We start from the raw sequence: 40,730 nt of genomic DNA, 5'->3' as shown, positions 1-40,730 counted from the left end.
CGATCGCTCGCAGGTTGGGGAGTATATGAAAAAGCACCTGGCTTATGCAGGTGCCGATCGGGATATCTTTTCGGATGGGGCTATTGATGAAATTTACCGTTTCTCAAGCGGAGCCGCCCGTCTTGTCAACAAGGCATGTACACATTGCCTACTCTATGGTTCGCAAAACGGACGCAGGATTATTGACGACCATATGGTTAAACTGGTGATTCAGGGAGAACTAGTTTAATTGGCAGTTTCATTTGCTGCCGGGACTGTTGGTCAGCATTTCCGGCAGCATTTGGACAACTAACACAGTCTATTTCTGGACACTATGCGCCAGCAACAACAGTTCACTATCTTCTTTTTCAGCCTGTTTCAATTGTGCAAATTTAGAATAGGCGTCGTTTTGCTCCTTTAAGACACGAATTTGTCTTTGTAAGTCTGCATGCCTGGACAAGATCGTCTTTGATAATTTAGGGTTTTGAATTAAATTTTCTAGCTTTAGTTCATATTCTGAAATCACTAGTGTAATATCTGCAATCTCTTTTTGTAACCGTCTTTTTTCAGTTTGCAGTTCAGTTGAAAAAACAGATGAAATTTCACTATGAAACTTTTCAACTTCTGATAAAGCTGCTAAATTAGCATTAGGGAAAAACTTTTTTAATTGATTAAAATCATCCGTTGCAATCGAAAACCGATACGAAAGATTTTCTTCAACCACCTTCAATTTTGCATTTATACTACTCCTTTGCCTTCTGGCTCTAGATAGCAGCTGCTTAATTCTGATTGCTTCATCAGATAGCTCAGCATCCAAATCAGCAAACCCTTTTTCTAATCCTACAGCTATCTGTTCAATTTCCATTGTAAGTAATTCTATTTCTTTGGTATTGTAATCAACCTGCCGTTTTGTAACACTAGCTACAAAATGATGCTTTTGAGCCTTTCTAAATGTGTCAACAGCTTCTTTTGAAATGTTATGCTGTTTTTCTAGATTATGAATAGGCATATATAGCTCAAAGAGCTTTAATAGAGCATAACTAGCCTTTTGGGATTTCTCATTAATTACCGTATGTAATGGCTGCTTTTCATTTAAATTTTCTTTACCATAAACCCGGATATAACGCCCAACTGCATCACGAAAAGATAAATAAGGTAATTCTAGTTTATATTTCTCATTGAGCCAGGTACAATATTTATCAACTGCTAATTCTTCTTCTTTTTCATAAGTGTTGTTACATTTCCAAACATTTTGGTGATCTAATGTATTTCTTACAAACCAAAACTGCTCTTGCTCAAAAATAAAAGAAAAACAAATATCATGATGGCCTACATGACGTATAATATCTGTTGCATGTGCGTATGTATTTCCACCGAATACGAAATCTACTATCATTAAAAATGATGATTTCCCAATAGAATTATTACCAGTTTTTGTGCCAAGAACCGTATTTAGTCCACTATGAAATTCGATTCTTTGTTGGCGAAATTCGTTACAGATTATTTCAAATAACATAAGTTATCCTCCCGGTCTTAGCGTTAAACGATGCACGTTTGAGAGCATACAAACACACTAACGTTTCGATATAATCTCCTATGTCCTCAAAATTTTCCTTTGTTTCTTCATATAACTCAAGTGGGGAAACGTCACGTTTTATAGTGATTTCTAAGAGTACATCTAGCTTTCCAATCGTACTCTCTTTATATGATATAATTTTATTCGGAAATCTCATGGAATACCTCACAGTTCTGCACAAAAAAAGATGTTATTGCTTCGCATGCTGAGCGACATGTATTTAATGTTTTTCTACCAATCCAGGAACTCATTGCTTCAAAAATTTCATTTTTATTTGCATCTGTATTATCCATTTTCTGAAATGCAGCACGTATCTGCATACTAAGTACTTCAAAATCAAAGTTGCTAGTTCTTTCTAAATTGCGAAATAACTCGTGTATATATGTAAAATATATTGTTACGTATCCATTAACTTTTATTTTTAATAAGACTTCATTAGGGTAAAACTTATTTGCCAATGGAACTGCTAAATAATTTAAGTCTGCAAGTTCATTTTCATTTAGGGCGACGATTTTTTTAATAATTTCTTCAATCTCAGTTTCTAATCCTAAAGTCAAAGTTGAATCATGTAATGTTGATTTTAGGAGCAATGCTTTTTTTATATTTGCTAGATGAGTGTATTCTTCAGATGTTGTATGGTAGTCTTGCGTACCGTGACAATCCTTGCAGAGAGCAATACGATTTTCAAATGACTCCGAATTGTCACCTAATCGTTCCAATCTATTGAGTACCTCTAACTGTTCTTTAGTAGGTTTATTAGGATAAATGTGTGCAATTTGAAACTTCTTTTCTCGCAACTTTTTTTGTGTACGCGATTGTAACTCTTTCCCACACAGCGGACAATGATTGTCAACTTCCAAAAGAAAAAGTCTAAGTTCAGCATCAGTAGGGTCTTTCCTTTCCTGCAAATAACTGTCTACAGATAGTTCTTGCTTTTGCTCCATCATTTATGCTCCCTTCCGCTGTTTTAAGAAGTGGTTGAATAGGGGGAGTAGTCATATTTTTGCGTGAATAGTTGTTACACCGTAACTTGATTATGAGTAATAAATATACAATTTTTATAGTATTACGACTATTTACACTATACGACTTTTTCCCGAATTTAACAATCCCGCATCAAGGGACATTTAAAATTAGGTTAACTCAAGTAGTGTATACTATAGAAGTTGATGTAGAATTACTAGTTGATTATTAGATTTAGTAATGTGTTTGATTCACCGTGGTATGTTATATATCCACATATCGGAACAATAGATAAAACTTTAAGACATTGGATAAGTTTTTGTAAAGTGTTGACAGTCTATATGGAATAAGGTGTCGCATATGACAAGAGTAGCAGTAGTAAAAGCTGATTCTCATGATCAACATATAGTCGAGCAAGCCATGGCAGAATTGCTTGACCATTTAGGTGGCATATATACAGCCTGGCGATAGAGTATTAGTGAAGCCAAACATGCTGGAATCGGTGGAAAAAATAGGGGTTTATAAAGCTTTGGTTGGAGAGAATAGGAATGATTAAATATACTTTTGAATTCAGAAATAGTTCCTTTGAAATCGAATTAAATAATAACAATAAAATTTTTATTGGGGATGAGATTAAAATTGTTCTTGATTCAAATCAAAAATTAGTAGGTATTGATCTAAGAACAGACGGGTGTGAAAAAAGCGAAAAATGCGTTGTTTCATATTCAGCAGAACAGTTAAAAGGAAAATATATTGAGTTACAGCAGCGTGAAGTATATGAACCACATGTAATCTTGGTGTATGAACACCTTAAGGAATATGTTTCACTAGAATTCGTTGAAACAGCATTGAGGAAAGTTGCATCCAGATTAAACAGGCGGCAATTATATATTGAAAATGAATATCATAACAGTTTACTTGGAAGAATTATTGCAGTTGCAGCAAGGTTAGAACTAGGTAGTCGTTTAAATAATGAAGAGGTAGCTAAAAGATTAAATCATCAGCAAGAAGCTCTTTATACTTATCTTTTACTCACATGTTTTGATTTACTTGGACAGCCAACAGAATGGAAAACATATGAGGCGTGGCTAAGTTCGTCTAACACAGAAGCAGAGCGTCAAAGAGCTCTAAATGCTTTTGTGGGCGATAATATATTAGAAAACTCGAAGCAACTATATTTAGAATATCAAAAGATTTATGGTGTAAAAAATGCCTTTTTTAGATTTTTGAGGACAGTGTTACCTCGCAATATTAGATATAAATTACTTGATAGCTTACGAATCATTTACTATAAAGAAGGTCAGAAAGTGTCTTTAGGTAAAGTAGTAGATAAAGAAAACTATTTATTTGCAATGAGAAATAATTACACTCATAAAGCTTATTTTTTAGAAGGCAATGTTCATCAATATATTCCGATGCTTGTACGACCTAATTCGTTTAAACTAAGGGAGCAAGAAAATATCAATTCGACAGTGACAAGAACAGTCTATACGCAGTCTTGGCCACACAAAATTAAATTTGCAGTTCAAAAGGGATTGCTAAAATATTTGCAAGATATTGATCAAGATGTAAAAAATGATGAATGGCTTCCACCTATAGTAAAGCCATATAAATCTGTGAAAAATCATGAGGGACCTGCCTCAATGTATTATTCTGAAGATTTTATGGATTTAATGTGTCCTCCAGTAAGAGAATGAGTGAATTGCTTTTAGTGAAATGAGAGGGGATTATATATTATAAGGTGTTCTGTATGCTAAAAGTTGATTCTCAAAGCTGGTTCTTATGATATTTGATTTAATAATTAATATATTATCGAAGTGTTAGGATATAAGTATTTCAAATGACTGTGAATTAGTGATTTTTTAGTGGAGGGTTTCTATGACAAAAGTAGCAGTCGTCAAATCTGATTCCTACGACACACAAATCGTCGAGCAAGCCATAACAGAATTACTTGCCCATTTAGGGGGTATGTCCAAATACATACAGCCTGGAGCGCGAGTATTAGTGAAGCCTAACATGCTCGAAGGGGTGGACGAAGGTAAATGTGTAACCACCCATCCGTAGATAGTTACTACTTTTGAGGTTTCGCTAACACTGTTCACACGACGCCGCTATATTGGACTTTAGTCAGCATTACGGAAATTCCGGCTTTATTATTTTTTCACCTTGACTTACCACAACATACCAATTACAATAAAAACAATACTAGCAAATAACGATTATCTGTTATATAACGTATGTAAAATCATCCTCAAGCAAATCCTAAATGGTAGCAATTAAATGAGGTGATGCGAGTGTCTACCAAGCACGTTAACCACCTAGCCAACGAAAAAAGTCCATACCTATTACAACACGCACATAATCCGATAGACTGGTACCCCTGGGGCGAAGAAGCGTTTTCCAAGGCGCGGGAAGAAGACAAGCCCATATTTTTTAGTTGTGGCTATAGTACGTGCCATTGGTGCCATGTCATGGAGCGGGAATCCTTCGAAGACGAGGAAGTGGCGGCGCTGCTCAATCATTACTTTGTCTCTATCAAGGTTGACCGCGAGGAGCGGCCTGATGTTGATCATATTTACATGGCAGTGTGTCAGGCTGTGACCGGGCAAGGTGGCTGGCCGCTGACAATTGTGATGACTCCGGAGAAGAAGCCGTTTTTTGCCGGGACCTATCTGCCTAAGCATGCAATGTATGGAAGGCCTGGGTTACTGGAAGTCTTGTCAATGTTGAAAGAGCAGTGGGACCAGAACCGAGACAAGATTGAAGAAATTGGCGAGAAGCTGGCTCAGTCACTGAAGCCGCGCCCTGTTAAGCCGGAAAAGGGACAGCTGTCGCAGACAACACTGGAGCGGGCTTTTTCCCAGCTTTTAAACGACTTTGATCCGACCTATGGTGGTTTCGGGCCTGCACCTAAGTTTCCGACACCGCATAATCTATTGTTTTTGATGCGTTACTGGAAGCGCACAGGGGATAAGAAGGCTATTGCCATGGTGGTTAAGACGCTTGATGCTATGGGCCGGGGCGGGATTTATGACCATCTAGGCTACGGGTTTGCCCGTTATTCAACAGACAACAAGTGGCTGGCACCGCATTTTGAAAAAATGCTGTATGACAATTCACTGCTTTGTTACGCCTATGTTGAGGCCTATCAGTGTACGGGTGATCCGGATTTTGCCCGTATTGCCGAGGAAATAATTGCCTATGTGATGAGGGATATGACTAGCCCAGGCAGCGCTTTCTATTCAGCAGAAGATGCTGACTCAGAAGGGGTTGAGGGCAAGTTCTATGTTTGGTCACGTCAGGAAATTATTGCGCTGCTGGGCGAAAAAGAGGGCGAGCTGTTTGCCGATGTGTACAATATCACGCAGACCGGCAATTTCGAAGGCGGCGAAAGCATTGTGAACCTGATAGATCAGGATTTATATGACTACGCTGCAAGGCATAACCTTGATATTAATGAGCTTGAGGCCAAAATGGCTGAGGCCAGAGAGAAATTATACCAGGTACGTGAACAGCGAATACATCCATTTAAAGATGATAAAATTCTGACAGCCTGGAACGGCTTGATGATTGCTGCGCTGGCCAAGGCAGGAAGAGTGCTGCAAAGAGCAGACTATACCCAGGCTGCTGAACGGGCGATTGAGTTTATCTTTGCCAAACTTACTGCTGAAGATGGTAAGCGCCTGTTGGCCCGTTACCGGGATGGTGATGCGGCCTATCTGGGCTATGTGGATGACTATGCTTTCATGGTGTGGGGGCTCTTAGAGGTTTATGAAACAACCTTCAACCCGAAATATTTGCGACAGGCGCTGCATTTGAGCCAAGACCTTAAAGAACTATTCTGGGATAAGGAAAATGGCGGGTTTTATTTCACTGGCAATGATGGTGAAGAATTGTTAATGCGCCAAAAGGAGATTTATGATGGTGCTATCCCTTCTGGCAACTCTGTAGCTGCCCTGGCTTTACTGAAATTGGGGCGGCTGACTGAAAACAATGAGTATACCTCCATGGCTGAAGCGATGTTTAGTTGTTTCAGCAGCGAGATTGCGCATTATCCCCGGGCGTACACCTACTTTTTACTAGCCCTCGACTATTACCTGTCAGCACCTAGCCATATTGTGATTGCCGGAGAGCGGGAAGACCCTCATGTTCAGGCGATGCTGGCCTTGGCTGGAAGGAGTTTCATGCCTGAAACGACGCTGGTTTACAATGATCCTGCGCATCAGACCGATAACTGGGAACTCATCCCTGTGGCCGCCGGACAAGAGGCTGTTCGCGGTCAGGCAACTGCCTATATTTGCGAGAACTTTGCCTGTCAGCAGCCTGTCCACACAATTGAAGATTTTACACGGGTAATACACAAGCAGGGTGTTGGAAAATAAATAATATGTAATATTATTTAAAAATAATTAATTGCCTGGCTTGTTATCTTGGCATTTAATTGGTAAAGTATATATAATAGATAAAACTTTCGTACTATGAAAATCCAACAATCAGGGGGAAGAAGCAATGATTAGTGCAAAAATGCAAAAAACGATCAATAATCAAATCCAGGCGGAATTGTATTCAGCTAATCTATACCTAGCTATGTCCGGATACTGCATGTCAAAAAACCTAAAGGGTTTTGCCAATTGGCTAAGGGTACAATATCAGGAAGAAACTATGCATGCATTAAAATTTGTTGATTACATACTTGAGCGCGGTGGTGAGCTAGAGCTTAAGGAGATTGAGGCACCGCCGACTGAGTTTGGCAAGCCTGTTGAAGTATTTGAGAAGATATTAGCTCATGAAGAGCATGTCACCAGTCTCATTAATAAACTTTACGAAGTTGCTGTTGATGAAAAAGACGTGGCTGCCCAAATTTTCCTCCAATGGTTTGTGACCGAGCAGGTGGAAGAAGAGGCTTCTGTCACTGAGGTTCTAGAACAGCTGAGAATGATTGGTGATAAAAATTCCGGTCTATTCTATCTGGATAAAGAACTAGCAGCAAGAACTTTTCAGCCACCAGCAGCTAATGCGAAGTAGCAATACGAGACCCCTGCCGGGGTCTTTTATTTAAAAACATCACCCCCTCCCTGGGGGAAGGAGGAAGGAAAAATGAAAAAAGTGGTAGTGATTGGCGGTGTGGCGGCAGGCCTTAAGTCTGCGGCCAAGGTGCGCAGGGAAGACCCGGAAGCCCAAATTACCGTCTTTGAAAAAGGTTCACTTATTTCCTATGGGGCTTGTGGTATGCCCTATTATGTCGGCGGCTTGGTTGCAGATGTAAATGAGTTTATGAAAACCCCGGCAGGGGCGATGCGCAATCCTGGCTTTTTTAAGAATGTAAAAGATATTGACGTTCGTATAAGGACATTGGTTACCGCCATTGATCGAGCGGCCAAAACGGTAACAGTAAAAAACCTGGAAACAAATGAAGAAACAGCAGTGCCTTATGATAAGCTGGTTATTGCTACAGGCGCCAGCCCTGTCAGGCCGCCGCTCCCTGGTATTGAGTTAGGTGGCATACATCAGTTCTGGCATCCTGACGACGCTGTGGCTGTACGTTCAGGAATTGATGCCGGACGAATCAAAAGCGCAGTGGTTATCGGCGCAGGGCTTGTCGGTATGGAAATGGCGGAAGCGTTTAAGACCCGTGGGGTTGATGTAACCGTTATTGAGATGCAGGAACGGGTGTTTCCGGCTTTTTTAGATGTCGAGATTGCCGGTTCTGTGGCCAAATATGCGACTGAGAATGGTATTAAGCTGTTACTGGGTGAGAAGGTTGAACGGTTTAATGGTGAGGGAACGGTACGCGAAGTCGTAACCGACAAGCGTGTTATTCCGGCAGACATTGTGGTGTTGTCTATTGGTGTCCGGCCGAATACCGAATTGGCCAAAGCAGCAGGCCTGGCCATCGGCCCTACCGGTGCTATCGCTGTAAATGAATATATGGAGACAAGTGACCCCGATATTTATGCTGGCGGTGACTGTGTTGAGAATACCAATATCATATCAGGCAAAAAGGTATTTGCTCCTATGGGCTCAACGGCCAACAAGCACGGGCGGGTCATTGGTGAAAATATTGGCGGCAACCGTGTCAAGTTTCGGGGTGTGCTGAACACGGTAGCTGTCAAGGTGCTAAACCTTCATGTCGGCAAAACCGGACTTACCGAACGCGAGGCTAAAGAGCTTGGCTACCAGTATGTAACAGCTATGGTGGCCGGACCGGATAAGCCTCACTACATGCCTGGCTCTAAGCCGGTTACTATTAAGCTGATTGTTGAGGCTGACAGCCGTAAGCTTCTCGGAGCTCAGGCTTTTGGCGAAGGCGAAGTGGTCAAACGAATTGACGTTATGGCGGCCGCGCTCACAATGGGTATGACTATTGATGATTTGTTTGATATGGATCTGGCCTATGCGCCACCTTACAGCAGTCCTATTGACAATGTAGCGGTTGCTGCTAATGCTATTATGAATAAGCTTGAAGGTAAATTAAAGGGCATATCATCACTCACGGCTAAAGAAAAGATGGACGAAGGCAAAGCTATATTTCTTGATGTACGTTCACCAGAAGAATTCAACCAGATTCGTCTTGCCAACTGCCGCGGCGTGAAGAATATTCCGCTTGGGCAGCTCAGAACCAGGCTTAGCGAAATCGGTAAGGACGACGAAGTAATTGCTTTCTGCAAAATAAGCCTAAGAGGCTACGAAGCAGCCTGTATCTTAGAAGGCGCTGGCTTTGAAAATGTCAAAGTAATGGAAGGCGGCATTGTTTCCTGGCCGTATGCCTGTGAAAAATAATCGTTGGCTGGCGTAAAATTCATGGCGGCGGTTCACACTACTATTGAGGTGAAGTGCCGTCATGAAACCTTTTGTACCCAAACGTGCTTTTTTTGAGCCGAAAGCACTAGAATATCCTTTGGGAAAAGAACTATATGAAAAACTTCAGGACATGAATGTCCCCGTAAGTTTCACCGGCTCACACAACCGAGTGACCGGGATTCCGGGTAAAACGCCGCAGGAAGCCTTTCGGGAGGCTAAGCGTACTATGGTAGTCGGGGTAAGGAAAGGTACTGATTTTGCCAGCTGTAAGCCTTCGGCGCATTATCAACTGCCGCTTAATACCAGTTGCCCGAGCATGTGTGAATATTGCTATCTAGCGACTACTCTGGGTAAAAAGCCATACCTCAGGGTGTATGTAAATATTGAAGAGATTTTTGAGCAGGCAGAGACCTATATGAGGGAACGTGCACCCGAGATTACCTGGTTTGAGGGTGCGGCTACTTCTGACCCAATTCCTACTGAATATTTAACAGGGCTCTTACTCAAAACAATTGAGTTCTTTGGCAGCCATAAATTGGGGCGGTTTCGCTTTGTCACCAAGCACGACAAGATAGAACCCCTGCTTAGTGCTAGGCATAACGGTCATACCCGCTTTCGCTTTAGCCTAAACGCGGCTGCTGTTATCGAAAAATATGAACATGCGACACCATCAATGGCCGAACGGGTGGCAGCAGCCGGCAAGGTGGCACAGGCTGGGTATCCGTTAGGTTTTATTATTGCCCCCATTTTTTACTTCCCCGGCTGGCAGGAGGAGTACGCCAGTCTGCTTGAAGCACTGGACGCTCAGTTACCTGATGACGCGAGAGCTGATTTGACTTTTGAGCTTATCTCTCACCGATTTACCAAACGGGCCAAAAATAATATTCTGGATTTATTTCCGGAGACTACTTTGCCGATGGAAGAAAGTGAGCGGAAATATAAATACGGACAATTTGGCTATGGAAAGTATATTTATCAGCCGGAGGTCATGGCCGAGATTAAAGTGTTCATGGAGGGCAAGCTGTCAGCCATGTTTCCCCAGGCAAAAGTCGAGTATTTTGTGTAAAAAGGGACATTTTTCATTGTTTACAATAAATTAATGCCTTCTTGCCGTTAGTATGGCAGGAATTTTTTTTTGTTTCGAGAAACTTAATTATTGTTAAAAAAATTACGATATAATTATGTAACGTTTTTGCCTAGATGTTATTGGGAGGGCTTTCATTGGAGAAGTCAACGGTTATTGGAATAGTATTGGGGATTCTTTCTATTCTTGTCGGCATGGCGCTTAAGGGCGCAAGTCCTGCTGCACTAATAAACCCAGCAGCATTCATAATTATTATTGTTGGTACGGCTGCCAGTTTATTTAATGCATTTCCGTTAGAACAGATTAAAAATTTCCCGATATTGTTTAAAAAACTATTTAAACAAGAGGAGCGTATCGCCAAACCCGAACTGTTGAGGCTGTTCGTTGATTTATCACAAGTTGCCCGTCGGGAAGGTATTTTGGCACTGGAAAGCAAGTTAGAGGATATTAAGGACCCATTTTTAAAGAATGGGATGAGCATGGTTATTGATGGTATGGATGTTGATTTTGTCAGAGACGTGTTGGACGCAGATATTGAAGCCATGGAAGAACGCCATCGCGGCGGGGCACTGATTTTTTCTCAGGCTGGTATGTATGCGCCGACTCTCGGGGTATTGGGTGCGGTAATTGGTTTGATTGCAGCACTTGGTAGTTTGGACGATATCGAGAAATTAGGTCACTCGATTGCAGCTGCGTTTGTGGCTACTTTGCTGGGTATATTCACTGGTTATGTGCTATGGCATCCTTTCGCTACCAAGCTTAAACTGATGTCTAAAGAAGAGGTAGAAGTTAAGCGCATGATGGTCGAAGGGATATTATCGCTGCAGGCTGGTGACTCCCCAATGGCCATTGAGTCGAAACTGTTAGTATTCATTCCGCAGAAAGTCCGGGAGCTATTAAAGCCAAAACCGGAGGATAAGTAAATGGGCAGAAAGCACAAAAAAGAACACCACGAGGAGCATGCGGACGAGACCTGGCTTATTCCTTATGCCGATCTCTTGACGTTGCTCTTGGCACTATTTATTGTATTATTTGCATCTGCCCAGGTTGATCAGAAGAAATTTGATCAGATAGCCGCGTCTTTTAATGTGGCATTTAACGGCAGTCCGGCGCTCTTAGAGAGTCCTAAGCCGCCCCAACCGGATAATCAGAGCCAGGCTATGCCGCCAGCGCCGCAATTGCCGACCATAATGACCGCCATGAGCGGTATCAATGAGAAAGCCTATATGCAGGAAACAGCCCAACTAATTGAGTTAAAAAAAATGCTGGATCAGTATATTGCTGACAACGGTCTGGGGGGAGCTTTGTCCACCGCGTTGACTGACGATGGGCTGATGATTCGTATTAAGGATACTGCATTATTTCCCTCTGGCAGTGCTGAGCTTAGACCGGAGTCACGACGTTTCGGTACTCAGATAGCCAAATTGCTGTCACCGCTTACTCAGAAAGTGACTGTATCAGGTCATACTGATAACATTCCAATAAATACCAGGGATTTTCCGTCCAACTGGGAGCTTAGTTCACGCAGGGCAGTTAATTTCATGAAGTTCCTTATGTCTCAGGAGACTGGGCTTAAGCCTGAACGGTTTAGTGCTACAGGGTATGGGGAATATCGTCCGGTTGCAGGTAATGATACGTCTGAAGGGCGGTCTATTAATCGGCGGGTAGAGGTGTTTATCCAGCGTAATTACCGTCCGTAATAATAAAGTTATATATTTTTTTGAAAGTTTTATTTGTAACCAGGTTAAAGGCCTGGTTTTTTTATTGTTATGTTTGGTATATAATTAATTTGAAACCATAATTGTAAATTTGTGGAAGGTGAAGTATGGTTATTGGTATTGGCATTGATATTGTTGAGGTAAGCAGGATAAAGGCGGCTATTGAGCGGGAATCATTTGTAAAGCGGGTGTTTACGGCCAGTGAGGCTGCCTATTGCCGCAGTCGGGGTGTACAGCAGGCGGCTTCGTTTGCTGCACGGTTTGCTGCTAAGGAGGCTGTGGCTAAAGCGCTTGGCAGCGGATTTGCCGGCGGAAATATTAAGGATATTGAGGTCGTAGTAGGGGCTGGCGGAAAACCGGCTATTGTTTTGCATGGCAGTTTTGCTGTGCTGGCAGGTGAGCTCGGGGTAACTGCTACTCATATTTCTCTGACACATACCAGGGAATATGCGGCAGCGCAAGTAGTTTTAGAGGGGGGCGGAAAGTGATGAGAGCAGCAACAGCCAATGAAATGCGGGAGATTGACCGTAGCGCCATTCATGATTATGGTATTCCTGGTGCAGTATTAATGGAAAACGCCGGGGTGGCCGTGGTACGGCAGCTAGAGATAATCATAGAGCCGATATCTGAGCGGAAGTTCTGTATTCTAGCCGGTAAAGGCAATAATGGCGGTGACGGTTATGTTATTGCCAGACACCTTGTTAATCAGGGCGGGAAGGTTAAAGTCTTTTTGCTGGGAGAAAAAGCAGCAGTAAGCGGTGATGCCCGGATTAATTTGGATATTATTGACCGAATGGGCATTGATATCATTGAAATTACTACTGAGCGCGATTGGGACAAGATAAAAGTGGCAGCTACCTTTGCTGACTGTCTGGTAGATGCACTCTTAGGCACAGGTTTTCGTGGCGAAATTGATGGTGAGATGGCTCTGCTGATTGATATTATCAATGACGCCGGCAAGCTGGTTGTCGCGGTAGACATTCCTTCCGGCGTTGATGCTGATACTGGCCGGGTCTGTGGAAAGGCTGTGCAAGCATCACATACAGTTACTTTTGGTCTGCCTAAACCAGGCCTGTTTTTATATCCGGGAGCAGAATATGCAGGTGAGCTTACGGTAGCTGATATTGGCATACCAGCGGCCATTATTGTAGAGCAAAATATTAAACAAAATATTGTAATGGCAGGTACGATTCGACCAATACTACCAAGGCGTAGCCCGGCAGCCCATAAAGGAATGAGCGGGCGAGTAGCTGTTGTTGGCGGCTCACGCGGCCTGAGTGGTGCAGCAGCCATGACTGCCGAGGGTGCCCTCAGAGTTGGCGCCGGACTAATTACCCTGGCAGCTCCAGGCAGTCTCCAGGATGTATTAGCCATCAAACTTACAGAGGTTATGACCAGGCCCCTGGCCGAAACCGCGGCAGGCACTATCAGTCAGGAAGCTGTAGTAGAAATTGCCGCTCTGGCGGCAGATAGTGATGTATTGGCGATTGGTCCTGGACTTGGCCGCCATGAGGACACTACGGCAGCCGTAAGAGCTGTAATTGAGACATTAGAGTGCCCGCTGGTTATCGATGCAGATGCACTATATGCTCTGGTTGGGCATACAGATATGCTAGCTGACTGTGCAGCACTACCGGTATTGACGCCACACCCAGGTGAGATGGCACGGCTAACCGGTCTCTCAACTCAGGCCGTAAATGCTGACCGTGTACGTGTGGCTAGGCAGGCGGCAGGAGAATGGGGTAGTATTGTTGTACTTAAAGGGGCGCGGACAGTTGTTGCTTTTCCGGACGGAGAAGTATATATTAATACTACGGGAAATGCTGGAATGGCTACCGGCGGTACCGGTGATGCGCTTACAGGAATTATTGCCGGTTTAATTGCCCAGGGGCTCTCAAGCCATGATGCTGCAGTAGCTGGCGTGTATATTCATGGCTTGGCTGGAGATGTAGCAGCAGCTTCCGGTATGGTAGGCATGTCGGCTACAGATTTGATTAAAGCTTTACCGGCTGCTTTGTACGGCATAAAAGGCTATTAAAGTATATAAAAAAGTTGACACTGGTATATAACTACTTATATAATAATATTAGCTTTTGATATGCTCCATACATGGCGGGGGTGAAGGTGTGGCCGAATTACGGCGAATTATGATAAGCATTCCTAATGCATTGTTACAAGAAGTAGACGGCATAATAGCTATGGACAAATTGAGCAGAAGCCAGTTTGTCAGAGAAGCCATGCGTCTTTATATAGAAGAACGCAAGCGAAAAGCAGTACGAGACATGATGAAAAAGGGATATCAGGAAATGGCAGTCATCAATCTGACCTTAGCCGAAGAGGGCTTATTGGCTGATGTTGACACGTTTGAACTGATGCCTGGCCTGCTGGCGGAGCGTGAATAGCGATGATTGTCAAGCGTGGGGATATATACTATGCTAATTTGAGTCCTGTGGTCGGCTCCGAACAGGGCGGCCACCGGCCAGTACTAGTGATTCAAAATGATGTCGGGAATAAATACAGCCCAACAGTGATTGTTGCGGCCATTACTTCGCAGATTTCCAAGGCGAAACTGCCCACACATGTTGAAGTGAACGCCAGTCAATATAATCTTGAAAAAGATTCTGTTGTTCTGTTAGAACAACTCCGTACTATTGATAAGCGGCGTCTCAGGGAAAAGGTAACCCATTTAAGTGAAGAAATCATGAATAGAGTGGATGAGGCTATACGAATTAGTATTGGCTTGGTTCAGCTGTAAGAGCTAGGTGTAGGCGGGAAACTGCCTATTTTTAGTTTACCCTGCTGACTATAAGCGCCCATCTACGTCGTTGCTCCTCAAAACGCTTGCTTGCGTACACACCCCGTACGCGGCGCTGCACGTTTTTCCGGGCGGCCCGTACAATATGCGTTATTATAATCTATGACATACAGTGTGCGTTGTAGGCAATAATATATCCAGAACGCTGGCATATGGACCCTCTAATCAGCAGGGGCTAAGAGTTACATACAGGGGGGAAGATCAAATGAAGAAACTTCGTACATACTCATGGCTAATTATAGCCGTGACTATGATTTTACTTATCTTTACCGCGGGCTGCGGCGGCGCGGGCAACGCTGCACTGCCTGAAAGTAAAGCGACGTCAGCCGTCGCGTCCGGTGCGCCGCTGACTGTCAAGGTGCTTGATGTGGGACAGGGTGATGCTATCCTGATCCGTACTAAAGAGCAGGTGGCACTGATTGATACCGGGGATGTTCCGGCCAGGGATAAACTCGTTAGCATGCTGAAAAGCCAGGGAATTAGTACCATTGATAAGCTCATCATCACCCATCCGCATGCTGATCATATCGGTGGTGCAGCAGTTGTGTTTGAAAACTTTACTGTCAAGCAGGTATATGACAGCGGCCAGAAAACTACTTCAAACTTGTATAAGCAATACTTAACCCAGATACAGAGGAAGAAGATTCCTTTTGCAGTAGTTTCTGCCGGTGAAATGATTGATTTAGGCAGCAGCACGGTTCTTAAGGTCTTGGCCCCGGAACAGCCGTTTATTGGCGGCTCTGAGCCAGATTTAAACAATAACTCAATTGTCGCTAAGTTGGTTTATGGTAATTTTTCTATGATGCTGACAGGGGACGCCGAGCGGGAGTCTGAAGAGCGAATGCTTAAAAAAGGCGCAGCTGCTCTTACCAGCACAGTGCTCAAGAGCGGCCACCACGGCAGTAAGACATCCTCTTCGCTGCCCTTCCTGCAAGCGGTGAGCCCTGAGGCGGCGTTAATCTCACTCGGGGCCAACAATGATTATCACCATCCGCATCCATCGACATTAAAGAAATACAACGAGAAAAAGATAAAGGTATACCGTACTGATATTGAGGGTACTCTGACTGTCACTACCGATGGAAAAACGTATGCAATTACGAAGGAGCGATAAGCGTCATGAGGCTAAAAGCTGTTATTGACCGATTTGAAGGAAGTAAAGCTGTGCTCTTGGCTGGTGAGCAGGAAATTGGCGTAAACTGGCCCAGTGAGCTGCTGCCTGAAGCGAAAGAAGGCGATATCTTGGCGATCGAGATAACTGTTGATGTTGAAGCGACACAGCAGGCCAGGGCAGAGATTGATGCGCTGTTTGAGCAAATAATCCGGCAAGATGGCAACAATAACAATTAGTAATAAGAATATTTTACAAATAGAGTGTAGATGTTTTGTTTTTTTGGTATATCCGACTTAAGTCCTGCAGGAATTTTGACAAGAACCCCGAATACATAAAGGACACTTCGCGGTTTGGAGGTGCCTTTATTGCGAAAGATATTGTGGATGTTTCTACTTGCCTTGTTTATTACTTCATGGACAAGTGCATATGCCGCCCCTGCTGTGGTGCCGGAGGCCAAACCTGTCATTAGTTTGCCGAAAATAGCTTCTGGGCAAACGGTGGAGTCCCGCGGGAATAGCCGCCAGTCAGAACTTAGTAAAGTCCGGTGGGCTAATCATACAGAAGCCCTTACTGGAGCCGCTATGCTGAGGCTGGTAATGGATGTATCCGGGCCTGTTGAAGCCACTGGTGTGGTTATTGCCTCACCTACACCACGTCTGGTTGTGACAATCAAAGGGACAGTGCCTAACAAGACTGTTTCCAACCTTACTTTTGATGGAAAAATTGTTGAAAAGGTTAGCTTTGATGTCAGTGGCCAAGACACTAAAGTCAGTTTTGACTTACCGATTATGGTTGAGGACAGCGATTTCAAGGTATTTACTCTGCGTAACGATCCACAGGCGAATAAGCCTTTCAGGGTTGTCGTTGATGTAAACAAGCCTGTACCGCTACCTGATTTTTCTTTTACAGCTGGGCTGAAAAACAAAGTGATTGCCATTGACCCTGGTCATGGCGGCAGTGACCCGGGAGCGATTGGTCCTAGCCGCTATCAGGAAAAGACAGTGACATTGGCTGTGTCCCAGAATGTACGGACTCTGCTGGAAAAGGCGGGGGCTAGAGTTATTATGACGCGTCAGGATGACCGTGATGTTTACGGCCCTAACGCAACCGCTGTTGATGAACTCAAAGCGCGTTCGACGGCAGCTAATAACCGCAAGGCTGATGTGTTTTTAAGCATTCATGCTGATGCATTTTCTAACCCGACGGTAGGTGGTACATCTACGTACTATTACCAGAAGACACGCTTTGACTCCATGCTGGCAAGCTCTTTGCAGACAAGCTTAATTCAGGCAGGTAACCTGCAAGATCGTCGGGCTAATCCGGCCAACTTTTATGTAATTAAGCGGACCCGAATGCCGGCGGCGCTTGTTGAGTTGGCGTTTATTTCTAATCCTAATGAAGAAAAACTCTTAAGCTCACCCGAGTTTCAGCAGAAAATGTCTCTAGGAATAGTACAGGGGCTAGAACGGTTTTTTAACCAGGCCGCTAAGCTAAACTAAAGAGGTGGGTATGATGAATAAAAAGATTAGATTGTTGATCATGGCCACTATGCTGGCCGTAACTTTCCTTATTGCTGGATGTGACAGTGCAGCGCCTGTCAGTCAGACAACTCCGGAGAAAGTGGCCGAACAACCACAGCAGCCTAATGCGCCTGCTACTCTGGAAAAGACCATGCAGCTAGTCGTTTACCATGCGACGAAAGATGCCATGTATCTTGTGCCTGAGACACATAAAGTGCCTGTAAACAGTCATCCGGCCCGTACGGCCATCGAGCTTCTCATAGCAGGGGCCAAAAATCCTGAACTTGTTGGCGTGATGCCTCAAGGAACCAAAATCAAGAATATAGCCATCAAAGACCATATTGCGTATGTTGATTTTGATGATAAGTTAATCAAGAAGAATGTTGGCGGCTCGGCCAGTGAAACTTTACTGGTAGGGGCTATTGTCAATACTCTTACAGAGTTTCCCGACATTCACCAGGTACAGATCTTGGTTGAAGGTAAAAAAATAGAAACTATTTCAGGTCATATGGATACCAGCGAACCTCTCAGCCGGTCAGAACGAATTATTAAAAAGTAATGAAAAGGCAACAGCTCTTTAATGCGAAGAACTGTTGCCTTTTGTTCATCCTCGGTGTAAATCCAACCCGTGTTTGCGCAGCTTTTTGAGTATTGCTGTATGCGACAGTCCTAAAACAGCCCCCAGTTGCCTTGAGGTGGTGTGCTTAACCATATTTTTAATAAGGACATCGCGTTCAATCTCATTGACTATCTCGGCAAGGGTGCGGCTCAAAACTGGTGTGGCGGAAGCCGTAGCTGGAGTATAATCTTGATCAAAGACAATATGTTCAGTTTGGATAATGTTGCCTGAAACGATGTTGACAGCCCGCTCAATCACGTTTTCAAGCTCGCGGATATTGCCTGGCCAATGGTAACCAGCCAGTTTCCCCAGAACTGCCTGGCTGAGGGGGGCGATTTCTTTCTGGAGACGGGCGGCGCAACGTTTGAGAAAAAACTGAACTAAGAGCGGTATGTCGTCTTTCCGTTCGCGAAGCGGTGGGACAAACAGGGGAATGACATTAAGACGATAATAAAGGTCTTCGCGGAAAGTCCCCTTGCTAACCATAGTCTCTAGATTGCGGTTAGTAGCGGCTAGGATGCGGACGTCGACCGGGATTTCCCGTGTACTGCCGATACGCCGGACTTTTCCCTCCTGCAGCACGCGAAGCAGCTTGGCCTGCAGATGAGACGGGATTTCGCCAATTTCATCCAGAAAAATTGTACCGCTGTTGGCGAATTCAAATAAACCATGTTTACCACCTTTAGCAGCGCCGGTAAAGGCACCATCTTCGTAGCCGAATAGCTCGCTTTCTAGCAGTGCATCAGGAATAGCGGCGCAGTTAAGCGGTACGAATATCTTATTATGGCGGCGGGAAGCGGCGTGAAGCGCCCTGGCGATCAGTTCTTTGCCTGTGCCTGTTTCACCCCGGATGAGAACCGTCGATTCTCCTTTGGCAATGGATTTAGCTAGGGTGACTACGCGTTGCATAGCTTGACTGGTAAATAAAATTTCATCAAAGGTGATCTGTAACTGGCCGGTTACGGTATATACCAGTTCTCGGACAGCACTGATATCTTTAATAATAGCAACTGCACCGATGATGCGGCTGTTTTTATCAAAGATGGGGCGGCCGCTGGATAAATAGTGGCTTTTTGTTTTCTCCAGAACAATTTCACGGTTGTTATAGCGTGTTCCGTGCTGTAACGTGTCTAATAATGGACTATTGGCAGGAAAGATAGTATCAAATGGTTGTCCCAGAACAACTTTGGCTGGTAAACGGATAATTTTTTCGGCTGCCGGGTTATAGTGAATAATACGCCTTTCCAGGTCGATGCCGATAATGCCATCGCTGACCGAAGTGAGTACAGCATTAAGCTGCTCAGCTTGTTCCTGGTGAGGCATGAGATTAATTTCGGTTACCGCAGTTACTTGGGCAATGGAGCACAGCTCGCTGATAAGAAGTCGTTTGTTAGCATCATTGAGTGGCTCGATCTCTATATAGATCGTATTAATCTCCAGTTCCATGGAGATGATATTGATTTGCCTGACCGCCAGGACATGGGAAATATCTAGGACAAGGCCGACTCTATCAATATTGGATATTTTTAACCGCAGGTTATCCATCTAGAGACCTCCTGGTATTTTGATCCTGTAGGAAAGCATAACTTTCCGTCTGGATAAGGGCAACATCGGCTGCCGCTTTCGCCAGAGGCTCGGCGCAAGCCGTGTTTTCTTTACCATTAACTATGGAATAAATTTGCTATTATAACAAGAATTCCTTTATTTCATACAACTTTTTTTCGGATTGTGGTATACTACCCTTGCAGGAAATGTCTGCAAAAAAGAGAAGTAAATAGAAACATTACACAGCCGTAAAGGTGGTGTTTCATATGAATGAACTTAAAGAACTGGGCGAATTTGGTCTGATTGATTTAATTAAACAAGATACAATCAATGATCATAGTAGTGTGGTAGTCGGTATTGGTGATGATGCGGCTGTGCTTTTACCCACACCCCGCCAACTGCAGCTATTAACGACTGATATGCTGGTTGAGTCTGTACATTTTAAGTTAACGACGACAACTCCCTGGCAGCTTGGCTATAAAGCCATTGCTGTTAATCTGAGTGATATCGCCGCCATGGGCGGTGTACCCCGCCATGCCGTAGTATCGCTGGCCTTGCCTCAGTCTACTCCGGCAGAGTTTGTTACAAACTTATATAAAGGTATGAAAGAGATATGTCGTGCGTTTGGTGTGAATATTGTCGGTGGTGATACTGTGTCCAGCCCGCATGGGCTGGTGATCAATGTTACAGTAGCCGGGGAAGTTGAGCCGGCTAATTTAGTGTGCCGTTCAGGTGCCCGGCCAGGAGATGTCGTGGCTGTTACTGGTAACTTAGGCAGTTCAGCAGCTGGCTTAGACTTGCTGACAGCTGGTGAATGGGAGGATTTTGATTTTGCGTGGCCGTTGGTTACTGCTCATCTGACTCCCAGACCACAAGTCAAGTTAGGTCCAGTACTGGCAGCGGCCGGAGCCACCAGTATGGATGATATCAGTGACGGGCTGGCCAGTGAAGCGCATGAAATTGCTAAGGCCAGTCAAGTCGGAATTAAACTGTATGCCAAGCAAATTCCGCTTGCGCCTGAGCTGGCAGAAGCGGCAGGTCAGCTTAATAAACAGGCGCTTGACTATGCGCTTTTCGGCGGCGAGGATTTTCAGTTAGTATTTACTATGGAACCTGGCAATTATGAGGCACTGCTAGCTGCATACCTTGATTTGCCGGTGGTAAAGGTCGGCGAGGTTGTTGATGCTGATGAAGGCGTAACACTTGTTGATGAAGACGGACAAGCCCAAAAACTCGAAGCCAGAGGGTTTAACCATTTCCGCCAGGAGGAGTAATATTTTATGCTAGTTTTCAAGGCCAAGTCGCCTGATGAAACATTTACATTTGGGCAAAATATGGCTAAATCATTACTGCCAGGTGATGTTTTATGTTTGTCCGGCAATCTTGGCGCGGGGAAAACGCTGCTGAGTCAGGGGATTGCCGATGGGCTTAAGGTGGCTGATGCCGTTTCCAGCCCAACATTCACTGTGCTTAATGTCTATGAGGGAGTGGCCGGGAGCGGTCAGGAACTTTCTATATACCATTTTGATTTATATCGCCTGGATCATCCCGCAGAGCTTGCTGATATTGGTTTTGACCATTATGTTGCGGCTGGTGGAATCGCTATTATTGAGTGGCCGGAAAAATTTCCGGAATTCTTACCAGAAGAGCATCTGTGGCTGACAATCGAGCCTGGTGATTGTCCTAACGATCGCGTTATTTCTCTCAAGGCTGAGGGGGCGCGGTATACCGAGCTTTGTGAGGAGTTGAAACAGTTTGCCCATACTTGCTATTGATACAGCCACCCTTGTGTCTAGCGTGGCGATTGCCACACCGGATACGCTGGTGGCTGAACTTACTATACAGACACGAAAAACGCATTCTGAGCGGTTGATGCCGCATATCGCCAGTCTGCTCGCTATGGCGGAAATTCCGCAAAATCGTCTTAAAGCAGTTGCTGTAAGCATAGGTCCAGGTTCGTTTACCGGTCTTAGGATTGGTTTAGCGACAGCTAAAGCATTGGCTTATGCGCTGAATATTCCGCTCATTGGTGTACCTACTTTGGCAGCTCTGGCTTTTGCCTGTCCGTCACCAGGCGCATTGTTGGCACCGATGCTTGATGCACAAAAGGGTAATGTTTATTTAGGTTTATATGAATGGAATGCTGGCGCTCTAGAAGAAGTCCAGCCGCCGCGGGTGGTAGCCTTTACTGAGGCAAATGCAGAGCTTACCGCAAAAGGACAGCCTGTCCTTTTGCTGGGAGAAGCCGCTGTCATGTATCGTGACGATATTGCTCACCCTGCGCCGCCGCATGTTGTTATGCCGCGAGCCGGTAGTGTGGCCGTTATGGCCCAGCAGATGTATGCTCAAGGTGTTAGACATGATGTAGCTACGTTAGAGCCATTATATATCAGACGTTCAGAAGCCGAAGAACTCTGGGAACGGCGGCAGTCACAGGAGTCCGGTAAATGTCAGGCTTAAACATCAGGCGTATGCAGACGGAGGATATTGATGCTGTGCTTGTTGTTGAGAATCAAGCCTTTACCACACCGTGGTCACGCGCTGCGTTTGAAGAAGAAATTGGTAACAATGATTTGGCCCATTATCTGGTTGTTACAGATAATGGTCTAATTGCAGGCTATGGCGGCTTTTGGCTTGTTGTTGACGAAGCGCATGTTACAAACATAGCGCTTGCGCCAGAGTATCACGGGCGCGGACTTGGATCACTACTGTTAGAGCACATGATTCTTGCCGCTAAACTCGCAGGCGCAGCCAGCATGACACTTGAAGTTCGTCCGTCTAATACAGCCGCCCGAAAACTATATTCCCGCCGTGGTTTTACCGAACGCGGCATCCGCCCCAACTATTACGCCGAACTAGGCGAAGACGCATTAATCATGTGGCTTGATAAATTATAAAAAGAAGGGACCACGCTAGATTGTGGCCCCCAAGGGTGATTGTGTAAGATAACATATGCATGATTAGGCAAAAGGGTTACCAAAAAAGAAGCAGGGCGGCCGGAGCCGCCCTGTCTTTACAATCTATTGGAGAGTAGATTCATACTGCTCGATCATTTTACGAACCATGTGACCACCTACACGACCGCAGTCGGCAGAAGTCATAGTGGACCAACCTTGGCTACGAACGCGCTCGGAAATACCTAATTCATTAGCCACTTCCATTTTCATTTTGTCAAGAGCGTTTTCAGCACCTGGATTTACAGGTTTATTCGAGCGTGCCATATATTCGCACCTCCTTTCGCGGACTGAATGTTGCTGTCCTTGACTTTAATTTGGCTCGCTGCCGGGATTATAATACATCATTAAATCATGTAATAATTAGCAGACATATGATGGAGGTCTGTCCTTATGACTCAAAGTTTAACATTGGCGTTAGAAACAAGCTGTGATGAGACTTCAGCTGCCGTTGTTATGAACGGACGCACAATTTTATCCAATATTATTTCATCACAAGTGCCGACACATCAAAAATTTGGCGGCGTTGTACCAGAAATTGCCTCACGTAAGCATATTGAAACAGTTATTACGGTTGTTGATCAGGCTTTGGCAGAAGCGGGAACAACGCTGGCAGATGTTAATGCCATTGGTGTCACCTATGGCCCAGGCCTGGTCGGCGCGCTGCTTGTCGGTGTAGCTACTGCCAAGGCACTGTCCTTTGCGCTGAATAAGCCGCTGATTGGGGTCAATCACCTAGAGGGACATATATTTGCTAACTTCTTGGCACACCGTGAACTAGAGCCGCCGTTTGTGGCGCTGGTAGTGTCTGGCGGTCATACTTCACTGGTTCATTTGAAAGACTATAATGAGCTTGTGCTCTTGGGACAGACGCGCGATGACGCTGCCGGTGAGGCCTTTGATAAAATTGCCCGGGTAATGAACTTTCCCTATCCTGGCGGGCCCTATATCGATAATGCCGCCAAACAGGGGAATCCGTCAGCTATCGCCTTCCCCCGCGCTTTTTCTGGTAAAGCAGGAGAAAATAAGTTTGCTTTTAGCTTCAGCGGACTCAAGTCGGCTGTACTAAACCATCTTAACAGTGCTGCGCAGCGGGGCGAGACAATCAGTATTCCTGACGTTGCTGCCAGTTTCCAGGCAGCTGTTGTTGATGTGCTTATTATGAAAACCATAGCGGCCGCAGAACATGCCGGTGTTAACCAGATTGTTTTAGCTGGCGGTGTAGCCGCTAATTCATCGTTGAAAACTGAGCTAGCCTTGGCTGCTGGTAAGCAGGGGCTGACACTTTTTTATCCGCCGCCAGTACTTTGTACTGACAATGCTGCCATGATTGCCTGCCGAGCTCATTATCAGTATTTGGCCGGCGAGTTTGCCGACCTTAACCTTAATGCTGTGCCTTCGCTCAAATTGGGCTGTCGGTGATGTGGACAACAATAAAACGACAATTGTGGATAATGTGGGTAAGTGTGTGATAAGGGCGTTAAAAGCTCATTAGATTGACAAAGTTGTTGTGCATAACCCTGTGGATATTGTGGATAACTTCGGGGATAACAATATGAGAAATGTGGATCTGAGACGAATTAATGTAACTTTGTAAATTTGGTACCAGATAACAAGGAATTTTTATGGCTGCAGTTGAATAGTAGAGAATAGTAATGCTTGTTTTTCTTATGGGAACGGGGGAAAGTGCCTATGGGCGTAGCGGCAGATGTTTGCCGGAAAATGACAGTGTTAACTCCAAGCCAGACTCAAGTTATTGACAACGCGTCAACCGTACTGGGGCTGGCTGCTGATCTTGCACATGCGCAGGTGACGCTGTATGCTCCGGCCCGAAATGAAAATTTTTTAGCCATTGTCGCCCAAGCTAAACCCAATACCAGTTATATTGACTTTAAAACAAATATCTTGGGTAGTACTGTACAATCAGGTGAAGAGCCTTTAGTATGGCGGACACTTATTTCTGGGGCCAATATTGCAGGTCAGCGTGAATGGGAGCTGGGTATGGACGCACTTGAGATGCGGGTATACCCTATTAAAGACTCTGACGGGCAGATTATTGCCGCAGCCAGTTTTGAGACCAACAATCAGGAGGCCAGTGCCGACGGTCATGGTATGTTGGTGGAAACCGCATATATGCTGCTCTCTATGGTGGCTGCTGGCGGACCAGTGGGCCGTAAAACCTACCGGCCACTAGCAACCCGTGACGGCATTATCATTATTGATGAGCGGGGGCATATTGCATTTGCCAATTCGGCAGCTGACGGTATTTATAAAGTGCTGGGGACTAACCAGATTATTGGCCGGCGGATCTCCGACCGCCAAATCAACATGAAGTTGGCACAACAAGCGTTGTCTACTGGGCAGCCTGTGGAAAAAGAGACTGAAGCTGGTAACATGATTCTGGTACAACGGGCTATTCCCATATTTGTTGGTGGTCTTGCAGTTCGTACTGTCTTTATCCTTGCCGATGTCACCGAGATTCGGAAAAAAGAGAAAGAACTGTTGGTAAAATCAGCCGTTATCCAGGAAATACACCACAGAGTCAAAAATAATCTCCAGACCATCGCCAGTTTGCTTAGATTGCAGGCTAGGCGCACCAAGACACCTGAAGTCAAAGCGGCGCTGAGAGAAAGCGTCAACCGGATTTTGAGTATATCGGTTGTACATGAGTTTTTATCCCAGCAAGACAGAGAATTTATTGATGTGGCTGAAGTCACCAGAAACATTCTGGACTTGGTTATTCAAAACATGCTTGAGCCAGATTTTAATATTGAAACAGTGCTCAACGGCCAAACGGTTATCCTGCCGTCTGAGCAGGCCAGCAGTTTAGCCCTGGTCATAAATGAACTCATTCAGAACTCGATTGAACATGGCTTTGTCGGTCGTAAAGAGGGCCTAATTGGTGTCGATATTGCGACAACACCTGAAAGCTATCAGATAGATATCTATGATGACGGTATTGGCCTCCCTAAGGATTTTAGCCTGCAGAATACCAACAGTCTGGGTCTACAGATTGTACGGACACTAATAGAAAATGACCTTGGGGGGAAATTCCGCCTGTTTTCCAGTGCCGGAACCCATGCTTTTATCACCATTCCCCGGCTAACGGAAGGCGCTAGAGAGGCGAAGGAGGAATAACATGGACGCTTTGCGGATTGTAATTGCAGACAATGAATCAATTATACGGATGGATCTAAAAGAGCTGCTGGAAGAGGCTGGACACACTGTGGTGGGTGAAGCCCCAGACGGAGTTAAAGCAGTGGAGCTGGCCCGCAAATTTCGCCCAGACCTTGTTGTTATGGATATCAAGATGCCTGAAATGGATGGCATTACTGCAGCTAAAATCATTTCTAACGAAAAGCTGTCGCCAGTACTGCTATTAACTGCTTTCAGTCAAAAGGAGATTGTGGAGAAGGCCAAAGATTCAGGAGTACTCGCTTATCTGGTCAAGCCTGTCAAAGAAGCTAACCTGTTTCCGGCTATGGAGATTGCCCTATCGAGGTTTCAGGAGTTTGCAGAGCTTGAGCGTGAGCTGGAGGAGGTCAAGAATTCGCTTGAAACCAGAAAAGTACTTGACCGCGCCAAAGGTATCCTAATGGATGCGTACAGCTTAACCGAAAGCGAGGCATATCGACGCATTCAGCAGTACAGCATGAGTAAACGAAAATCAATCCGTGAAGTGGCTGAAGCCATTGTGGAGTCCGCCACCCGCAAACGGTAATATTGTTTTTTACTACCAGGGCAGAGGCTTTATAGCCTCTGCCCTACTATTTTTACTGGTTTTAAAAATTTTTATGGATTTTTCTCAAAATGCTCTTGATTTTTTAGGCTGAATTTTATATTATAAATTATGGAATTAGCACTCAACTTAAGCGAGTGCTAACAACAAGTAGTTAATATTAAACACACTATAAAGGGAGGTTCTTTACATGATTAAGCCATTAGGCGACAGAGTAGTAATCGAAGCTTTGGCAAAGGAGGAAGTTACCAAAAGTGGTATTGTTCTTCCTGACACAGTCAAGGAGAAGCCGCAAGAGGGTAAAGTAGTGGCTGTTGGTACAGGCCGAACTCTGGAAAATGGCCAAAAGGTTGCCTTAGATGTTACTGTTGGCGACAAAATTATTTTCTCAAAATATGCCGGCACGGAAGTCAAGGTTGAGGGCAAAGAATACCTCATCATCAGTGAAAGAGACATCCTGGCTGTTATTGAATAATCGACTATTATAAAGTGAAAGGTAGGTAATACATAAATGGCTAAACAAATTTTGTTTGACGAAGAAGCACGCCGGGCACTCGAGAGAGGCGTAAATGCTCTGGCTAACGCTGTTAAAGTTACTTTAGGACCTAAAGGCCGTAACGTAGTTCTTGATAAGAAATTCGGCGCTCCAGCCATTACCAATGACGGCGTAACCATCGCCCGCGATATTGATCTGGAAGATCCGTTTGAAAATATGGGTGCCCAGCTTGTTAAAGAAGTTGCTACCAAAACCAATGACGTAGCCGGCGACGGTACTACTACTGCTACTCTCTTAGCACAAGCCATGATTCGCGAAGGCATGAAGAACGTTGCTGCCGGCGCTAATCCTATGATTCTGAAAAAAGGCATTCAACAGGCGGTAAACGTGCTTGTTGATGAAATCAAAAAGAGCGCCAAGAAAGTCGAAACCAAAGACGCTATTGCTCAAGTAGCTTCGATTTCTGCTGGCGACGAAGAAATCGGCTCATTGATTGCTGAAGCTATGGAAAAAGTCGGCAAAGACGGTGTTATCACTGTTGAAGAGTCCAAAACCATGGGCACCGACCTTGAAGTTGTTGAAGGCATGCAGTTTGACCGCGGTTATATCTCCCCTTACATGATTACTGACCCGGACAAAATGGAAGCCGTTTTAAACGATCCATACATCTTAGTAACTGACCGCAAGATTGGTGCTATCGCCGATATGCTGCCAGTACTTGAAAAAGTAGTTCAACAAGGCAAAGAACTCTTAATCATCGCTGAAGACGTTGAAGGCGAAGCTCTGGCTACGCTGGTTGTTAATAAACTTCGCGGCACTTTCCGCGCTGTCGCTGTTAAGGCTCCAGGCTTTGGCGACCGCAGAAAAGCTATGATGGAAGATATCGCCATTGTTACCGGTGGTGCTGTTATTACTGAAGAGCTGGGCCGCAAGCTTGATAGCGTAACCCTTGAGGATCTTGGTCGTGCCCGTCAAATCCGTGTTTCCAAAGAGGAAACCACTATTGTTGACGGTAACGGACAGGCCGAAGACATTAAAAAACGCGTTAATCAAATCCGCGCCCAAATCGAAGAAACTACATCTGACTTCGATAAAGAAAAACTGCAAGAGCGTCTGGCTAAATTGGCTGGCGGCGTAGCCGTTATCCAGGTAGGTGCTGCTACTGAAGTTGAACTGAAAGAGAAGAAACTCCGCATTGAAGATGCTCTCAATGCAACCCGTGCTGCCGTTGAAGAAGGCATTGTTGCTGGCGGCGGAACCACTTTCATCGACATTCAAACTAGCTTAGACAGCCTGAAACTTGTTGGTGACGAAAAAACCGGTGTTGAAATCGTTAGACGCGCTATCGAAGAGCCGGTACGTCAAATTGCTAACAATGCCGGCTTAGAAGGTTCGGTTGTTGTAGAGAATGTTAAGAAATCCGGTAAGGGCATTGGCTTCAACGCTCTGAGCGAAGAATATGTTGATATGATCGCCGCTGGTATTGTTGACCCAGCCAAAGTTACTCGTTCGGCGCTGCAAAACGCTGCTAGTATCTCGGCTATGGTTCTTACCACCGAAACCCTTATTGCTGATAAGCCTGAAAAAGACGGCGGCGCTGCTGCTGGAATGGGCGGCATGGGTGGTATGGGTGGCATGGGCGGTATGGGCGGCATGATGTAAGCCCTCGCTTACTAACCCAATAAATTAATAATTAAGACAAACCCCTTCCCTGTGAAGGGGTTTTCTTATATACTGATATATTAAGAAAGTTAACTTTTCAGTCTATGGAGGTATTACGTTTGGAATACAAACACATTGAGCAAAGCCGCATACCAGCTTGTACTCTTGACGAACAATTATTTACCAAACTATGGGACATATTCAGCCAAGACGGAGAGTTTCTCTGGCATGCAGTTGTTGGAACCAGTGACGACCTCCTAGGGAAGACGGAAGCTGAACAACGGCCAACTCAAACGGTTGAAAGTCTGGAGCAACTGATTAGTCTGGCTAAAACTTTACCCCGGATTGATCAAATTACTTTAACTGTTGAGGTACCAGACAAAGGCACAATGGCATTGGCACTCAAAAACTTTGTTCCTGCCGGCGGTAAGATTATTATCACTGGTCAGGAAGAAGCGTGGGTAAATGAGCGGTTTGATGCTTGTTTAGAGTTGTTTCTTGCCAGAAAGCAGACCTTCAACACGCTAATCTACACCCGGCTTGGTTTTGGTGTTATCCAAACAGCTATCCCACTTAGTAGTATGTTTATTTTTGTCATGCTGGCAGCTGGGTTACTTATTCCTAGCGATATAAGACATAGTCAGTGGATTTGGTGGATAACGGCAGCTACTGTTGTTGTTACTTTGCGGCTGGCTTATACGGTGTCAGATAAAATGATCATTTATGCTTTGGAGAAATACCCCTATATAAAGTGGCAAGCGAGATAGCATAAACGCCCTTCCTGACGCATACATACTACTGTATCTGCGGAAGGAGGGGGACCTATGATTATTAATTTGCACCGCCTGTTTTATCACCGGAATATTTTTTACAGCATCATTGGCTTGTTTGCGATAACGGCTATGTATGTACAAGTGACAGATATAATCTCCGGCGGACCTATGGCTATTGCCGGGACCCGTACTGATCAAAAGGTGATAGCGCTTACGTTTGATCATTCGTGGGGCAATAAATTTACACCGTCAATATTAGATACATTGCAGAAAAACAACATAAAGTCGACATTCTTTATTATGGGGCCATGGGCTACGAAGTTTCCCGAAGTGGCTCAGCGTATTGCAAAAGATGGCCATGAGATTGCAAGTCATGGTTATCGGCATGAAAATTATGGCGATATGTCGCCTGAATGGGTGAAAGAAGATATTACCAAAGCCCACGGACAAATTAAAGAGGTTACCGGTGTGGAACCGCGGCTCCTGCGTCCGCCAAATGGCCACTATAGCCAGAAGTCGTTAAAAGCCACTGATGAGCTAGGATATAAAACCATTATCTGGAATGTAGATTCACTGGACTGGAAAAACCCTGGGCGGGATGTAATTGTTGAACGCGTCATGAAGCGGATTAAACCAGGTGCTATTATTTTGATGCATGCTTCTGATACTCCGGTGCAAACGGCCGAAGCGTTACCGATTCTAATTGAGCGGATTAAGGCCGAGGGATATACCTTTGTTACTGTGGGTGAGCTTTTAGAAAAGTATAGCGATAAAGGGATACAGAGGCATTAAGAAAATTTTATTGGAACAAGTATGAGATTGCCACGCTACTGCTCGCAATGACCGATGGTCGGTTTTCAGCGAACATAGTGATGCGATCTCATTTAACTTTATGATCATATTTTCCTTACTTGGCAGGAATTTGGTGATATGTAGCGAATAGAAGAAGATTGCATAAAGTTTCAGACATATGCCGATAACTAAAATTGCCGACAATTGTCTGATCTGGAGCTATGGTATACGCGTCAGGTAGCTCTGCTAACCTATTACAAACTGGCTACGGCTTAGGACTGATTGAGCGCGTGCTGATCAGTATACAGTAAACCTTAATCCAATGGAGCTAATTAAAGGGGGATATCTAAACGATGACGACAGTTAAACAAGAAATGATTTTAGTCATGGATTTTGGTGGCCAATACAGCCAGCTAATTGCCAGACGAATCCGTGAATGCGGAGTATACTGCGAAATAGTACCTTTCAATACTAGTATTGATAAAATCCGCCAGATGGCGCCTAAGGGCATCGTTTTTTCTGGCGGCCCGTCCAGTGTGTATGGTGACGGCGCACCCAAATGTGATCCGCTGGTATTTGAGATTAACCTGCCGGTTCTTGGCATTTGTTATGGTATGCAGCTAACAGCCCATACCTTAGGCGGTAAGGTGGCGCACGCTACCTCGCGTGAGTATGGCAATACACGTCTGTATGTGGATAAAAATGATGGTGTATTTACCGAAGTCAATGCCGAAACTCAAGTGTGGATGAGCCATGGCGACTATATTTCTGAACCGCCAACTGGTTTTTCTATTACGGCGCATACCAACAGTACGCCGGTGGCTGCAATGGAAAACAGTAGTCGGGGTATTTACGGTGTACAGTTTCACCCTGAGGTTGTCCATACCCCTGAAGGAATGCAGATGCTGAAGAATTTCTTATTCAACATTTGCGGTTGTACCGGCGAGTGGAACATGGGCTCTTTTGTTGACCAGGCCATTGCCAAGATTAAGGCGCAAGTAGGGGATAAACGCGTACTGTGCGCGTTAAGCGGCGGGGTAGATTCATCGGTTGCTGCTGTACTAGTGCATCGGGCTATCGGCGATCAATTGACCTGTGTATTTGTTAATCATGGCTTTTTACGCAAAGGCGAAGCTGAACAGGTTGTTAAAACCTTCCGGGACGGCTTTAAAATGAATTTGGTATATGTCGATGCTGTTGACCGCTTTATGTCCCGACTGAACGGCATTACTGAACCGGAACAAAAACGTAAGATTATTGGCGAAGAGTTTATTCGGGTATTTGAAGTCGAAGCCAATAAATTAGGTGATATCGATTATCTGGTACAGGGGACGCTGTATCCTGACGTTATTGAAAGTGGTACAGCTACTGCTGCTGTTATCAAGAGCCATCATAATGTCGGCGGTTTGCCTGAGGATATGAAGTTTGAACTGATCGAACCGCTGAGAGACTTATTTAAGGATGAAGTTCGTGCTTTAGGACTGGAAATTGATCTGACTGAGGATATTGTTTATCGTCAGCCTTTCCCTGGTCCAGGCCTAGCAATACGAATCATTGGCGAAATTACCGAAGAACGTCTGGAAATTCTCCGTGAAGCTGATTCTATTGTGTATCAAGAGATTAAACGTGCTGGTTTGTACCGTAAAGTGTGGCAGTCATTTGCCGTGCTTCCTGCAATGAAGAGTGTTGGCGTTATGGGTGACGAGCGGACCTACGCATATACAGTTGGTCTTAGAATTGTTGAGAGCGAGGATGGAATGACATCTGATTGGGTACGCTTGCCATACGAGGTGCTTGACGCAATCTCGCGGCGCATTGTTAATGAAGTTAAAGGCGTAAACCGGATTGTTTACGATATTACCTCCAAACCACCTTCTACAATAGAATGGGAATAATCTAAAACAAAAAGCCTGCAATCCTACAAAGTGTTGACTTTGCTGGGGTTGCAGGCTTTTTGTTTTTGGGGTTAGGTAAGGTTGTATTACATATCTCTTGCGTAGCTGACGTGTTTTAAGCCGTAATTAACAGTATCTAGTGCGTTTAAGTCTACTGATAAGATCTGTTTTGGCAATAATTAGTCCTAAAAATACAAAAAGTGATCCCAAAAGCTGACTTAAATTAATTGGTTCTTCTAAAAATAAGGCACCTAAAAACATGCTGGTTATAGGAACAACATAATGATAGATTGTAGTCTTCACCGGACTTGTTTGCTGAACGCCTTTGTACCAAAAAACGTATGCGGCTATTGTTCCTAAAAAGATTATAAATAATAGTTTTAGCCAAGTTGCATAGCAAATAGCAGATAATAAAAATTCCGGATTTTGATATATAGTATAGAGGAGGATTATGGGAAGTCCACACAGCATGGCCACTGCTGTAAGCTTTATCGGGGAATAATATTCGAGTAATGGTTTGGCAATAATTGCGTAGAGAGCAAACAATAAGGAACCGCTTAAAACCAGCAAGTTGCCGACAAATACACGTGAATTAAAGCTAAACTCTGTTCCGGGGGTATTGCTAATAATCAGATATATTCCCCCAAAAGCCAATAAGGTTCCAGCCCATATTTTTCGACTAACTTTCTCCTGTTTGATGGCAATTGCATAAATTCCGGTAAAGATCGGCGATGTGGAGATTAGGAGTGCCGCGTTGGCGGCAGTAGTCCGGTGGATACCACACGTCCAGAGAACATTATATAAACCCACACCAAGTAACCCTAACATCAGTATGCGGCTATAATGGTTTTTACTAATCCCGATCCCTTCGCCACTAATCAGTAAGTAACTGATTAGCAAGGTTGTACTGGCGATAAATCGAATGAGCATAAATTCGTTTTCAGAAATAGATTGCAGAATTGACTTCACTAATGGATAGTTTATTCCCCATATAAGGGCGGCAGTTATCGCAAAGCCATCTCCGGACAAAAAGGGTTTATTCATTTTGGCACATCCTTGTATTACGCCTCATTGGAAAACTCGTTGGCATTGTTAGAGGAAAAACTTTTGGACAGATTCAGTAAATGAAAGCTTACTAGAGCTGTTATGCCTGCTCCAATCAGGATCTTTTCTACTCCGAACAAATTTGCTAGATATCCTCCGGCTAACATAGAAATAATCGCGGGAGGAGTCATTATTGCGGTAACCGAACCGTAAACTCTTCCACGCATATGGATCAGTGTTGCCTTATCTCTTAAAGAATGAAGACCTACAAGTGTTGAATAAAATACAATATAACTAAGAAAAACAAGAATCAATGCAGCGTAAAAATCATGTAACAGGCCAAGCAGAATAAAAGAAGCGTAGTGAAGAGACAACCCCCAAAAAATTAATGAGGAATACGGGACACGCTTAACCAACCAAGGACCAACCAGGCTTCCTAAAATACTCCCCACACCAATGGCAGTCATGAACAATCCATAGTCGGTGTCACTTCGGGCAAGATAGGATTTAATATAAATCACGAACAGTGAAACCTGTAAACCAATAAACAGTCGCCACAAAACACCTACAGAAAGCAGAAATCTGACATCCTGATTCCCTTTCATGTATTGCAAGGCTTCTTTAAGACCGGCTATTGTTTTTTGATTTTTTGTTGCTGTAATTACAGATGGTAATCGAATTTGGGTACAAAATACTGACGCCATGAAATAGATAATGCTTGTGCAGTAAAATAGTGATGTTACACCCAAGGTAGTGCTAACCAATCCTGCCAGCAGCGGGGCACACACTTTAGCCGAATTAAGCAGGATTAATACCAACGAGTTACCATGTAAATAGTTATCTTGTGTCATGATTTCGGTCATAAGTGCTGTTCTGACATTGAATATAAAGGTCAAAAATACCGAAATCAAAAGCCAGACCAGATAAATCCAGGCAATGTCTGAATGCAACACCATTAGGGCAACCAGACATCCTGTTATAGCAGTTACCCAGGCAAAGACTTTTTTTCTACTATACTGATCGGCAATAATGCCATAAAAGGAAGCAAAAATCCGTGGTAAGAAAGTTAAAGCAACAAATACTCCCACTTTAAAAGCACTCTGACTCATTTCATACACATAGAGAGTCATACCAAAAAAAATAAATTCGTAGCCAAAAGCCGACAGCAGGTAGGCAGTCAGGAAGTTAGCCATATTCCATTTGTTTGCTGTATGCATGTTTTCACCCCTTATTTAGTAATATGTGCTATATTGTAATAGATAGTATGAATTTTATATTGTATTTTCTTGCTGTGTGAATTCACAACTGAGTAGTAATTTAACGCAGGGGGGGATTTGGTTTGAAAGAGAAAATTCAATTTTTTCGGATTAAAGATATACCGGATCTGGAGTTATACAGAACGTCTAGTGTTGCTCGTTCTGTCCCGCGTCACATTCACTGTGTGTTTAGTTTAAGTGTGGGTGAGGCGGGGGTTGGTCTTCATGAGACAAAGCTTGGGAAATATTATATAACGCCTGGTAGTATTGTTGTTGTAAATGCTGATACAACACATAGCAGTAGTGTGCCTAGCGGCTATACTTATTCGAGTCGCTCTATTCGAATCGATACGGTGTTGCTCGGGTCGCTGATGCAGGAAATAAGTGGACAAAAGCACGATATATTGGCTCTTAAACAACCTGTCATATACAACCAGATGCTAGCTCAACAGATTCTCGGCTTACACACCTTATTGGCAGGTTCTGCGTCAAGACTGGAAAAAGAATGTCTTTTGCTGGATACTCTTGCAAAGCTATATACTCATTATTCCTGTGAAGGGATAAAACCAGTTACTATGGGTGATGAGCGTACTCCCGTATCTCGCGTTTGTGAGTACCTGCAAGATTGTTTCAATGAAAATGTGTCGCTGGACCAGTTAGCTTCCATTGCAGGGCTTAGTGCATTTCATTTAGCCCATGTATTTACAAAAGAAATTGGTGTACCGCCTCATACCTATCAATTGCAAGTCCGTTTAAAAAAAGCTACTGATTTGTTAGCTTACGGTAAACCGTTGGTAGAGGCTGCTCTTGAAACAGGATTTTGTGATCAAAGTCACTTTCAAAAAGCTTTTAAAAAGAAATTTGGTATTTCTCCTGGACAATATAAATGGTAAATAATTAACAAATGTTTAGAAGAAAAGAAGCGCAGCCTGCTGTTTTGCCCTGGCGACGCTTCTTGTTTTGATTTATTTAATCAATTTTGTAGAAGGTTTGATTAAGAGCATTTAGACTATGTTCACCATGAGCGCAATACACCCGTCAGAGCTAAGCACATTAAGCATCTGTGGTCTTATTACTCGAAGGTTTTTTACAATTTACCTGCCAATAGTTCTTCGAGAATTTCCGCCGCACTCTGATCTAATCCAGGGCAAATATTCTTAGTCAGCCCTTTTTCTTTGATAGTCTTCATTCCTTCTTCGGTGCTCATGTCATAGCCTAGCAGCTCAGTACAGGAGATCGAGCCATGGAGATCGATAAATCTTTTGGTGAACTCCTTGACAAGACCATATATTTCACTTCTCGATTGGGGATTACCAATTTCGTACGTTAGGCCCAACACCAGAAAAGCCCCTGTTACTGCTCCGCAGGTTTTACCCATACCACCCATCCCACCGCCAAAAGCTGCTGCAACTTTTATTGCCAATTCTTTAGGCATTCCAAAGTATTTTCCATAAACGGAAAGCATGGCTTGTGAACAATTGATGCCACCTTCACTATGTAGGGCTACAACCTGCAATGCATCTTTACTCATTTTATCTCTCCTTTATGCTTTTTTGACCGTTCCAACGGCTTGTTTATATTATAATAGCTGCTGGTTTGTTAGAATTGTATTTTCTTGCTAGAGTCTGTTACAGAAATCTGAGGTTCTTGCTTATAAAGAATAGGCGAATTCCTGGTATACCAAAATAACGACCTCGTCGACGCCAAAGCGCGGTACAGCAGTTTCGAAATACGTTTACTTTGCACAATGTTGGACGGGGCAAACAAGAACGGTAGCGTAAGCAGCGGACTTACAGAAAGTTCAAGCACATAATGCGGATAACATGGTTAGTTGAGTGGCTTTTTTGTATTCAATAGCTATTACAATCAGTTGTAATATCTGGCGGTTTCAAGAAAACACAAAGGGCGAGAGTCAAGTAATTATGGGCAACTATAATCGTTTATAACTAGGGAGCAAAATTGAATGGGAATAACCAAATGAAAAAACTATGGACGGCCAGTTAGTCTGAACCCATAGTTTTTTTTTCTAATCAGGAGGAAATGAAGATATTGTGTTGAATAAAAAGATAAATAGGCTATACTAATGGTCTTAAAATAACTATTTAGCATATTATATTAATAAATTAGGAGGGTTGCAAAAATCGGTAGAAGGGTTAGATATTCTATTGTTTAATTATGTATAATAATTAACAGCGTTTGGGTATTGGTTATCTGGAAGGGGGGGGATGGTTATCAACGCAGGCAATAGTGTGCTAACAGTGTATATTCTGTCAGACTCAATTGGCGAGACTGGTGAGCTTGTAGTAAGAGCGGCTGCTAGCCAATTCGACGGCGTTCTTATAGAGATTAATCGCAAGCCCCATCTTAGCTCAATTGAAGGCGTAGAGGACGCATTAAGTGAAGCAGCACAAGCTGGTGCGGTAGTCGTATATACGCTAGTTCGAGCGGATTTAATAACTTGTTTGCAAGCAGAAGCTGCCAAACTTGGCATACTAACCGTAGATATTATGAATCCGGTTATCGGCGTTTTAGAAACCATGACTGGCTTAGTGCCGCGGCGTGAGCCTGGCCTTATCAGAAAAGTTGACCAAGCCTATTTTGCTAAAGTAGAAGCGATCGAATTTGCCGTAAAATATGATGACGGTAAAGACCCGCGAGGCCTGGAAAAAGCCAACCTAGTAATCATCGGGGTATCACGTACCTCCAAAACACCGCTATGCATGTACTTGGCCCATAAAGGCATCAAAGCCGCCAATGTGCCGCTTGTCGCTGAAGTGCCGCTGCCATCCGAACTTTTTAATTTACCGGTAAACAAAGTGATTGGACTGACAATTAAACCTGATACTTTACAGGAAATAAGGAAACAGCGGCTAAAATCTATGGGCTTATCAATAGAGACTGATTATGCAAATAGGGAGAGAATCCTAACAGAATACGAATATGCTTGGTCGATCATGCGTAAAATTGGCTGCACTGTTATCGATGTGACAAACAAATCTATAGAAGAGACGGCAGCTAATGTACTTAATATTTATCGGAAAGGGGTAGGTATACATGTCTAAATTTGTTTATCTATTTAAAGAAGGCCGGGCTGAGATGAAGGCCTTGTTGGGAGGTAAAGGTGCCAATTTGGCTGAAATGACCAATATTGGTTTGCCTGTACCGCCAGGAATGACCATCACCACTGAAGCATGTACCGAGTATTACCGCTTAGACCGCAGGCTGCCTGAGAACCTGATGGATGAAGTAAAACGGAATTTAGCCGTTGTTGAGGAACAGGCAGGCAAAAAATTTGGCGACCTTGCCAATCCCCTCTTGGTATCGGTACGATCAGGTGCGATGTTCTCCATGCCAGGCATGATGGATACCATCTTGAACCTGGGACTTAATGAAGAGACTGTTCAATCAGTTGCAAAAAATACCGACAATCCACGGTTTGCGTATGATGCCTATCGCCGGTTTATTCAGATGTTTAGTGATGTTGTCCTGGAGATTCCTAAATATGAGTTTGAAGATTTACTGCATAACCAAAAAGAAGCGCAAGGCGTAAGATACGATCAGGAGCTAACTGCTGAATCACTACGTAAGGTTATTGATAGCTATAAAAAGTTAGTACAAAATCGAACCGGCCACCCATTCCCGGAAGATCCAATTGAACAACTGACTTTGTCTATTGAAGCAGTATTCCGCTCGTGGAATAATGACAGGGCCATCATCTATCGTAACCTTAATAAGATTGACCATGATCTTGGAACCGCAGTGAACATTCAGTCCATGGTATTCGGTAATATGGGCAACGACTCAGGGACCGGCGTAGCCTTTACCCGCAACCCCTCGACTGGAGAGAACGTATTATATGGCGAGTTTTTGACCAATGCTCAAGGTGAGGACGTTGTTGCCGGTATCCGTACTCCGAGACCGATTGCTCAGCTAAAAGATGAGATGCCTGAGCTGTACAATGAGTTTGTCCGAACTGCCCGGCTGTTAGAGAACCACTACAAAAATATGCAGGATATTGAATTTACCATTGAGCGCGGGCGTCTATATATACTCCAGACTCGTAATGGCAAACGGACGGCCCAAGCCAGTGTTCGGGTTGCGTATGAGCTAGCTCAAGAAGGACTAATAACAAAATCGCAGGCGCTGCTACTGATAGATCCCGGCCAGCTTGATCAATTGCTTCACAGGCAGATTGACAGCGAGGCTAAACTTAATGTAATTGCCCAAGGGTTGCCAGCATCGCCAGGTGCAGCCTCAGGGCAGGTTGTATTTGATTCTGACGAGGCGGAGCATTTAGCCAAGGCTGGTAAAAAAGTATTGCTAGTGCGCACAGAGACTACTCCTGATGACATTCACGGTATCGTTGCCGCTCAGGGTATTTTGACAAGCCGGGGCGGGATGACTAGCCATGCTGCTGTAGTGGCCCGTGGTATGGGTAAGCCATGCGTCTGTGGCTGTGAAGCCATTAGAATCGATTATATCAAACAAGAGTTTAGTGTGGGTTCGGTGATTGTTAAGCAAGGTGAACTTGTATCGATTGACGGTGCTACAGGGCGCGTGATCTTAGGTCAAGTACCGATGAAAGATCCGGAAATTTCGTCTGAGTACACAACCTTGTTAAGCTGGGCCGATGAGGTAAAAACCCTTGGAATACGTGCTAATGCTGATACGCCCGAAGATGCTCAAAAGGCAAGGGAGTTTGGTGCTACAGGTATTGGTCTGGTCAGAACAGAGCATATGTTTATGGGACAAGATCGATTGCCTTTTGTACAGCAAATGATCTTAGCTGAAACATTAGAAGCTAGACAAGAAGCGTTATCTCATCTTTTACCTATGCAAGAAGGTGACTTCTACGGCATATTGAAAGCCATGGAAGGGTATCCCGTGACCATTCGTCTGTTGGATCCGCCTCTTCATGAATTCCTTCCAAGTCTTGAGGAGCTTTTGATTGAAACTACTGAGCTTAGAGTAACTGGGAAGGATAGCGCCCTGCTGGAAGAAAAATTACAGCTATTGAAAAAGGTGCGAAACCTGCACGAATTTAATCCAATGCTGGGGCATCGCGGCTGCCGTCTGGGAATAACTTTCCCAGAGGTTTATGAAATGCAGATGCAAGCGATCTTTAACGCGACAGCAAGACTGACGCAAGAAGGCTTCAAAGTTTTACCAGAGGTCGAAATTCCACTAACAATCGATGTAAACGAAATGAAATTCTTCAAGCAGAAAATTGATGCTATCGCGGAGAGCACCATGACAGGGTTTAATGTAAAATTCCATTATGCGATAGGTACCATGATTGAAATGCCGCGAGCTTGTGTTGTTGCAAACGAGCTGGCAGAATTCTGTGATTTCTTTAGCTTTGGTACAAACGACCTGACTCAAACCACGTTAGGATTTAGCCGGGATGATGCAGAAGGAAAGTTCCTGCCACATTACCTGGAGCGAAAGATTTTAAAAGAGAACCCATTTATTGTTCTTGATCGCAAAGGTGTTGGCGCATTAATGGAGATGGCTGTACAACGCGGGCGGCAAACCAAGCCTGCTCTAGAGATCGGAATTTGTGGTGAGCATGGCGGTGAACCGTCTTCGGTTGCATTCTGTCACCAAATAGGTCTTAATTTTGTTAGCTGTTCCCCTTACCGAGTGCCAATAGCCCGGTTAGCTGCTGCACAAGCCGCTATCAGTGAAGGCGAGATTATCGGAACCCGATAGTAGTTGTTGTGAAACAATAATAGGTACCTCCAGGTGCACATTTCTGTGCTGCCTGGGGGTATACTATCCTAATAATTACAAAGAATATGTTTGTTGACATAGTGTCAAAGTATGTGATACTATAAGAAAGTCGCTAATCGCTGCGACAAAATATTCCAAGCAATCGATATATACCGGTTATATAGGAATAAGAATTCGAGAAAAAAGATATTGACACAGTGAGATAGACGTGCTAATATATAAAAGCTGTCGAATTCAGCAGCAGTGCAAAACGACAACAATCGGTCCCGGACAAAGCGTATCATCCATGATACGTCCGTGACACTAGTGCATCCATGCACGTCGTTCCCTGAAAACTGAACAATGTAAAGTAATGCATCATAAAAATGCCAGATGTGCGTGCGTGTCGCAAGACACAAACCAAAAACAAATTTTGATTTATATTGAGCCATTAAATGGCTCCAATAAATATAACTTTATTGGAGAGTTTGATCCTGGCTCAGGACGAACGCTGGCGGCGTGCCTAACACATGCAAGTCGAACGGAGTATTCATTTATGGATACTTAGTGGCGAACGGGTGAGTAACGCGTAGACAACCTGCCTCTAAAATGGGGACAACACCGCGAAAGTGGTGCTAATACCGAATGTGGTATCTCGGTTGCATGACCGAGA

Annotated in this window: 39 protein-coding genes, 1 rRNA gene and 1 pseudogene; 33 read left to right on the top strand and 8 right to left on the bottom strand. The window is 44.2% G+C overall.

Going from position 1 to position 40,730, the window contains the following annotated elements; genetic code table 11:
- Positions 1-229: pseudogene (locus B9A22_RS22740) on the top strand (AAA family ATPase); the annotation flags it as partial.
- A 69-nt stretch (positions 230-298) separates the two neighbouring features.
- Here the strand turns inward: B9A22_RS22740 and B9A22_RS22735 are convergent.
- Genes B9A22_RS22735 through B9A22_RS22725 form a run of 3 tightly spaced genes read right to left on the bottom strand, consistent with a single transcriptional unit; the run spans position 299 to position 2,502 of the window.
- Positions 299-1,495 carry a hypothetical protein gene (locus B9A22_RS22735; protein ID WP_084578239.1) on the bottom strand — a complete coding sequence of 399 codons (1,197 nt, stop codon included), beginning with the start codon at positions 1,493-1,495 and terminating at the stop codon, positions 299-301.
- Positions 1,485-1,712, bottom strand: a complete 228-nt coding sequence (locus B9A22_RS26610) for an ABC-three component system middle component 7 (protein ID WP_084578238.1) — start codon at positions 1,710-1,712, stop codon at positions 1,485-1,487. Before B9A22_RS26610 ends, B9A22_RS22735 begins: the two co-directional genes overlap by 11 nt.
- Positions 1,696-2,502, bottom strand: coding sequence for an ABC-three component system protein (locus B9A22_RS22725; protein ID WP_084578237.1), 807 nt, complete (start codon positions 2,500-2,502; stop codon positions 1,696-1,698). Before B9A22_RS22725 ends, B9A22_RS26610 begins: the two co-directional genes overlap by 17 nt.
- Before the next feature lie 564 nt (positions 2,503-3,066).
- Here B9A22_RS22725 and B9A22_RS22715 point away from each other — a divergent pair.
- From B9A22_RS22715 to B9A22_RS22640, 16 genes are all read left to right on the top strand, one after another.
- The gene (locus B9A22_RS22715) at positions 3,067-4,215 is read left to right on the top strand and encodes a hypothetical protein (RefSeq protein ID WP_084578236.1); all 1,149 of its coding nucleotides are present in this window, start codon (positions 3,067-3,069) and stop codon (positions 4,213-4,215) included.
- Between the two features lie 181 nt (positions 4,216-4,396).
- Positions 4,397-4,582: a hypothetical protein gene (locus B9A22_RS22710; protein WP_084578235.1), complete on the top strand. Its 186-nt coding sequence runs from the start codon at positions 4,397-4,399 to the stop codon at positions 4,580-4,582.
- 230 nt (positions 4,583-4,812) lie between these two features.
- Entirely contained in the window at positions 4,813-6,900 is a 2,088-nt protein-coding gene (locus B9A22_RS22705; RefSeq protein ID WP_245824111.1) for a thioredoxin domain-containing protein, read from the top strand.
- 127 nt (positions 6,901-7,027) lie between these two features.
- Positions 7,028-7,543, top strand: coding sequence for a ferritin (locus tag B9A22_RS22700; RefSeq protein WP_084578233.1), 516 nt, complete (start codon positions 7,028-7,030; stop codon positions 7,541-7,543).
- 72 nt (positions 7,544-7,615) lie between these two features.
- Complete coding sequence (locus B9A22_RS22695) at positions 7,616-9,298, top strand: FAD-dependent oxidoreductase (protein ID WP_084578232.1); 1,683 nt, start codon at positions 7,616-7,618, stop codon at positions 9,296-9,298.
- A 61-nt stretch (positions 9,299-9,359) separates the two neighbouring features.
- The gene (gene splB / locus B9A22_RS22690) at positions 9,360-10,385 is read left to right on the top strand and encodes a spore photoproduct lyase (protein WP_084578231.1); all 1,026 of its coding nucleotides are present in this window, start codon (positions 9,360-9,362) and stop codon (positions 10,383-10,385) included.
- Positions 10,386-10,540: 155 nt separating this feature from the next.
- Positions 10,541-11,326, top strand: coding sequence for a flagellar motor stator protein MotA (motA, locus tag B9A22_RS22685; protein WP_084578230.1), 786 nt, complete (start codon positions 10,541-10,543; stop codon positions 11,324-11,326).
- Entirely contained in the window at positions 11,327-12,103 is a 777-nt protein-coding gene (locus B9A22_RS22680) for a flagellar motor protein MotB (protein WP_084578229.1), read from the top strand.
- A 125-nt stretch (positions 12,104-12,228) separates the two neighbouring features.
- Positions 12,229-12,609, top strand: coding sequence for a holo-ACP synthase (locus B9A22_RS22675; protein ID WP_084578228.1), 381 nt, complete (start codon positions 12,229-12,231; stop codon positions 12,607-12,609).
- A complete protein-coding gene (locus B9A22_RS22670) occupies positions 12,609-14,159 on the top strand; it encodes an NAD(P)H-hydrate dehydratase (RefSeq protein WP_084578227.1) in 1,551 nt (516 codons plus the stop codon). The genes B9A22_RS22675 and B9A22_RS22670 overlap by 1 nt, the downstream gene beginning before the upstream one ends.
- Before the next feature lie 88 nt (positions 14,160-14,247).
- A complete protein-coding gene (locus B9A22_RS22665) occupies positions 14,248-14,523 on the top strand; it encodes a CopG family ribbon-helix-helix protein (RefSeq protein ID WP_176215654.1) in 276 nt (91 codons plus the stop codon).
- 2 nt (positions 14,524-14,525) lie between these two features.
- Positions 14,526-14,876 carry a type II toxin-antitoxin system PemK/MazF family toxin gene (locus B9A22_RS22660; protein ID WP_084578226.1) on the top strand — a complete coding sequence of 117 codons (351 nt, stop codon included), beginning with the start codon at positions 14,526-14,528 and terminating at the stop codon, positions 14,874-14,876.
- Between the two features lie 265 nt (positions 14,877-15,141).
- On the top strand, positions 15,142-16,050 hold the full coding sequence (locus B9A22_RS22655; RefSeq protein WP_084578225.1) for a ComEC/Rec2 family competence protein: 909 nt from the start codon (positions 15,142-15,144) through the stop codon (positions 16,048-16,050).
- 5 nt (positions 16,051-16,055) lie between these two features.
- Positions 16,056-16,286: a DUF3006 domain-containing protein gene (locus B9A22_RS22650; RefSeq protein ID WP_084578224.1), complete on the top strand. Its 231-nt coding sequence runs from the start codon at positions 16,056-16,058 to the stop codon at positions 16,284-16,286.
- 120 nt (positions 16,287-16,406) lie between these two features.
- Positions 16,407-17,549 carry an N-acetylmuramoyl-L-alanine amidase family protein gene (locus tag B9A22_RS22645; protein WP_245824110.1) on the top strand — a complete coding sequence of 381 codons (1,143 nt, stop codon included), beginning with the start codon at positions 16,407-16,409 and terminating at the stop codon, positions 17,547-17,549.
- A gap of 10 nt (positions 17,550-17,559) precedes the next feature.
- Entirely contained in the window at positions 17,560-18,129 is a 570-nt protein-coding gene (locus B9A22_RS22640) for a GerMN domain-containing protein (RefSeq protein WP_084578222.1), read from the top strand.
- Positions 18,130-18,174: 45 nt separating this feature from the next.
- On the opposite strand, the gene B9A22_RS22635 is transcribed toward B9A22_RS22640, so the two are convergent.
- A complete protein-coding gene (locus B9A22_RS22635) occupies positions 18,175-19,734 on the bottom strand; it encodes a sigma 54-interacting transcriptional regulator (RefSeq protein ID WP_084578221.1) in 1,560 nt (519 codons plus the stop codon).
- Positions 19,735-20,000: 266 nt separating this feature from the next.
- On the opposite strand from B9A22_RS22635, the gene thiL reads away from it, so the two are divergent.
- From thiL to rimI, 4 genes are read left to right on the top strand one after another with little or no spacing between them, the layout of a single operon-like run.
- Positions 20,001-21,008 carry a thiamine-phosphate kinase gene (gene thiL / locus B9A22_RS22630; protein ID WP_084578220.1) on the top strand — a complete coding sequence of 336 codons (1,008 nt, stop codon included), beginning with the start codon at positions 20,001-20,003 and terminating at the stop codon, positions 21,006-21,008.
- A gap of 6 nt (positions 21,009-21,014) precedes the next feature.
- Complete coding sequence (gene tsaE / locus B9A22_RS22625; RefSeq protein ID WP_084578219.1) at positions 21,015-21,509, top strand: tRNA (adenosine(37)-N6)-threonylcarbamoyltransferase complex ATPase subunit type 1 TsaE; 495 nt, start codon at positions 21,015-21,017, stop codon at positions 21,507-21,509.
- Positions 21,490-22,194 carry a tRNA (adenosine(37)-N6)-threonylcarbamoyltransferase complex dimerization subunit type 1 TsaB gene (gene tsaB, locus B9A22_RS22620; RefSeq protein ID WP_084578218.1) on the top strand — a complete coding sequence of 235 codons (705 nt, stop codon included), beginning with the start codon at positions 21,490-21,492 and terminating at the stop codon, positions 22,192-22,194. The genes tsaE and tsaB overlap by 20 nt, the downstream gene beginning before the upstream one ends.
- Entirely contained in the window at positions 22,182-22,631 is a 450-nt protein-coding gene (gene rimI / locus B9A22_RS22615; RefSeq protein ID WP_084578217.1) for a ribosomal protein S18-alanine N-acetyltransferase, read from the top strand. The genes tsaB and rimI overlap by 13 nt, the downstream gene beginning before the upstream one ends.
- A 123-nt stretch (positions 22,632-22,754) precedes the next feature.
- On the opposite strand, the gene B9A22_RS22610 is transcribed toward rimI, so the two are convergent.
- A complete protein-coding gene (locus B9A22_RS22610) occupies positions 22,755-22,955 on the bottom strand; it encodes an alpha/beta-type small acid-soluble spore protein (RefSeq protein WP_084578216.1) in 201 nt (66 codons plus the stop codon).
- Between the two features lie 126 nt (positions 22,956-23,081).
- Here B9A22_RS22610 and tsaD point away from each other — a divergent pair, with 126 nt between their 5' ends.
- The 8 genes from tsaD to guaA all read left to right on the top strand — a co-directional run bounded on the left by tsaD (position 23,082) and on the right by guaA (position 32,045).
- Positions 23,082-24,110, top strand: coding sequence for a tRNA (adenosine(37)-N6)-threonylcarbamoyltransferase complex transferase subunit TsaD (tsaD, locus tag B9A22_RS22605; RefSeq protein WP_084578215.1), 1,029 nt, complete (start codon positions 23,082-23,084; stop codon positions 24,108-24,110).
- A gap of 270 nt (positions 24,111-24,380) precedes the next feature.
- A complete protein-coding gene (locus B9A22_RS22600) occupies positions 24,381-25,826 on the top strand; it encodes a histidine kinase N-terminal domain-containing protein (protein ID WP_084578214.1) in 1,446 nt (481 codons plus the stop codon).
- Between the two features lies 1 nt (position 25,827).
- Positions 25,828-26,409, top strand: coding sequence for an ANTAR domain-containing response regulator (locus tag B9A22_RS22595; RefSeq protein ID WP_084578213.1), 582 nt, complete (start codon positions 25,828-25,830; stop codon positions 26,407-26,409).
- A gap of 208 nt (positions 26,410-26,617) precedes the next feature.
- Entirely contained in the window at positions 26,618-26,902 is a 285-nt protein-coding gene (gene groES / locus B9A22_RS22590; RefSeq protein WP_084578212.1) for a co-chaperone GroES, read from the top strand.
- Between the two features lie 36 nt (positions 26,903-26,938).
- Complete coding sequence (gene groL, locus B9A22_RS22585) at positions 26,939-28,585, top strand: chaperonin GroEL (protein WP_084578211.1); 1,647 nt, start codon at positions 26,939-26,941, stop codon at positions 28,583-28,585.
- A 119-nt stretch (positions 28,586-28,704) separates the two neighbouring features.
- On the top strand, positions 28,705-29,352 hold the full coding sequence (locus B9A22_RS22580; protein WP_084578210.1) for a hypothetical protein: 648 nt from the start codon (positions 28,705-28,707) through the stop codon (positions 29,350-29,352).
- Positions 29,353-29,409: 57 nt separating this feature from the next.
- A complete protein-coding gene (gene pdaB, locus B9A22_RS22575; RefSeq protein WP_084578209.1) occupies positions 29,410-30,150 on the top strand; it encodes a polysaccharide deacetylase family sporulation protein PdaB in 741 nt (246 codons plus the stop codon).
- Positions 30,151-30,503: 353 nt separating this feature from the next.
- Positions 30,504-32,045, top strand: a complete 1,542-nt coding sequence (gene guaA, locus B9A22_RS22570) for a glutamine-hydrolyzing GMP synthase (protein WP_084578208.1) — start codon at positions 30,504-30,506, stop codon at positions 32,043-32,045.
- Positions 32,046-32,171: 126 nt separating this feature from the next.
- On the opposite strand, the gene B9A22_RS22565 is transcribed toward guaA, so the two are convergent.
- Together B9A22_RS22565 and B9A22_RS22560 are read right to left on the bottom strand one after the other, a co-directional pair.
- Entirely contained in the window at positions 32,172-33,089 is a 918-nt protein-coding gene (locus B9A22_RS22565) for a DMT family transporter (RefSeq protein ID WP_084578207.1), read from the bottom strand.
- 17 nt (positions 33,090-33,106) lie between these two features.
- Complete coding sequence (locus tag B9A22_RS22560; RefSeq protein WP_084578206.1) at positions 33,107-34,306, bottom strand: MFS transporter; 1,200 nt, start codon at positions 34,304-34,306, stop codon at positions 33,107-33,109.
- Between the two features lie 122 nt (positions 34,307-34,428).
- On the opposite strand from B9A22_RS22560, the gene B9A22_RS22555 reads away from it, so the two are divergent.
- A complete protein-coding gene (locus tag B9A22_RS22555) occupies positions 34,429-35,238 on the top strand; it encodes an AraC family transcriptional regulator (protein ID WP_084578205.1) in 810 nt (269 codons plus the stop codon).
- A gap of 194 nt (positions 35,239-35,432) precedes the next feature.
- On the opposite strand, the gene B9A22_RS22550 is transcribed toward B9A22_RS22555, so the two are convergent.
- Entirely contained in the window at positions 35,433-35,876 is a 444-nt protein-coding gene (locus tag B9A22_RS22550) for a C-GCAxxG-C-C family protein (RefSeq protein WP_084578204.1), read from the bottom strand.
- A 694-nt stretch (positions 35,877-36,570) separates the two neighbouring features.
- Here B9A22_RS22550 and B9A22_RS22545 point away from each other — a divergent pair.
- The 3 genes from B9A22_RS22545 to B9A22_RS22535 form a co-directional block, all read left to right on the top strand.
- Complete coding sequence (locus tag B9A22_RS22545; protein WP_084578203.1) at positions 36,571-37,407, top strand: pyruvate, water dikinase regulatory protein; 837 nt, start codon at positions 36,571-36,573, stop codon at positions 37,405-37,407.
- Entirely contained in the window at positions 37,400-40,057 is a 2,658-nt protein-coding gene (gene ppdK, locus B9A22_RS22540) for a pyruvate, phosphate dikinase (protein WP_084578202.1), read from the top strand. The genes B9A22_RS22545 and ppdK overlap by 8 nt, the downstream gene beginning before the upstream one ends.
- Positions 40,058-40,533: 476 nt before the next feature.
- Positions 40,534-40,730: ribosomal RNA gene (locus tag B9A22_RS22535) — 16S ribosomal RNA — on the top strand; the annotation flags it as partial.

Origin of the sequence: Sporomusa malonica (genome assembly GCF_900176355.1) — a bacterium.
Taxonomy (GTDB): domain Bacteria; phylum Bacillota; class Negativicutes; order Sporomusales; family Sporomusaceae; genus Sporomusa; species Sporomusa malonica.
This window is presented reverse-complemented; position numbering and strand designations above follow the sequence as displayed.

Bases quoted from the DNA above. Each gene is read 5' to 3' on its own strand.
- B9A22_RS22735 (WP_084578239.1), bottom strand. From the start codon at position 1,495: ATGTTATTTGAAATAATCTGTAACGAATTTCGCCAACAAAGAATCGAA.
- B9A22_RS26610 (WP_084578238.1), bottom strand. From the start codon at position 1,712: ATGAGATTTCCGAATAAAATTATATCATATAAAGAGAGTACGATTGGA.
- B9A22_RS22725 (WP_084578237.1), bottom strand. From the start codon at position 2,502: ATGATGGAGCAAAAGCAAGAACTATCTGTAGACAGTTATTTGCAGGAA.
- B9A22_RS22715 (WP_084578236.1), top strand. From the start codon at position 3,067: ATGATTAAATATACTTTTGAATTCAGAAATAGTTCCTTTGAAATCGAA.
- B9A22_RS22710 (WP_084578235.1), top strand. From the start codon at position 4,397: ATGACAAAAGTAGCAGTCGTCAAATCTGATTCCTACGACACACAAATC.
- B9A22_RS22700 (WP_084578233.1), top strand. From the start codon at position 7,028: ATGATTAGTGCAAAAATGCAAAAAACGATCAATAATCAAATCCAGGCG.
- B9A22_RS22695 (WP_084578232.1), top strand. From the start codon at position 7,616: ATGAAAAAAGTGGTAGTGATTGGCGGTGTGGCGGCAGGCCTTAAGTCT.
- splB (WP_084578231.1), top strand. From the start codon at position 9,360: ATGAAACCTTTTGTACCCAAACGTGCTTTTTTTGAGCCGAAAGCACTA.
- B9A22_RS22680 (WP_084578229.1), top strand. From the start codon at position 11,327: ATGGGCAGAAAGCACAAAAAAGAACACCACGAGGAGCATGCGGACGAG.
- B9A22_RS22675 (WP_084578228.1), top strand. From the start codon at position 12,229: ATGGTTATTGGTATTGGCATTGATATTGTTGAGGTAAGCAGGATAAAG.
- B9A22_RS22670 (WP_084578227.1), top strand. From the start codon at position 12,609: ATGAGAGCAGCAACAGCCAATGAAATGCGGGAGATTGACCGTAGCGCC.
- B9A22_RS22660 (WP_084578226.1), top strand. From the start codon at position 14,526: ATGATTGTCAAGCGTGGGGATATATACTATGCTAATTTGAGTCCTGTG.
- B9A22_RS22655 (WP_084578225.1), top strand. From the start codon at position 15,142: ATGAAGAAACTTCGTACATACTCATGGCTAATTATAGCCGTGACTATG.
- B9A22_RS22650 (WP_084578224.1), top strand. From the start codon at position 16,056: ATGAGGCTAAAAGCTGTTATTGACCGATTTGAAGGAAGTAAAGCTGTG.
- B9A22_RS22640 (WP_084578222.1), top strand. From the start codon at position 17,560: ATGATGAATAAAAAGATTAGATTGTTGATCATGGCCACTATGCTGGCC.
- B9A22_RS22635 (WP_084578221.1), bottom strand. From the start codon at position 19,734: ATGGATAACCTGCGGTTAAAAATATCCAATATTGATAGAGTCGGCCTT.
- thiL (WP_084578220.1), top strand. From the start codon at position 20,001: ATGAATGAACTTAAAGAACTGGGCGAATTTGGTCTGATTGATTTAATT.
- tsaE (WP_084578219.1), top strand. From the start codon at position 21,015: ATGCTAGTTTTCAAGGCCAAGTCGCCTGATGAAACATTTACATTTGGG.
- rimI (WP_084578217.1), top strand. From the start codon at position 22,182: ATGTCAGGCTTAAACATCAGGCGTATGCAGACGGAGGATATTGATGCT.
- B9A22_RS22610 (WP_084578216.1), bottom strand. From the start codon at position 22,955: ATGGCACGCTCGAATAAACCTGTAAATCCAGGTGCTGAAAACGCTCTT.
- tsaD (WP_084578215.1), top strand. From the start codon at position 23,082: ATGACTCAAAGTTTAACATTGGCGTTAGAAACAAGCTGTGATGAGACT.
- B9A22_RS22600 (WP_084578214.1), top strand. From the start codon at position 24,381: ATGGGCGTAGCGGCAGATGTTTGCCGGAAAATGACAGTGTTAACTCCA.
- B9A22_RS22595 (WP_084578213.1), top strand. From the start codon at position 25,828: ATGGACGCTTTGCGGATTGTAATTGCAGACAATGAATCAATTATACGG.
- groES (WP_084578212.1), top strand. From the start codon at position 26,618: ATGATTAAGCCATTAGGCGACAGAGTAGTAATCGAAGCTTTGGCAAAG.
- groL (WP_084578211.1), top strand. From the start codon at position 26,939: ATGGCTAAACAAATTTTGTTTGACGAAGAAGCACGCCGGGCACTCGAG.
- pdaB (WP_084578209.1), top strand. From the start codon at position 29,410: ATGATTATTAATTTGCACCGCCTGTTTTATCACCGGAATATTTTTTAC.
- guaA (WP_084578208.1), top strand. From the start codon at position 30,504: ATGACGACAGTTAAACAAGAAATGATTTTAGTCATGGATTTTGGTGGC.
- B9A22_RS22565 (WP_084578207.1), bottom strand. From the start codon at position 33,089: ATGAATAAACCCTTTTTGTCCGGAGATGGCTTTGCGATAACTGCCGCC.
- B9A22_RS22560 (WP_084578206.1), bottom strand. From the start codon at position 34,306: ATGCATACAGCAAACAAATGGAATATGGCTAACTTCCTGACTGCCTAC.
- B9A22_RS22550 (WP_084578204.1), bottom strand. From the start codon at position 35,876: ATGAGTAAAGATGCATTGCAGGTTGTAGCCCTACATAGTGAAGGTGGC.
- B9A22_RS22545 (WP_084578203.1), top strand. From the start codon at position 36,571: ATGGTTATCAACGCAGGCAATAGTGTGCTAACAGTGTATATTCTGTCA.
- ppdK (WP_084578202.1), top strand. From the start codon at position 37,400: ATGTCTAAATTTGTTTATCTATTTAAAGAAGGCCGGGCTGAGATGAAG.